Origin of the sequence: Microbacterium sp. T32 (genome assembly GCF_001619615.1) — a bacterium.
Classification (GTDB): Bacteria; Actinomycetota; Actinomycetes; order Actinomycetales; family Microbacteriaceae; genus Microbacterium.
Genome location: NZ_LQQP01000011.1, coordinates 1 through 57,388, shown reverse-complemented (window position 1 = coordinate 57,388; position 57,388 = coordinate 1). Strand labels below are relative to the sequence as shown.

Below are 57,388 nucleotides of genomic sequence, written 5' to 3'. Positions count from 1 at the left end.
CCATATGTAGTATTGAGCTCCCGGCCCGCTCCGAGCGGTCGGACGACGATTTTCCAGGGGAGAGAGAACGAAATGGCGATCACGGTCTACACCAAGCCGTCCTGCGTCCAGTGCAACGCGACGTACCGCGCACTCGACTCGAAGGGCATCGAATACAACGTGCTCGACGTCACCGAGGACCCCGCGGCGCTCGAGCAGGTCAAGTCGCTCGGGTACCTCCAGGCCCCCGTCGTCATCACCGACGAGGACCACTGGTCGGGCTTCCGTCCCGACAAGATCGACGAGCTGGCTTCGCGCCTCGCCTGACCCCCGACGGGCTCAGAGGGTTCTCATGAGCGCTGTCCTGTCGGAGACCGAGGCTCCGCTGCTCGTCTACTTCTCGAGCGTGTCGGGAAACACCGCACGTTTCATCGAGAAGCTCGGCAAGCGGGCCGTCCGCATCCCCCTGCGACCGACCGACCCGCCGCTCCACGTCGACGAACCCTACGTGCTGGTCACCCCCACCTACGGCGGAGGTGTCGGCCACGGCGTCGAGAAGGGCGCCGTCCCCAAGCAAGTCATCCGCTTCCTCAATGAGGAGCGCAACCGACGTCACATCCGCGGGGTCATCTCCGCGGGCAACACCAATTTCGGCGACGCGTTCTGCCTCGCCGGAGACGTCATCAGCCGCAAGTGTTCCGTGCCGCACTTGTATCGCATCGAAGTATTCGGCACACCAGAAGACGTCGAGCGCGTCACCGAAGGATTGGAACAGTGGTGGAAGTAGGGCTGAGCGACGTGGACTTCAAGACCGAGGCGCGTTTCGAGGGGCTGGATTACCACGCCCTGAACGCGATGCTGAACCTGTACGACGCCGACGGCAAGATCCAGTTCGACGCCGACAAGCGGGCCGCGCGGGAGTACTTCCTGCAGCACGTCAACCAGAACACCGTGTTCTTCCACTCCCTCAAGGAGCGTCTCGACTACCTCGTCGAGAAGGAGTACTACGAGCCCAAGGTGCTCGAGAAGTACTCGCTGGAGTTCATCCAGGAGCTCAACGACCGTGCGTACGGCAAGAAGTTCCGCTTCGAGACCTTCCTCGGCGCGTTCAAGTACTACACGAGCTACACGCTGAAGACCTTCGACGGGAAGCGCTACCTCGAGCGCTTCGAGGACCGCGTCGTGATGACCGCCCTCGCGCTCGCCGACGGCGACCAGCGTCTCGCGGTGCAGCTGGTCGACGAGATCATCTCGGGCCGCTTCCAGCCGGCCACCCCGACGTTCCTCAACGCCGGCAAGGCGCAGCGCGGTGAGCTCGTCTCGTGCTTCCTGCTCCGCATCGAAGACAACATGGAGTCGATCGCCCGCGGCATCAACTCGGCGCTGCAGCTGTCCAAGCGCGGCGGCGGCGTCGCCCTGCTGCTGTCGAACATCCGTGAGTCGGGCGCCCCGATCAAGCAGATCGAGAACCAGTCCTCGGGCATCATCCCCGTGATGAAGCTCCTCGAAGACAGCTTCAGCTACGCCAACCAGCTCGGAGCCCGCCAGGGCGCGGGTGCGGTGTACCTCAACGCCCACCACCCCGACATCCTGCGCTTCCTCGACACCAAGCGTGAGAACGCCGACGAGAAGATCCGCATCAAGACGCTGTCGCTGGGTGTCGTCATCCCCGACGTCACGTTCGAGCTCGCCAAGAACGGCGAGGACATGTACCTCTTCTCGCCGTACGACGTCGAGCGCGTCTACGGCAAGCCGTTCGGCGACATCTCGGTCACCGAGAAGTACCGCGAGATGGTCGACGACCCGCGCATCAAGAAGACGAAGATCAACGCGCGCGAGTTCTTCCAGACTCTCGCCGAGATCCAGTTCGAGTCGGGCTACCCGTACATCATGTTCGAGGACACGGTGAACAAGGCCAACCCGATCAAGGGTCGGATCAACATGTCCAACCTGTGCTCGGAGATCCTGCAGGTCAACACGCCCACGACGTACAACGAAGACCTCTCGTACGCCGCCATCGGCAAGGACATCTCCTGCAACCTCGGCTCGATGAACATCGCCCTGGCGATGGACGGCCGCGACCTGGGCCTCACGGTCGAGACCGCGATCCGCGCCCTCACCGCGGTGAGCGACCAGAGCCACATCGCCTCGGTCCGCTCGATCGAGGACGGCAACGACCGTTCGCACGCGATCGGCCTCGGCCAGATGAACCTGCACGGCTACCTCGCTCGTGAGCACGTGCACTACGGCTCCGAAGAGGGCATCGACTTCACGAACATCTACTTCTACACGGTGCTGTTCCACGCGCTGCGGGCGTCCAACCGCCTCTCGATCGAGCGCGGGACGTCGTTCGACGGCTTCGCCGACTCGACGTACGCGTCGGGCGAGTTCTTCGACAAGTACACCGACCAGGTGTGGGAGCCGCAGACCGCCAAGGTGAAGGAGCTGTTCGCCGGCATCCCGATCCCGACCCAGGACGACTGGCGCGAGCTCAAGGCATCCGTCCAGCAGTACGGCATCTACAACCAGAACCTGCAGGCCGTCCCGCCGACCGGCTCGATCTCGTACATCAACAACTCCACGAGCTCGATCCATCCGATCGCGTCGAAGATCGAGATCCGCAAGGAAGGCAAGCTCGGTCGCGTCTACTACCCGGCGCCGTTCATGACGAACGACAACCTGGAGTACTACCAGGATGCCTATGAGATCGGCTACGAGAAGGTCATCGACACGTATGCCGCCGCCACGCAGCACGTGGACCAGGGTCTGTCGCTGACGCTGTTCTTCAAGGACACCGTCACCACCCGCGACATCAACAAGGCCCAGATCTACGCGTGGAAGAAGGGCATCAAGACGATCTACTACATCCGCCTCCGTCAGCTGGCGCTCGAGGGCACCGACATGACCGAGTGCGTCTCGTGCATGCTCTGATCCGCTGATCACGAATACTCATTGAGGACACCATGGCTGAGAAGCTGCAGCTGCTGAACCACGTTCAGGCCATCAACTGGAACCGCATCCAGGACGACAAAGACCTCGAGGTCTGGAACCGTCTCGTCAACAACTTCTGGCTGCCCGAGAAGGTGCCGCTGTCCAACGACATCCAGTCGTGGAACACGCTGACGCCCGAAGAGCAGACGCTGACGATGCGGGTCTTCACCGGCCTGACGCTGCTCGACACGATCCAGGGCACCGTCGGTGCGGTCTCGCTCATCCCCGACGCGATCACCCCGCACGAGGAGGCGGTGTACACCAACATCGCGTTCATGGAGTCGGTGCACGCGAAGAGCTACTCGTCGATCTTCTCGACGCTGTGCTCGACGAAGGAGATCGACGAGGCGTTCCGCTGGTCGACCGAGAACGAGTTCCTTCAGAAGAAGGCGCACATCGTCATGGACTACTACCGTGGCGACGACCCGCTCAAGCGCAAGGTCGCCTCGACCCTGCTGGAGTCGTTCCTGTTCTACTCGGGCTTCTACCTGCCGATGCACTGGTCGAGCCGCGCGAAGCTCACCAACACGGCCGACCTGATCCGCCTCATCATCCGCGACGAGGCCGTGCACGGTTACTACATCGGCTATAAGTTCCAGCGCGGTCTGGAGCAGGTCGACCAGGCCCGCCGCGACGAGATCAAGGACTACACGTTCTCGCTGCTCTACGAGCTGTACGACAACGAGACCCACTACACGCAGAGCCTGTACGACTCGGTGGGCCTCAGCGAGGACGTGAAGAAGTTCCTCCACTACAACGCCAACAAGGCGCTGATGAACCTCGGCTACGAGGCGATGTTCCCGTCGTCGGTGACGAACGTGAACCCGGCGATCCTGTCGGCCCTGTCGCCCAACGCCGACGAGAACCACGACTTCTTCTCGGGGTCGGGTTCGTCGTACGTCATCGGCAAGGCCGAGGCGACCGAGGACGACGACTGGGACTTCTGACCTGGTTTTGACGAAGGGCCCCGCGCGAGCGATCGTGTGGGGCCTGTCGTTGTTGTGCCGCTCACTGTATGTTCATAGGCATGCGGGCCATACGGATGCTAGGGAACCTGGCACGCGAGGAGGCGAGATGCGCCCGTTGCCGGGTGATGATGGTACAACACTGGCCCACAGTCATGGCTTAGATGGCATAGTGATGCTATGCCCAACCATGCGTCTGACCGTGGACTGGACGTCACGCTCGAGAGCGTGAGCGTTGTGATACGTGGGGTCTTCAACCCGGTACTTTTCACTCCCTCTTGGTTTCGGGACGCGGAACTCATCGGAGCTGACGAGTTCGAAGATTCGGAAGTGACGATCATCTCACCCGAAAACACAACGCTGCGCATGGCATGGCTGGACTTCACGGCCTCATCCGACCACATACAGCTTCAGACGGTTGCGTTGGAAGAGGTTCCGCGGCTTCGAGACGCTGCCGTCGGTATGTTGAGGACCCTGGAGGGCTATCCTGCGAACGCGTTGGGTATCAACAGAGACGTGCACACGCGCTGCGATTCGGAGGACGCGCTACACCGCGTCGGGGATGCGATAGCGCCGAAAGATGTATGGACTGACGTCCTCGATTTTCCTGGGCTCCGTTCGGTTCTAATGTGGGGCGCACGAATGGATAGCTGGTCCGGGCAGACAAACGTTCGCGTTGAACCATCAATGCTGGTTAAGCCCGGAATCTACGTCTCAGTAAATGAGCATTTCGACCTCAATTCTTGGGATTCCTTACCTTCGTCTCGCGAGGATGCATACTCGTACGGTCAGGCGGGAACGTCCCCGACCAACGAGAAGCGCCTTGCGGCTATTCAAATCTTGACCGACAGATGGCAAAGCACGGATGACAACTGGCTGGCGATCACAAAGAAGGTCAGTTCTCTAGCGAAAGGGGACCTCGGTTGAGCACACCTGTCATCCCGCAGACCGCCGTGTCCGGTCGGAATGACCCTCCTGAGACGCCAAGCAGTGCAGTGGGTTGGGCGGATGGGACGGTCTCGCCCCGGCCTCGCCGCGAAGCGGCAGTCCAAACTCGCCGCGCGTCTGTCGTCGGGTCTGATCCATCCTTTGACTCGGCAACCGTGCGTTCGGGGGAGGGTTCACTAACGGCGACGACGACCAAGTTCGGGCGTCGCGCAGCACCAAACGAGTTCCGCGTCTCCGGCTTGCTGACGTGGACCGGGAGAGTGGTGGAGGTGGCCGGCGACATGTTCACGGCCGAACTCGTTCCTGACCAGCACACTCCCGGCGGTCCGGTACTCGGGGACTTTTTCAAGTCTGAGGTTGGAGCGGGGACGGACGACATTGGCCTGGGGGATGTCATCTACGTGACAAAGCGCACCGTTCGGCCCGCCAATGGCGGCCTGCCTCATCAGACGAGCGCTGTTCGTCTTCGGCGGCTAGGCAAGTGGTCGCGAGCCGATGTGGCGCGCTTCGACGCAGACGGCGAGAAGATGTTCGTTGAACTCGAAGGGCTGATGGGCTGATCATTGCCGTCTCCAGTCGACATGTCACCGCCGCGGGCTGACGAGATCGAGGTTTCGATATTCGGCCCCGGTCGCGGTGAAGCGATCGTCGTCCACCTCGGCGGCGGCCGGTGGCTCACCGTAGATTCGTGTTACGACGAGCGGGCGGGACTGCACCCGGCACTGGACTACTTGGAGCGACTCGGAGTCGACGTGGCGACGCAGGTGGTGCTCGTGGTAGCCACGCACGCTCACGACGATCACACGGCTGGTGTCGGCGACATCTACGCGGCGGCCAAGGCTGCAAAGTTTGTGACGTCAGCAGCATTCACGAGTTCGGAATTTTTCGCCGCGGTCGCTGCGGACGCGAGTATTGAGGACCAACTTGTCCCGTCTGTGCGCCATGAGTACAAGACGGTCCTCGATGAGGTGATGCGTCGGGGCCGAGCCGGAGCCCCGCACCTACTTCGAGCAAGCGAGCAGAAGGTCCTCCTTGAAGTCGCTGCAACTGGATCGGCCCCTGGTTTCAAGGTGACCGCACTGTCCCCCTCGGACGAAGCACAGAACCGATCCGTGCGGGCAATCGCCGAAGGTTCAGCCCGAGAGGATATGCGGGTGCGACTAGCCGCTCCGGATCCAAACGAGTACACCGTGGCACTCTGGGTAGAGGTGGCTGATGTAGCGCTACTACTTGGTGGCGATCTCCTCAATGGGCCCACGGCGTGCGGCTGGCGCCGAGTACATGAGTCGCACACCCCGGAGCGTCGAGCGCGGCTCATTAAGGTCGCGCATCATGGTTCGCAAAGTTCTCATTGGGGCCCCGTGTGGATGGATTTTCTCGAGCCGGACGTTCTTGCAGTTCTCACCCCTTTCCGTCTCGGCGCCGAGCGCTCCGTGCCCAAGCAACGCGACATTGATCGCATCGTGAAGGCTTCGGGACGGGCTTTCATCACCGCGAGACCACAGAAGCCAACGCCGCCCAAGGACGTCAAGGAGACCCGTGCGCTCCTTCAGACGATAGCGACAAACGTACGGGAACGAGACGGATCCCCGGGACACGTTCAAGCACGAATGTGCCCTGAGGAGACGGTTTGGCGGGTAGGCGCCGCGTCGCCAGCCTACGAACTGAAGTAGACATGGCAGGGGCGGCGCTTGTCTGGGCGATAATCGAGGCTAGCGCCATCGCCGCTGAAAACGGCGCAGCGGCGGAGAGTCAAACGCCTGGGCACTTCGGATGGCCGTGGCGGGCTTTGTCGGTGGGGGCCTCTGTTAGTCGGACCTCAACGGCCATGCCTCGCCCACTGGAACTCAGCCCACCCACTCTCGCCCCTCGAGCCGGTCCAGCAGCAGCTCCACCGCTGACCCCTCCATGCCGCGCACCCAGCGCTGAGTCGACGACGAGCGTGACGACACGGTCCGCCCGCGTTCCCCGCCGGAGAGCCGCACCTCCACCTGCCCAGACGCGACGCTGACCCCACGCAGCACGCCCGCCGCGACCATCGCCGCGAGCGGGTCGTGCAGAGCGCAGCGGCGGTCGGGGAAGACCCGGCCCTCGTAGAAGTCGAGGTAGGCGGGCAGCATCGCGGCCAGCGCCTCGGGGACGGCGCCCGGGATCGCCTCGAGGCGCACGAGGTCGGTGGCATCCAGGGTCTGCGTCATCGTGACGTCGAGGGGAACGAGGGTGGTGTCCCAGTCCTGAGCGAAGACGATCGCGGCCGCCTCGGGGTCGTTGTGGATGTTCGCCTCGGCCCACGCCGTCACGTTGCCGGAGTGGCCGAACGCGCCGCCCATCACGACGAGCCGGTCGAACGCGGCGACGCCGGGCGTCTCGGCGTACGCGGCGAGGTTCGTCAGTGGGCCGAGGGCCAGGACGGTGAGATCCGGATGCCGTGCGGCGAGGTGATCGATGAGCTCGACCGCGGCGCGGGTGTCGGGGGAGCGGTCGCCCGCGGCCCACGCGATCCCGCCGACGCCGTCCTCGCCGTGCACGTGCGGGGCTCCGCCGGCGTAGTCGCGCCCGCGGAAGTCGTGCGCGCCCACGGCGACCGGGATGTCGTGAACCCCGGCGAGATTGAACAGCGAGATGGTGTTGGCGGCCGCGCGGGCGGCATCCGTGTTCCCGGAGACGGTCGTGACGCCCACGATCTCGACCGCGGGCTCGGCCAGCAGATACGCGAGTGCGAGGGCGTCGTCGATGCCGGTGTCGCAATCGACGAGGATCGGGCGGCGGCTCACGCGGACACCCCGTAGGCGTCGAGGGGGTGCAGATCGGGTTGCGACGCATCGTCTGCGACGGCGGCAGCCCCGACAGCGCACGCGCGCGCGAGGGCGACCTCCTCAGCATCGCCGCGCAGCAGACCGACGACCAGCGCCGCGCAGAATGCGTCCCCGGCGCCGACGGTGTTGCGGACGGTCGTGGACACGCCGGGCGCGGACGCGACCAGCTCGCCGTGCCGGTACAGCCGCGCGCCCGCGGCTCCGAGCGTCACGCACAGCAGGGGAGCGTCGTGCACCTCGGGGAGCTGCGCGTACTCCGTCTCGTTGACGATGACCAGATCCGCGCGCTCGAGCACCCCGGCGGGGAGCGGGCGCGCGGGGGCGGCATTGAGGGCGAAGAACCCGGCGGTGTCGGCGGCGGCCGCGATCACGGCATCCGAGACCTCCAACTGCGCGAGTACGGCGGAACCGACCTCGATCCCGAGGGCATCGGCGTCGATCGCGGCGTTCGCGCCGGCGCACACGACGATCGAGTTCTCGCCCGTGGCATCCACGACGATGAGGGCGGTGCCGGTGGCGGCGTCAGCGGTCTGCACGGTCGACGCGTCGACACCGATGGATGCCAGCTGCGCGCGGACACCGCGTCCGTCGAGGTCGTCTCCGACGGCGCCCACCAGGCGCACCGCGGCGCCGAGGCGTGCGGCCGCGACGGCCTGGTTCGCACCCTTGCCGCCGGGTCCGCGCTGCAGCACGCCGCCGGCGACGGTCTCGCCGGGGCCGGGTGCACGCTCGACGCGGGCGGTGAGGTCGACGTTGATCGCGCCGACGACGGTCAGGGCGACGGGGGTGGGGTCCGGCATCCGGGTCTCCTTCGGGTCAGACGGCAGAACGTCGCCGCAGGGCGGCTGACACGATCGCGACGATCGTTCCGACAGCAACGCCGATCACGGTCTCGAGCACGCGATCGCGCAAGAGCGCGTCGGGTGCGGCGGGCGAGGCGAGCGAGATCATCAGCAGCGCGAGCGGGGTGATGAACACCATTGCGATGCCGTAGTTGCGGCCGACGAACAGTTCCGCGCCCACCTGCATCACGACGGCGGCGAGCAGGACCGCCCACGGCGGAAGGTTCAGCGCGAGGAGACCCGCGGCGATCAGGACGCCGACGAGTGTTCCGACGAGGCGCTGGACGCCCCGGATGAGCCGCGCGGTCACGTGCGCGCCGCCGACTGCGGCGACCGCACCGACCATCGCCCAGTACCAGTGCGAGCCGATCAGCAGCACGCCCGCGACGCCCGCGAGGAGCGCGGCGACACCGACCGTGGCGGTCATCTCCCACGCGACGGAGCCGATCGGCGCAGTGTCCCGCGACGGCAGCCGCCATGACCCGCGCCGCACGAGGACGAACACCGTCGTCACGAGGAGGCTCCACAGTACGCTGCTCACACCCACGAGCAGCACGAGGCCGAACGTCGCTGTCGTAGCCGGGAAGCTCGCGCACGCTCCCGCGGCGAACACGGTGAACAGTGCGCCGGGTGGATGCCACTGCGCTCGGTACGCGAACAGCGTCACGGCCGCGGCGAGGAGGGCGACGACGAGGACGCTCGCGAGCGCGGGTGCGGACAGGGCCGACAGCAGCGTTCCGAGCAGCATGGACAGGACCAGGATGCCGCCGGCCGTCGCCTGCATCCGGACGCGCCGGCGCGGCGGGTCGAGGCGTCCGTAGAGCGCCGCGAACGCGCCGAACGAGGCGTAGACGCTGAGGTCGAGGCGGCCGATCAGCAGGAGGACGAGGAGTGGGACGCCGACGCTGAGCGCTGCCCGAGCCGCGACCCGGTGCGCGCCGCCGTGTGGCCCGATGCGGATGACCCCGGTCCACACGCGCCCCCGGGATTCCGCCACCCGACCAGCCTACGTCGCGTGATCCCCCGTCAAGACCCTGGCGGTGGCGCCCCGGAAACGGTGGGGTGGGGGAATGGATGCCGAGCGCCAGAAGCCGCCGATCGACCCCGGTCCCGAGCCCGACACGTCGACCGCGGCCGAGGGGGAGAAGTCGGATCCCACCCTGGACCACGACGACGAGCCGATCGAGTGAGGGCGGCCTGCCTCGACGTCGAGACGTCCGCCGGGTGATCGCGCGGGTGCTTCCGTAGGGTGGAAAGCCCCGGCCCCGAACGAGGAGAGACGTGTTCCGCACGCCCCTGACCCTGTTTCGCACGCTCGCGATCGCCGAAGCGATCTCGTGGACGCTTCTCATCGCGGGGCTCATCCTGCGCGCCACCGCCGACCTACCCATCGCGGTGACGGTCGGGGGTGGCATCCACGGGTTCGTGTTCCTCGCCTATGGCGCGACGGCGGTGCTCGTCGCGCTGAACCAGCGGTGGGGGCTCGGGCCGGCAGCGGTGGCGATCGTCAGCGCTGTGATCCCGTACGCCACCGTCCCGACCGAGATCTGGCTGCAGCGCACCGGGCGACTGCGCGGAGCGTGGCGGCTCGACGCGGGCGACGACCCGCGCGATCAGCGGCCCCTCGACCGGGTGCTGCGGTTCTTCCTGCGGCGGCCGTGGGTGCTCGGCATCCTGATCCTGCTCGCCGTCGCGCTCATCTTCGTCGTGCTGCTGGTGGTCGGCCCGCCGGGCGGCAAGGGCTGAGGGCCATGTCCCACTTGGTGCGGACTGCGGTGGTCGCAGCCGCACCTTTTGGGACATGCACCGCCAGAGGTGGGACGCGGGGCGGGGCGCTGAGGGTCAGCGGCGCGTCGACACCGTGACCGTGAACTTGCGGTCGCGGGCGACCTGACGCGTCGGGCCGACGAGGCGCTCGAGCGCGGGGCGGTACTGCAGCGCGGAGTTCCACACGGTCCACAGCTCGCCGCCGGGCTCCAGCACCCGCCCGGCGTCGGCGAACATCCGCGGGGCGATGCCCTCGGTGATCGCACCGCCGCTGTGGAACGGCGGGTTCAGCGCGATGAGGGTCGCGCTGGCATCCGGACGCGAAGCGAGCAGGTCGTCGCGGACCACCTCGACGCGGTCGCCCACATCGTTGGCCGCGGCGGTCGCGCGGGCCGAGGCCACGGCGGCGGCGGAGCGATCCGTCGCGACGATCCGAACGGATGGATGCCGCAGCGCCCACGCCGCGGCCACGAGTCCGGTGCCGCACGCGAAGTCGATCGCGCCGTCGCTCGGGTCGGGGAGGTGGGCGAGGAGGAGGCGCGTGCCGATGTCGATCGAGGCGCCGGCGAACACGCCGCCGAATGCGCGCACCTCGAGGCCGTCGACGGTGGCGGCCTCGGGCTGCGGGTCGGCGCCGTCGTGCGGGCCGCGGGCGACGAGCACGCGCGACTTCTGCCGCGCGTGCGTCACGTCGACGCGGTCGAAGTGCGCGCGCAGCACGTCGTTCATCGCGAGCGTCATGTGCTTGAGGCGTCCGCCGGCGAAGACGACGACGTCGGGGTGCGCGTGTGCGGCGATGAGTCCGGCGATGTCATCGAGCGCGCGCAGGGCGCGGGGGAGGCGCAGCAGCACGACCCGCGCGTCGCGAAGGAGGTCGGCATCCAGCGGGTGAGACGTGAAGGTGCCGTCGAGTCCGGCGCGAGCGGCGTTGGCCTCGAGCGCGCGCTCGCCCGTCAGCGCGTCCTGATGAACACGGATGCCATGCGCCCCGGCCGCGGCAGCGGCGAGCGTCAGGGCGCCGTACGCGTCATCGACGACGACGAGGCCGCCCTCGGGCACCTCTGCCCGGGCGGCCTCGGATTCGTCGAGGATCAGGCGGTCGGCGGCATCCACCGCGACGAGGTCCGGACCCTCGAGGTCGGGCCAGCGGCGGAGGTCGTCGAACGAGAAGGGCACCGAGTGGGGGATCAGCGGGTGCCGAAGTGGAACGGCAGCGCGAGGGAGGCGGCGACCAGCAGGATGCCGAGGGCGAAGAACAGCGCGGGCGCGGCGAGCGAGAACGACAGGCCGGTGAGCAGCATGCCGCCGACGAACAGGATGAGCGAGACGATGAACATGGGGATCCCTTCGGTCGGTCCAGGTTATCGTGCCGCGTCGGACGCCCGGTCCGCCGTGCCGGTCGTCTCGCGCAGCGCGGCGTGCGTCCAGAGCGTGCTGCCGGCCACCGCGGCGGGCATCACGGCGACCGCCCCGAGCGGAACGAGGAAGCACAGCTGCGTCGCGACGCCGAAGCCCAGCGCCCGCGCGCGGTTCTCGCGCAGCACGGCGCGACGGGCGCGGCGGTCGAGTCCGCGGGCCGAGAGGGCGCGCGAGGTCAGTTCGTCGGCGAGGAGCCAGCCGGTGAGCAGCAGACCGACGAGGAAGCCGAGCACGCCGCCGACGAAGGGGATGAGACCGAGCAGCCACGCGGCGAGCGCGGCGAACGCCCCGCGGACGATGAGGCGCACGGCGTCGCCTGCGGCGCGCCAGAAGCCATCGTCGGCATCCGGGATCCGTCCCGTGGCGGTGAGCTCGGTGGCGCGCCAGATCCGGTCGTAGAACGGCTCGCCGACGGCGAGGGTCACCGCGGTGAAGGACACGATCGCGAGGAACGCGGCCGCGCCGAACGACGCGACGACGATCGCGGTGCGCAGGACGGTGGCCCACATCGGGTCCCACGTGTTCGCGAAGGGGGTCCAGTCGTCCACGACCTCGCCGAGGAGGATGCCCCAGCCGACGAGCGCCGCGCCGAAGACGAGGGCAACGAGGAACCCGGGGATGAGGCCGAGCGCCATCGCCCCGGGGGAGCGGCGCCACTGGCCGAGGCCGCGGAGCAGCATCCGGGCACCCTCGAGGAACTCGCGCATCCGGGCATTCTCGCAGAGGTGCCGTCGAACGTCGGAGGCCCCTGCCAGGATGTGCGCATGCGCATCCGCACGACGTCGACGCAGCGCACCTACCGATATGTGCGCCTGACGATCCTCGCCGCGACGCTGCTCCTCGCCGTCGCGGTGACGGTGGAGGAGATCGTCGGGGGATCGCTGCCATCGCTGAGCGCGGCGTACTACACGCCGGCGGGGCCGATGTTCGTCGCGGGCCTCTTCGTCGTCGCGGCGGCCTTCGTCGCGCTCTCGGGCCACAGTGTCGAGCAGGGGCTGCTCGATGTCGCCGCGGTCCTGGCGCTCGTGATCGCGGTCGTGCCGACGACGGTGGAGGCCGACGTGTGCGGTGAGGCCGTGCGGTGCGTCCCGCCCGCAGTGCTCCCCGCCGTGTTCAACAACGGCGTGAGCGTGGCATCCGTGGTCCTGGTCGGGGTGGCCGCGGGGGTGGTGCTGTCGATCGTGCAGGGGACGATGTCGCGCGGGGTCGCGGTGACCGCGGCGGCGGTGGTCGTCGTGGTCGTGGGGCTCGGGGCGTGGGCGCTCGCCGCTCGGGACGCGTTCCTCCTCTTCGCGCACAACGTCGCGGCCGTGGGCTTCTTCCTTCTCATCGGCGCGGTGGCGGCGATCGCCGCGTGGCGACCCCAGCGGGCGCCGGAGCGGTTCCGCCCCGCGTACGCGGCGGTGGCGGTCGGCATCCTGATCGCGCTCGTCGGACTCGCGGCCACGCTCGTGCTGGCCGTCGGGGGAGTGGATGTCACGCGCCCGGTGCCGTGGGTGTTCGTCGGCGAGGCCGCGGCGCTCGTGCTGTTCGCGGTGTTCTGGCTGCTGCAGACCGTGGAGCTGTGGAATGAGCCGGATCCGCGCCTTCTGGCCTGAGACCGTTCGCCGGGAATATCCTCGGAGCCCTCCCGTTGAACTTGATACGCAGCCACTCAAGTAAGAAACTTGAGTCGACTCCACTCACGTATCACAGGAGACGGAATTGCCTGAAGATGTCACCCCCGGCGCCGGGGACAACGGCGCCCAGTCGTTCGACGAGTTCCTCGCGCGCTACCTCGCCGGTGAGCGGGCGCGCGCCGAGCGTTCGATCGACCTCAGCCGGTTCCTGAGCGCCCGCACCCAGGAGGCTCTGCAGGAGGCCGGCCGCTATGCGCTCGGCCGCGGCCAGCGCGAACTCGACGCGCTGCACGTCCTGCACGTGCTCGTCGGACAGGCGCCCGCGCGCGACGCCGTCGCGCGTCTCGGCGCCGACCCCGCCGCGATCGCCCGCGCCGCCGAGAGCCGTCTGCCGGCCGCCGGTCCCGCCGCGGACGTCGACGGTGCCGTCGTGGCGGGATCGGTCCAGCGCGCGCTGTTCCACGCGTTCCAGGTCGCCCGCGCCGCCGGGTCGACCTACGTCGACCCCGACCACCTCTTCTTCGCGCTCGTCCTCGCGCAGGACGCCCCCGCCGGGCAGATCCTCGCGCAGGCCGGTGTCACCGCCGAGGCCCTGACGCAGGGCGTGCGCGAGACCGTCGTCGGCGGCGAGCAGGCCACGGCGCCCGAGGAGACGGCATCCACGACCCCGAATCTCGACCGGTTCGGCACCGACCTCACGGCGCTCGCCGCGTCGGGTCGCCTCGACCCGGTGATCGGGCGCGCCGACGAGATCGAGCAGACCATCGAGATCCTCAGCCGCCGCACGAAGAACAACCCCGTGCTGATCGGTGAGGCCGGCGTCGGCAAGACCGCCGTCGTCGAGGGACTCGCCCGCGCGATCGTCGAGGGCGCCGTGCCCGAGCAGCTGCGCGACACCCGCGTCGTCTCGATCGACCTGGCGGCGATGCTCGCCGGTGCCCGCTACCGCGGCGACTTCGAGGAGCGTCTGACCCAGACGATGGACGAGATCGCGGCTCAGTCCGGCAAGCTCGTCGTCTTCATCGACGAGGTGCACACGATCGTGGGCGCCGGCGCCGGTGGCGAAGGGGCGATGGATGCCGGGAACATCCTCAAGCCGCGGCTGGCCCGGGGCGAGCTGCACCTCATCGGTGCCACCACGCTGAAGGAGTACCGCACGATCGAGAAGGACCCCGCCCTCGAGCGGCGTCTGCAGCCCGTGCGGGTCGGCGAGCCGTCGCTCACCGACGCCGTCGAGATCCTGCGGGGCCTGCGTTCGGCGTACGAGGCACACCACGCCGTGACCTACACCGACGACGCGCTGCGCGCCGCGGTGGAGCTGAGCGACCGGTACCTCCCCGACCGCGTGCTGCCCGACAAGGCGATCGACCTCATCGACCAGGCGGGCGCGCGTCTGCGCCTGCGCCTCGGCGTCGCGGTCGACACGACGGCCCTCGTCGAGCGGCTGGCCGTCCTGGAGGCCGACAAGAACGCCGCCGTCTCGGCCGAGCACTACGAGGAGGCCTCGCGCATCCGCGACGAGATCACCGCGGTGCAGGAGCGTCTGGCGACGGCGACGTCCGCGCCGCGTCCCGACGCGGTGGTCGACGAGCCCGAGATCGCCGCGGTGATCAGCCGGTCCACCGGCATCCCGGTGTCGCGTCTGACCGCCACCGAGCGCGGCCGCCTGTCGCACCTGGAGGACGACCTGCACGGCCGGGTCATCGGACAGGATGCCGCGGTCACCGCGGTCGCCAAGGCCGTGCGTCGCAACCGCACCGGGCTCGGCGACGAGCGTCGGCCCGTCGGATCGTTCCTGTTCCTCGGCCCCACGGGCGTCGGCAAGACCGAGCTGGCGAAGGCCCTGGCCGGGTCTCTGTTCGACGACGACTCCGCCGTGATCCGCTTCGACATGAGCGAGTTCGGCGAACGGCACACCGTGTCGCGGCTCATCGGTGCCCCTCCGGGATACGTCGGTTACGACGAGGCCGGACAGCTGACCGAGCGGGTGCGCCGGAACCCCTACTCCGTCGTGCTGTTCGACGAGATCGAGAAGGCTCACCCCGACGTGTTCACGCTGCTGCTGCAGGTGCTCGACGACGGGCGCCTGACCGACGGCCAGGGGCGCACGGTCGACTTCCGCAACACCGTCATCGTGATGACCTCGAACCTGGGCAGCGAGTACCTGGCATCCCGTTCGGGAGCCATCGGGTTCACCACGACCGGACGCGACTTCGCCGACGACGACCTGCGCGACCGCGTCATGGGCAAGCTCCGCGAGGCGATGCGGCCCGAGTTCCTCAACCGCATCGACGACATCGTGATGTTCCGCAAGCTCGAGAAGGAGCAGCTTCGCGACATCGTCCGGCTGCTGCTGGAGCGCACGTCGAAGCGCCTCGCGTCGCGCGAGGTGTCGCTCGAGGTGACGGATGCCGCCGTCGACCGCCTCGCCGAGGTCGGGTACGAGCCCGAGTACGGGGCGCGGCCGCTGCGCCGGGTCATCCAGCGCGAGATCGACGACCGCATCGCCGACCTGTTCGTCGCGGGCGACCTCGTCGACGGGGGAGCGGTGACCGTGGATGCCACGGACGCCGGCTTCATCGTGCGGGCCGCCGTCGAGGCGCTCGCCGCGTAAGTCACGGTGTCAGGCCCCCGGGACCTTCGGGTTCCGGGGGCCTTTCGTCTGCGTTCGCGGTGCACAACTCCTGCGGGCCGGTCGTTCTGTCGCCGTTCCGACTGGCCCCGCGCCGGTGTGCAGGAGTTATGCCGGATGCCGAGTCTCCACGCCGACAATGTCGGTGGGGCAGGGCAGAGTAGAGGGCATGAGTCGTATCGGCACGATCTTCAGCCCGTACCCCCATCCCCCCGAAGAGCTCCGCGAGGCGGCGCGCGTCGCCGAGGGCGAGGGCGTCCCCGAGCTGTGGCTGTGGGAGGACTGCTTCCGCTCGTCCGCCTGGGCCGCGGCGACCGCGGCGCTCGCCGCAACCGACCACCTGCGCGTGGGCGTCGGCATCGCGCCGTTCCCCCTCCGCAATGTCGCGGCGTCGGCGATGGAGGTCGCGACCATCGAGCGCATGTTCCCCGAGCGCCTCCTCCCCGGCTTCGGGCACGGCGTGCAGGACTGGATGCGGCAGATCGGCGCCAAGGCCGCCTCGCCGCTCACGCTCATGCAGGAGCAGCTGCCCGCGCTGCGCAGCCTTCTCGCCGGCGACACGGTGACGACCGAGGGGCGCTACGTGAAGCTGCGCGACGTGTCGCTGGACTGGCCACCCGTCGTCGCGCCGCGGGTGTACGCCGCCGCGGAGGGGCCGAAGACGCTGCACCTCGCCGGTGCGGTCGCCGACGGCGTGATCCTCGACAGCCGCCACACCGTGGAAGAAGTCGCCGAGGCCGTGCGCACGGTCCACGCGGGGTGGGCGGAGGCGGGCCGCGAGGGCCGCCCCGATGTCGTGGCGTACGTCCTGACGGCGTTCGGGCCCGGAGCGTCCGACCGCGTGGGCGCGGTGCTGAAGGACCGACCGGATGCCGCCGACCGGGCGCTCGCGGGATCCGTCGGCGACGTCGCCGAGGGCGTCGCGCGGTTCCAGGCCGCGGGCGTCGACGACGTCGTGCTGCTGCCCACCGACGACGTCGATCTGCACGTGTTCTTCTCGGCCGTCGGCCAGGTCGCCGCCGAGATCCCGGCCGCCGGGGGAGTCTCGTGAGCCGGGGCGTCGTCTCGATCGGCTTCGCCGGCACGCTCGGCCCCGACGCGATCGCCGAGATCGCCCCGTCCGTCGAGGCGGCCGGGTTCCACACGCTGTGGATCAACGACACCCCCGACGGTGACGCGCTCGCGGCGCTCGCCGCGGCCGCTCGAGTCACTCGGACGCTCCACCTCGCGACGGGCGTCGTGCCCGTGGATCGGCGGCCCGCCGCGCAGATCGCCGCCGAGGTGGCATCCCTCGCTCTTCCGCTCGATCGCCTGACGCTGGGTATCGGCTCGGGCATCGCGAAGGAGGGGGCGCTCGCCCGCGTGGGCGACGCCATCGACGTCCTGCACGCTGCGGGGGTCCCGCGCGTGCTCGTCGGCGCGCTCGGGCCGCGGATGCGGCGGCTCGCCGTCGAGCGCGCCGAGGGCGTTCTGCTGAACTGGGTGCCGCCGACCGAGGCGGCCGAGCAGGCCGCGGCCCTGCGCGAACTCGCGCCCGACACCCATGTCGCCGTCTACGTGCGCACCGCGATCGTCGATGCCGCGCGCGCGAGGCTCGACGCCGAGACCGCGCGGTACGCCTCGTTCCCGAACTACGCCGCGAACTTCGCCCGGATGGGGGTGGATGCCGCCGACACGACGATCCGCGATGTCACCGATCTCGGCCCCGCGCTCGAGGCGTACACCGTCGGGGTGGACGAAGTGGTACTGCGCGCGATCGTCCCGGAGGACACCGTCGCGGAGTACGTCGAGTTCGTGCGGCGCACCGGTCCGACGCCGCTCTGACGCAGCCCCGGGGGCGTCACCGGATGGCAGACTGACCGGATGCCACGACGTCGAGGTGCCCCGGTCCGTTCCGCCGCGCGCGGCGCGCTGGCCCTGCTGCTGGTCGCCGCGGGGATCAGCCACGTCACGTGGGGTCGCCGCGGGTACCGCATCGTCGTCCCGGACTGGGCGACGAAGATGCTGCACACGGACAAGGACGCCATCGTCGTGGCATCCGGGGCCGCTGAGGTGCTCCTCGGGGCCGGACTCGTCGCGCTGCCGCGCGAGCGACGTCGTATCGGGGCCGCCGTCGCGGCGTTCTTCGTCGCCGTGTTCCCCGGCAACGTTCACCAGTGGCGCACCGGTCGCTCCGCGCCGGGGCTGAGCACCGATCGCGCGCGCTTCGTGCGGCTGTTCCTGCAGGCACCGCTCGTGGCCTGGGCGTGGTGGTCGACGCGGGAGTGACCGGGACACGGTGCGCTCCACTGCGGGGTGGGGCGACGTGCGTGGCCCCGGGGCGGTGGAGATGGCCCCGGGGCCACGAAGCCACCCCGTCCTCGCGGCCCCGCCCTCCCCGGCCCGCCGACGCGGCGCTACGCGGCGTCGCCGAGTTCCAGGATGCCGCGGTCGAACGCGGCGCGAGCCAGGACCTTGTAGCCGTGATCGGCGAAGAACACCGTCAGGCGGTCGGCCTCGACGGCCATCACCCTTCCGGTTCCCCACTCGTGGTGGTCGACGATCGAGTCGACGCGGAGGTCGTCGGGCTCGGCGTCCACGGCGGCGAGGGAAGTGGCATCCGCACCATCACAGCGATCGCAGGTGCCGCAGTGCTCGCTCGCCTCGACGCCGAAGTACTCGAGGAGCGCGCGCCGTCGGCAGTGGACGGTCTCGGCATAGCCGCGCATGATCTCGATGCGGGACGCGCGCACGCGCTCCTCGGCGTCGTCGCGTTCGCGCACCGCGGCGACCGCATCGCCCGCGGAGACCTTCGCCGCGGCGGAGATCCCCTCGGGGCCGGCCACGGCCAGTCCGCACGCCACGAGCTGCGTCAGCACTCGCCCGATCGCGCGGGTCGAGCGCCCGCTCCCCTCGGCGAGGTCCTTCGCGCGGACCGGGACGTTCCGGTGCACGAGTGCGTCCCACACGCCCGAGATGTCGGCGCGTCGGCTGTGCCCGCCGGCGAAGAACGACCGCAACGAGAAGTCCTCGGCGCGGTAGTGCAGCACGGCGCGCGCGGGCTGTCCGTCGCGCGCGGCCCGGCCGATCTCCTGGGCGTACGCGTCGAGCGACTCGGTCACGTCGGCGTGGATGACCCACCGCACGTCCGACTTGTCGACGCCCATCCCGAACGCCGACGTGGCCACGACGACGTCGAGCTCGCCGGCGCTCCAAGCCGCGTGCACCTCGTCGCGCCGCTTCTGCGCCATCCCGCCGTGGTACGGCGCGGCCCGGCGCCCGTGCTCGGTGAGCTCCGCGGCATACGCCTCGGTCGCCTTGCGCGTCGCCACGTACAGGAGTGTCGGGCCGTCGGCATCCCTCACGTCCTCCACGACGGCGCGGCGCTTGTCGGCGTCGTGCTCGTGGCGGCGGACCGACATGTGGATCTCGGGGCGATCCATGCCGCGCACCTCGAGGTGAGGATCGCGCATCCCGAGGCTCGCGACGATGTCATCCCGGACGGGACCGGATGCCGTGGCCGTCAAGGCCAGCACGGGAGGACGCCCCAGCGCGTCGACGGCGTCGCCGATCCGCGCGTACTCGGGTCGGAAGTCGAAGCCCCACGCGGACACGCAGTGCGCCTCGTCCACGACGACGAGCCGGACGTCGGCCGTCTTCAGACGCTCGAACACCTCCGGATTCGCGAGCTGCTCCGGGGCGAGGAAGGCGTACACCGGTTCGCCGCTCTCGATCGCGGCCCAGGCCGCGGTGCGCGCCCTCGCTCCCGTGCGCGAGTTCAGCGCGACGGCGGCGGGCGCGTCGGGGGCGGCGTCGATCGAGGCGATCTGGTCGCGCTGGAGGGCCAGCAGCGGCGAGATGACGACGGTCACCCCGCCCAGTTCGCATCCCGCGATCTGGTACACCGCCGACTTGCCCGCGCCGGTCGGGAACACGACGAGCGTGTCGCGTCCGCCGACCACGGCGTCGATCGCCTCGGCCTGCCCCGGCAGCAACGCGTCCCATCCGAAGGCCTCGCGGGCAGTGCGGGCGGACTGTTCGGCGGTGGCGGGAGCGTTCATGGGACCTCGTTCCTGGGGGAGGAGTCCAGCACACGCCACCGACCGCCGAGGTCGTCAGGGGTTGCGGAGCGGGGCGCCGTGTGATCAGCGCCGGCACGTCACGTTCGGCGGGTTGGTCGCCGCCCTGCGGTCGCGATAAAGGCGATTCGCGGCAGGAAACGGGCTGCCGCGGCGTTTCTCTGTGGGGATCGCGTTTCTCGGGATGGCATCCGTAACCTCCGCGCGCAAGCCGACCGGCGATGTCGGAGGGGGATGCCAGGATGCCTCCATGCTCCTCGGTGAACTGCAGGTCGCGCTGGCGACGGCGGCGGCCACGCGCTCGCGGCTCGCGAAGGTCGACGCGCTCGCCGACGTGCTGGGCCGACTCGCCCCGCAAGAGGTCGTGCCGGCCGTGGGTCTGCTCACCGCCGCGCCGCGTCAGGGGCGTCTCGGGATCGGGTGGCGCACCCTCGCCGCCCGCGGCGGGGTGCACGCGGAGTCCGCGTCGCTGACCGTCGCCGACGTCGATGCGGCGTTCTCGCGCCTCGTCGAGATCTCCGGCAGCGGGTCGGCCGCGGCGCGGATCGCGGTGCTCGACGACCTCGCGGCCCGCGCCACCGCCGACGAGTGGGACCTCCTCGTCCGCGTCATGACGGGCGAGCTGCGGACGGGCGCGCTGGAGGGCGTGCTTCTGGATGCCATCGCCCGAGCTTCCGATCGCGACGGGACGCTCGTCCGCCGTGCCGCCATGCTCTCCGGCGACCTCGGCGAGACCGCGGCGGTGGCGCTGGGCGGAACGGCGGAGGAAGTGGCATCCATCGGTCTCGTCGTCGGGCGCGGCGTGCAACCGATGCTGGCCTCGACCGCCGCGTCGGTGGCGGAGGCGCTCGGCGTCGCGGGGCTCGCGTCGGTGGAGTACAAGCTCGACGGGGCACGCGTCCAGGTGCACCGTCACGGTGACGAGGTGCGGGTGTTCACGCGCACGCTCGCCGACGTGACGCATCGAGTGCCCGAGATCGTGGAGGTCGCGCGGGCGCTGCCGGTGGCGGACGTGATCCTCGACGGCGAGACGCTGTCGCTCGACGACGACGGGGCGCCGCGGCCATTCCAGGACACGATGGCGCGTTTCGGCGCGGAGACGGCGCGCGAGATCGCGCTGCGGCCGTGGTTCTTCGACCTCCTCCATGTCGACGGGAGGGATCTCCTCGACGAGCCGCTCGCGGTGCGCCGGGCGGAGCTCGAGCGGATCGCGCCCGAGTTCCGGATCCCGTCGATCGTGACCGACGACCCGGTGGCGGCGGAGGAGTTCGCGCGAGATGCCCTGCGAGCCGGACATGAGGGCGTCATGGTGAAGGGCGTGGATGCCGCCTATACCGCGGGGCGACGCGGCAAGAGCTGGCTGAAGGTCAAGCCCGTCCACACCTTCGACCTCGTCGTGCTCGGAGTGGAGCGCGGGTCGGGTCGTCGCTCGGGGTGGCTGTCGAACCTGCACCTCGGCGCGCACGACCCCGAGGGCGCCTTCGGTGAGCCCGGCGGTTTCGTCATGGTCGGGAAGACGTTCAAGGGCCTCACCGACGAACTGCTGCGGTGGCAGACGGCGCACTTCGCCGAGCGGGAGATCGGCAGTGTTCCCGGTGGCATCCGGGTCGTGCCCGACACCGTCGTCGAGATCGCGATCGACGGGGTCCAGCGCTCGACCCGGTATCCCGGTGGCCTGGCGCTGCGCTTCGCACGGGTGAAGGGGTATCGGCCGGACAAACCCGTCGCCGAGGCCGACACGATCGACACGCTCCGCGCGATGCTGCCCGGTGCGGGGACGGTTCCCGCGCAGGCGGGTGCCGCGTCGGACGAGCAGGGCGCTGAGCCCGAGGAAGGATGATCCGATGAGCCGCGTGCCCTGGCTGGACGGAGAACTCGAATACCGGAGCTTCGGGACCCCGGGCGCCCCGCGCGCGGTCGTGGTGCTGCGGACGGGCGACGTCTCGACCATCGATCCGGATACCCGCGTGACCTCCGGCTTCGACGTGCGGATCGTCGCGGTGGGCCTGGATGCCCCGGAGCTGGAGGATCCGCCGGCGTTCGGTGGCCAGACGCCCGCGGGTCTGACGCTCGACGCTCTGCGCGGGCTCCTCGAACGCGAGGTTCCCGGAACGTCGGTGGGTCTCGTGGGGGAGCGGTCGGCGGGGCCGATCGCGATCCACCTGGCTGCCGTCATGGGGTCCATGGTCGACCGGCTTGCGATCGTGGGGGTGGAGAGTCCGTCCGATCCGCTCAGCCGCGACCTGCACACCCCGCTCCTCGACGACGTCGTCGCCGACACCCTCATCGTGGTCGGCGGCGACGGACCGGCCGGCGTGCACGACGGCGAGTGGTATGCCCGTCGCATCCGCGAGGCGCGGCTCGAGGTCATCGACGGCGACGACCTCGACACCATCAACGGACACGTGACGCTGTCGGCGGTGTGGGGCAGCGTCCTCGCGCACGTGGCACCGGGCGCCGAGCGGCGCTGACCCGTTACGCCGAGTGCCGAGCGGCGCTGAACCGTTACGCCGAGCGCCGGGTGGGGCTTACGCCGCGCGCGACACCGGCCGCACCTGCACGATGTTCGAGTCCTCGTCGACCTCGACGTGGTCGGTCTGCGCCTTCAGGAAGTCCGAGAAGCTGCGGAACCCGAGCGCCTTCTCGCTGAACGACGGGTCGAGCCGCTTCATGAGGTCCTTCACGGCGGAGGCGTGCAGCCACTCGCCGTCCGCGCGCTCGCCCTCGAGCTGCATCGCGCGTTCGAGAAGGTTGACCGCGGGATCCTGCGAGCGCTTGCGAGCACGGGGGCGGGTGGGCGCGGCATCCTTCTTCGTGTCGGCGAGCTTCGGGATGCCGGGCAGCGCGTCATAGTTGTCGAAGCGGTCGCACGCGGACGCCAGCGACTTCGCCGTCGACCCCGCGACGCCGATGCCGACGACGTAGCGTCCGAGGCGCTTGCACCGCTGCGCGAGCGGGACGTAGTCGCTGTCACCCGCGACGATGACGACGTGGGAGAGGTCGGGAAGGCGGAACATGTCCTCCACGGCATCCACGGCGAGGCGGATGTCCGCGCCGTTCTTCGCATATGCCGCGGCGGGAAACAACTGCACCAGGTCGACGGCGCGCGCGACGAGCTGCGAGCGGTATTCGGCGTTGACCGGGGCAGACCAGTCCGCATAGGCGCGGGTGAGGACGAGGGTTCCGAACGATGCCGCGTAGTCGATGATCGCGCCGACGTCGATCGTGGCCTTCGTCAAGCGCTCCGCGATCTCGGGGTCGATCGGGTTCTCGGCGATCTTCTGCCGGTCGCGCGAGTACGAGTTCCGACCGTGGACGCGGTCGTACCAGGACATCACGATGTTGTCGAAGTCGAGGTAGACGGCGACGCGGGCGTTCTGAGGATCCGGCATGCTCCCAGTCTCTCCCGCGGGGCGGGGCGGCGGGTAGCCCGCTCAGCGACCGCCGGGGTAGACCACACCGATCTGTCGGCGGACCTCGTCGAGCACGCCCATGATCGCGACCGTGTCGTCGATCGACAACACGTCGCTCGAGGTCGCGCCCGCGGCGACGAGGCGCTCGGCGGCCAACGCCTGGAACTGCATTCCGCGCCCGTCGACGGACCCGTCGAACTCCTCGACGACCGTGCCGTCGGGGCCGACGACCCGGAACGTCGTCGGGGTGTACCAGACACGGTCGATCTCGATCCGCGCCTCGGTCCCGACGATCTGCGCGACGTTCATGCCGGCGCCGCGCGACGAGGACACGGTGGTCGACAGGCCTCCACCGGGGTGGACGAACACCGTCGCGACCTCGGCGTCACTGCCGGCATCCGAGAGCCGGGCGGAGGCCGTGATGCTCTCGGGCAGACCGAGGACGTCGACGGCGAAGGACACCGGGTAGATGCCGAGGTCGAGCAGTGCCCCTCCGCCGAGCTCGAGGGCGTTGAGGCGGTGCTGCGGGTCGGTGGAGATCTTCTGGGTGTGGTCCGCGGAAACGACGCGGACCTCGCCGAGGGTGCCGGCGGCGAGGATCTCGCGGATCCGCACCATGTGGGGCAGGTACCGCGTCCACATCGCCTCCATGGCGAGGAGCCCCTTCTCGGCCGCGCGGTCGCGGATGGCCGCGGCCTCTTCGGCGTTGAGCGTGAAGGGCTTCTCGACGAGCACGTGCTTGCCGTGGTCGAGGGCGAGCAGCGCGTTGTCGACGTGGGCCGGGTGCGGCGTGGCGATGTACACGATGTCGACGTCCGGATCGGCGACGAGGTCCTCGTAGGAACCGTGCGCGTGCGGGATGCCGTACTGATCGGCGAACGCTCGCGCGCTCTCGATCGAGCGCGAGCCGACGGCGGCGACGTCGAGGCCCGCGGTGCGGAGGTCGGAGGTGAAGGCGTGCGCGATGCCGCCCGTGGCGAGGATGCCCCAGTGCAGTCCGGTCATGGCTCCACCGTATCGGTGGGTGCGCTCCCGCGGTCGCCGGCGGACGCCGAGCGCAGGACGGACGCCTCGCGCCGGGCGGACGCCGAGCGCAGCACGAACGCCGCCCGCGTAGGCTCGGGTCATGACGCCCGTCGAGCGCTTCCGCGAGCTGTTGGCCATCCCGACCGTGTCGCACGCCGACTCCGCGGACACGGATTTCGCGCGGTTCGAGGAGTTCCGCGCGGCGCTCGAGCGGCTCTACCCGCTGGTGCACGCCCACCTCGAGCGCGAGATCGTCGCGGGCCACGCGCTGCTGTACCGGTGGCGCGGGGAGTCGCCGACCGAGCCGTTGTTGCTCCTGGCGCACCAGGACGTCGTCGACACCGCCGGCCAGCCCTGGACGCGCGACCCGTTCGCGGCCGCGGTCGAGGGGGAGGGGACGGATGCCACGATCTACGCCCGCGGCGCGATCGACGACAAGGGCGCACTCGTGGCGATCCTCGAAGCGGTCGAGGAAGCACTGGCGGAGGGCGTCGTCCCACGCACCGACGTGTGGCTCGCGTTCGGCCACGACGAGGAGACGCTCGGCGAAGGCGCTCAGGCGATGGCCGCGCTGCTCGCGGAGCGCGGCGTCCGACCGGCGCTCGTCCTCGATGAGGGCGGTGCGGTCGTGGAGGGAGCGCTGCCCGGCGTCACCGCACCGACGGCGATGATCGGCGTGGCCGAGCGCGGCAGCGCGACGTTCGACCTGATCGCACGCGAGGCGGGCGGGCACGCCTCGACGCCACCGTCGTTCCCCGCCACCGCGCGCCTCGCTCGCGCGATCGGCCGGGTGCAGCGGCATCCGTTCCCCCGACGGCTCGTGCCCCCGGTGCGCGCCATGCTCGCAACCGCGGCCGCGCACGCACCCGAGCCCCTGCGGACCGTGTTCCGCCGCGCGGCGCTGACGGGCCCGCTCCTCACGGCGGCTTTCGCGTTCCTCGGGCCCGAGACCAACGCGCTCGTACGCACGACCGCCGTCGTCACGCGCCTCGAGGGTTCCGCCGGCGACAACGTCCTGGCGACGGCGGCGCGCGCGACGGTCAACGTCCGGCTGCTGACGGGCGAGACGATCTCGGATGCCGCCATCCACCTACGCCGCGCGATCGCCGACCCGCTCATCGACATCGAGCTGCGCCACGGCGGCGATCCGTCCCCGGTGTCGCCGTGGCAGGGCGCCGCATGGCGGCGTCTCGCCGCGGCGGTGGGGGAGACGCTCGGGGACGACGTTGTCCCGCTGCCGTACCTGCAGCTCGGGGCGAGCGACAGCCGCTTCTACACCGGCCTCACCGAGCACGTCTACCGGTTCGCGCCGTTCCACCTGACGCGGGCCGAGCGCGACGCGCTGCACGCCCCCGACGAGCGGATCCGCGTCGAGGTGTGGCTGCGCGGCATCCGCTTCTACCGCGCCCTGCTGGCATCCTGAGCCGGCCCGAACCGGCGAGTGGGCGCGCGTCGGCTATCCTCGTGTGACCGGTCACGACGCGATCGGCGACGCAAAGAAGCGAGATCGATGAGCGAGACCGACATCCCGGATGCCGCGGCCAAGGCGCCGAGTATCCGCGACGTGGCACGTCTGGCGGGGGTCTCGTACCAGACCGTCTCGCGCGTGATCAACAACAGCCCGCAGCTGCGCCCCGAAACGGCGGCACGCGTGCGCGAGGCCATCGCGGAGCTGAAGTTCGTGCCGAACCAGGCGGCCCGGGCTCTGGCGACGAGTCGCACGCGATTGATCGGCGTGCTGGGGCCGCGGACGACCACCCACGGCGTGTCGTCGATGGTGCAGGCGGCGGAATCCGCCGCGCGCCGGGCCGGCTACCGCCTGACGTTCACCAATCTCGGCACGAGTGCCCCCGACGACGTCCGCGCGTCGATCGACCACCTTGTCGCGCAGTCCATCGAGGGGCTCATCGCGGTCGCCCCGCAGACGCGGGTCGTCCCCATCCTCGACGAGATGAAGCTGCCGGTTCCGGTGCGCATCGTGTCCTCCACGGGACCCGCCACCCCGACCGCGACGTTCAACGATCAGGTCGCCGGCGCTCGCGCGGCGGTGCGCCACCTGGTCGACCTCGGGCACTCCCGCATCCTGCACATCGCCGGCCCGCGCGACTGGCTCGAGGCCGACCACCGGATGCGGGGATACCTCGCCGAGATGGACGCCCAGGACCTGTCGCCGCGCCCGCCGATCCTGGGGGACTGGTCGGCGCAGTTCGGTTTCGAGGCAGGGTTGGAGCTCCTCCGGACGGAGGATGCCACGGCCGTCTTCGCGGGCAACGATCACATGGCTCTGGGCTTCATGCATGCCGTCCGGGTGATCGGACGATCCGTCCCGGAGGACATCTCGGTGGTCGGTTTCGACGACGTTCCGGAGGCCGCGCATCTGTGGCCGCCGCTCACGACGGTGCGACAGGACTTCGCCGGAATCGGCCAGCGCGCGATGTGGGATCTTCTCACCGACCTGGGCGTTTCTCACGAGGGTCAGTCGATGCCGGAACCCGATCATCTGCGCCTCATCGTCCGCTCGTCGACGGCTCCGCCGAACCGCTGAGACGTCACGGTTTGGCAACGGCTGTTCGTCGAACGCACGGGGACTTGACATGGACAGCGATGCGCGGGGTAGCATCGCACACACAATGTGAACGGTCACATCACCGCCACACCACGCCGACGGGACTCGCTGCGGAGCGACTCCGTCGAGACGAAGACGTTTCGAACGATGCGCTACACCCGCTTCGCCGATCGGCCTCGTTTCGCCCCGCCGGCCGCGTGAACGGCGTGCCGTCCGCGCTGCAGCGGTCGGCTCCGCGGGGGAGAGGCCGTGACATCCAACCCAACGAAGGGAACCAGAGTGAAGAAGCACAGCATGCTCAAGGCGATCGCGGGAGCGGGCGTCCTGGCGCTCGGCATCGGCCTCGCGGGCTGCGCGGGCGACCGTACCGGCAGCGGCGGCGGCGACGCGCAGGAGGCCGGCGGCACCATCGGTGTCGCGATGCCCACGCAGCAGTCGGAGCGGTGGATCGCCGACGGCAACAACGTCAAGAAGCAGCTCGAGGACCTCGGCTACCAGGTCGACCTGCAGTACGCCAACGACGACATCCCCACCCAGGTCTCGCAGATCGAGAACATGATCTCCTCGGGCGCGAAGGCCCTGATCATCGCCTCGATCGACGGCACCACCCTCACCGACGTGCTGCAGCAGGCCGCCGACGCGAAGATCCCGGTCATCGCGTACGACCGCCTCATCAACGGCACGAAGAACGTCGACTACTACACGACGTTCGACAACTACAAGGTCGGCGTGCAGCAGGCCACGTCGCTGCTCACGGGCCTCGGCGTCCTCGACGCTTCTGGCAAGGACACCGGCGCCGCCGGCCCCTTCAACATCGAGCTGTTCGCCGGTAGCCCCGACGACAACAACGCCACCTTCTTCTGGAAGGGCGCGATGGACACGCTCAAGCCCTACATGGACAAGGGCACGCTCGTCGTCCCCTCGGGCCAGACCGAGTTCGGTCAGGCGGCGATCCTCCGCTGGCTGCCCGAGACCGCCCAGAAGCGCATGGAGAACATCCTCACGGTCATCGGGGGCACCAAGCTCCAGGGTGTGCTCTCGCCCTACGACGGTCTCTCGATCGGCATCATCTCGGCCCTGACCTCCGGCGGCTACGCGGCCAACGCGCTGCCGGTCATCACGGGTCAGGACGCCGAGGTCGGCTCGATCAAGTCGATCATCGCGGGTGAGCAGTACTCGACGATCTTCAAGGACACGCGCGAGCTCGCCAAGCAGGCCGTGACCATGGTCGACGACATCCGCAAGGGCACCGAGCCCCAGGTCAACGACACCGAGACCTACGACAACGGCGAGAAGGTCGTTCCCTCGTACCTGCTCGAGTCGACGATCGTCACGAAGGACAACTACGAGAAGGTTCTCGTCGACAGCGGCTACTACACCGCCGACGACCTGAAGTGATCTCCGCGGGAGGGCTCCGGCCCTCCCGCACCGCCTCCGCCGCGACCGATTCCCCGGGCGCGGCGGAGGCCCCTGTTCCCTCACCCCCACCCGGCGCAGAGCCGGTCCTGCAAGGAGGACCTCGTGAGCACCATCCTCGAGATGCGCTCGATCACCAAGGAGTTCCCCGGCGTCATCGCCCTGGCGGACGTGTCACTCACCGTCGAACGCGGTACCGTGCACGCCATCTGCGGCGAGAACGGCGCAGGGAAGTCCACTCTCATGAAGGTGCTCAGCGGCGTCTATCCCGCGGGCGACTACCGCGGTGAGATCGTCTTCGACGGCAAGACCGTCGAGTTCAAGGACATCCGCGACAGCGAAGCGGCCGGCATCGTCATCATCCACCAGGAGCTGGCTCTCAGCCCCTACCTCTCCATCGCGGAGAACATCTTCCTCGGCAACGAGATCACCCACCGCGGCCTCATCGACTGGGATGCCACCAACCGCGAGGCATCCAAGCTCCTGGCCCGCGTGGGTCTGGGCGACAGCCCCGACGTGCCCGTCAACGAGATCGGCGTCGGCAAGCAGCAGCTGGTCGAGATCGCCAAGGCGCTGTCGAAGGACGTCAAGCTCCTCATCCTCGACGAGCCGACCGCCGCGCTGAACGACGACGACTCCGAGCACCTGCTCGACCTGATCCGCCACCTCAAGGGGCAGGGGATCACGTCGATCATCATCAGCCACAAGCTCAACGAGATCCGCGCGATCGCCGACGAGGTCACGATCATCCGCGACGGTCGCACGATCGAGACGCTGGACGTCGCCACCGGCGGCACGAGCGAGGACCGCATCATCCGCGGGATGGTCGGCCGCGAGCTCGAGAACCGCTACCCCGACCGAGACGTCGAGATCGGCGACGAGGTCCTGCGCATCGAGGACTGGACCGTCCACCACCCGACGGATGCCAGCCGCGTCGTCATCCACGAGGCGAACCTGAACGTGCGCGCCGGCGAGGTCGTCGGCATCGCGGGGCTCATGGGCGCCGGCCGCACCGAGCTCGCGATGAGCGTGTTCGGGAAGAGCTTCGGCTCGCGCATCTCGGGCAACGTCTACGTCCGCGGCCAGAAGGCGGACACGTCCACGGTTCCCGCGGCGATCCGCAGCGGCCTGGCGTACGTCACGGAAGACCGCAAGGGTGCCGGCCTCAACCTGATCGACACGATCAAGCGCAACATCTCGCTCGCCGGGATGCGCAAGCTGACCAAGCGCGGCTGGGTCGACGGCGACGAGGAGTACCTCGTGGCCAACCGGTACCGCAAGTCGATGAACATCAAGGCGCCCACGGTGGACGTCGTGGTCGGGAAGCTCTCCGGCGGCAACCAGCAGAAGGTCGTCCTGTCGCAGTGGCTGTACTCCGACCCGGAGGTGCTGATCCTCGACGAGCCGACCCGCGGCATCGACGTGGGCGCGAAGTACGAGATCTACACGATCATCAATTCCCTCGCGGCGCAGGGGAAGGGGGTGCTCGTGATCTCGTCGGAGCTTCCCGAGCTCCTCGGCATCTGCGACCGCATCTACACCCTCAGCGAAGGCCACATCACCGGCCAGCTGCCCATCGAAGAAGCCACACCCGAGGCCCTCATGGTGCTCATGACGAAGGAGAAGGAAGCCGACCATGTCAGCGCTTAACACCACGACCCAGACGGGGCCGGCGACGCCGAAGGGCCCCGTGGGCGGTGCCGCCGGGGGAACCGGCAACATCGTGCAGTTCTTCACCTCGCGTCTGCGCGAGATCGGCATCTTCATCGCGCTGATCGTGATCGTGCTGCTGTTCCAGGCGCTCACCGGCGGGCGTCTGCTCACCGCGGGCAACGTGTCGAACATCATCGTCCAGAACAGCTACATCCTGATCCTCGCGATCGGCATGGTGATGATCATCATCGCCGGGCACATCGACCTGTCCGTCGGCTCGGTCGCCGCCTTCGTCGGTGCCGTCTCGGGCGTGCTCATCGTGCAGTGGGGCCTGCCCTGGTGGCTCGGCATCCTGCTCTCCCTCGTGCTCGGCGCGGTGGTCGGCATGTGGCAGGGCTTCTGGGTCGCGTACATCGGGATCCCCGCGTTCATCGTGACGCTGGCCGGCATGCTGCTGTTCCGCGGTCTCACGCAGATGACGCTCGGCAACACGCAGATCACCCCGTTCCCGACCGAGTACCGTCAGCTCGGCGGCGGCTACCTGTTCCCGGAGCTGTTCCCCGCGGCCACCTCGCCCGCGGAGTGGATCACGGTCGCCCTCGGCGCCCTGACCCTCGTGCTGTTCGTCTTCTCGCAGGTGCGTCAGCGCGCGAAGCGTGCGGCGCTCGAGCTGCAGAACGAGCCGATGGCGGCGTTCCTCGTCAAGGTCATCGGTGGCGGCGCGCTCATCGCGTACCTCACCTACCTGCTGGGTGTCGCGCCCGGTTCGCGCGGTACGCCGATCGTGCTCGTCGTCCTGGCGCTCCTCATCATCGGCTACTCGACGGTCATGAGCCGCAGCGTCTTCGGTCGCCACATCTACGCGATCGGTGGCAACCGCACCGCCGCGAAGCTGTCGGGCATCAACACCCGTCGCGTCGACTTCCTGCTCTTCGTGAACATGGGCGTGCTCGCGGCTCTCGCCGGCATCGTGTTCACGGGTCGCCTGAACTCGGCCGGTCCCGGCGCCGGAAACCTCTTCGAACTGGATGCCATCGCCGCCTCGTTCATCGGTGGCGCCGCCGTGCAGGGTGGTGTGGGCCGCGTGGTCGGTGCCATCGCCGGTGGTCTGGTCATGGGTGTGCTGAACAACGGCATGTCGCTCATGGGCATCTCGACCGACGTCCAGCAGTTCATCAAGGGTCTGGTGCTGCTGCTCGCCGTCGCCTTCGACGTGTGGAACAAGAACCGCACCCGCGGTTGATCCTCACGCTCTTCGGACGCCCCGTCGCCTCGCGCGGCGGGGCGTCCGTCGTGCCGGGGGCAGGGCGGGCCGCATGACGCTCGCTGGACGCTAGCCGATCGCGGCGCCGTCGAAGCGGGTGCGATCGATCGGCGTCCCGTAGACGTCCTCGAAGGCGCGCTGGAGTGACGAGCGCGAACCGAACCCGCTGGCTGCTGCCACCAGATCGAGAGCAAGGTCGGGACCGCTCGCGAAGAGCGCCATCGCGTGCCGCGCGCGGTGGCGGCGGATCTCCTGCGCCACTCGGAGGTCGCGCGCACGGTAGGCCCGTTCGAGGGTGCTTCGAGAGACGTCCAGATCCCGGGCGAGTCGACTCGGCGAGAACTGCGGATTCCGGTACTCGTGGCTGATGCGCGCCTGCGCGCGCGTGAACAGATCTGCGCCGGGCAGAGAACTCGTCGAGGCCAGGACGAGCGCCCGCGCGACGTCCCGGGTCAGCGAGCGGAGCACGCCGAGGTCCTCCTCCTCCCCGGTGGGCGACTGGAACGCCGCCGCCTGCAGGTAGGCGTATGCGGCTCGGAAGACCGTGTCCGTCGGCGCGATGTCACCCACGCCGTCCGGCACGAGCCGAACGGGTTCGATCTCCGTCATGTCGAACGAGAAGAAGATGAGTTCCACGTCTGAGACGGCGCGGACGCTGACCGGGTCGGTGGTGGGGAAGATGAGGTGCAGGCCTCCGCCGTCGGCACTCCAATACGATCCTGGCCCGGTGATCTCGATTGCGCCGCGGTTGACGAAGAGGAAGACGCAGCGGTTGCGCGCGTTGACCCGCTGGCGCGACCACTCGACGACGAACGGCCCGGATACCACGTGGGCCGTGAGGCACCAGTTGAAGCGGACCGCCTGAATGCGCAGGCGCGTGATGTCACCCTCCGCGACCCGCAGTCCCATCCCTTCGACGAAGGTCTGAAGGCGCAGACGGTCGGAGGGAGCATCGCTCCGCTGGGCGAAACGATGCTGTCCCTGCAGATCCGTCCACCCGAGGGTGAGGTCGTGCGGTAACAGATCGGAGTGGTCGTTCGTCATCGTGTGGTCGCTTCTTGACACCGAGAGGGGAGGCTCGGGTGGCGAAGGGTCGCCGGACCTGCCCATCGCACGATGGTAGACCGCCCGCGGGAGCGGGGCATCGGAGGCTGCCCTCGCCGGGGAGCGGTGCTAACCGTGCGGGGTGTCGCGTCCGAGCGCGCGAACGCGCTCGGGTGGTACGGCGTCCATCTCGCGGAGGGCCCGGCTCATCGCCGATCGCGATCCGAAGCCGCTCACTCGTGCGATCATCTCGGTGCTCAGCGCCGGATCGCCGGCGATCAAGGACAGCGCGTGGTGAGCTCGATGGCGCCGGATCTCCTGTGCGACGAGGAGCGAGCGATGGCGGAAAGCGCGTTCGAGGGTGCTGCGTGAGACGCGCAGTTCTGCGGCCAGGCGCGTGGGTGAGAACTGAGTATCCCGGTACTCCTGCGCGATGATCCTCCGCGCCTCGGAGAGCAGTCGATCCCGATGCCGTGTGCGGGCGGAAGCGAGGACGAGCGAGCGGGCCACGTCACGAGTCAGTGCGCGCAGGATGCCCATTTCCTGGGCGTCGTCGGGGGTCGGCATCGGATCCAGGGATGCCGCCTGAAGGTACGCGTACGCCGAGCGGAACACGGGAGAGGTCGCCGAGAGCGGGCCGATGGTGTGGGGATCGAGAGAGAGCGGTTCGATCTCGGCACTGTCGAAGGAGAAGAAGATCATCTCGCTGTCCTCACGACCCCGGATGCGAACGGGGTACGGACCGGGGAAGATGACGCACAGACCGCCGCCGTCGGTCGTCCATTCCACCCCCGTGCCGCTCACCTCGAGAACGCCGCACTGGACGAAGACGAAGACGCAGCGACTGCTCGCGTCCGCGTCCTCGCGTGACCACTCGATGGTGAATGGCGCCGAACGGATGTGTGCGATCGTGTACGCCGGCAAGGCCACCGAGTGGATCGCCAGTCGGACCGGATCGCCCTCCAGGACCCGGAAGTCGGCCTCGCCCGCGAACTCCTTCATCCGCTGGAGGTCGAGGACGGCGCCCGGGATGTGCGCGAAGCGGCGCTGGCCGCCGAGGCCACGGGCGTACGAACGGGGCAGGACGGTCCGCGTGCGGATCTCGACCCCTCGTGCCGACCCCTGCGTCGCGCTGGGGTGGTGAGACGCCCGCCCGGCATGCAGGTCTTGCATGGATTCTCCTCGTTCGATCACGGTGCCCCGTGCGCAATGATGACCAGCGCTCCGTGCCGTGAAGGCGGCGCGGGTGGGTTTTGCCTCAGCTCGAACGCGGAGATGACGCTAATCGCACCGCCCGTGGGTGTTCCTTTCGCGCGAAGAGGGGTCGTTAGGGATAACCCGAACGAGGAGGCGGGCTGGCCCGGCTGACCCGGATACGGGCGGCGTCCTACCGTGGGACACATGACCACGGCATCCGTCCTTCCTCCTTCCCCGCCGCCGCTGCCCGCGCTCCGGAGCGCGGCGCCGCGGACGTCGGTGCGCATCTCCTCGCCCGGGCACGTCGCCGGGGCCATCGCCCAGCTCGCCGCGCTCGGCGCGATCGGTCCGGCCGTGTTCGGTGGGCTGTTCAGCCTGCTCGGTGCGGGCGTCGGGCTCCTCTTCGCCGTTCTGATCGGCGTCGTCGTGCTCGCCGGTCTCGTGTACGCGCTCTACGCGGTCGCGTGGTTCGAGCAGGCGCGTCTCGAGGGGCTCTACGGTTTCGAGCTGCCCGCCCTGCGCGTGCGGCGCAGCCCCAAGCCGGGCTTCGTCGGCGTGCTCCACACCATCTGGCTGCAGGCGATCGACCCGCGGCAGTGGCGCGCGATCGCGTCTTTCACGGTTTCGACCGTTCTCGGTGTGGTCGCCCTTCTGCTCGTCGGAGCTGTCGCGTGGGGGCTCGCCCTCGCCGTCAGCCCCATCTTCGGGTGGACCCCCGTCTCCTTCTTCGGCCTGCTGCGACTCAACGGCGTCGCGGGCCCGCTCGTGGGAGCGCTGCTCGCCCTCGTCGCCGTCGGCGCCCTCGTCGGGCTCGGGCTGCTGCACGGGGTCCTGGCCCGCGCGATCCTCGTGCCGTCCCGCGAAGCGCTGCTCGAGGAGCAGGCCCGCACGTCCGACACGCGGCGCGCCGGTGCCGTCCGCGCCGCCGAGGTGGAGCGCACACGCATCGAACGCGATCTGCACGACGGGGTCCAGCCCCGGCTCGTCTCCATCGGCATGACCCTGGGGCTCGCGCAGACGAAGATCGACGACGACCCCGAGGCGGCGAAGGCCCTCGTCGCCGAAGCACACGCCTCGACGAAATCGGCCATCACGGAACTCCGGCAGCTGGCACGTGGCATCCACGCGTCCGTCCTGGAAGATCGGGGACTGGATGCCGCCCTCTCGGCGCTCGCATCGCGGTCGCACATCCCCGTGACCCTCGACGTGCGCCTGCCGCGCCGATGCAGCCGGGCGGCCGAGGCGGCGGTGTACTTCTCCATCGCGGAGGCGCTCACCAACGCCGCGAAGCACTCGCGGGCCGGGAACTGCCGCGTCGACGTGCGGGTGCGCGACGACGGGTCGCTGTGGGCCCGGGTCGAGGACGACGGACTCGGCGGGGCGCGCATCGTCCCGGGCGGGGGCCTCGACGGCATCGTCAACCGCGTCACGGCAGCCGGCGGAACCGCGCGCATCGACAGCCCGCAGGGCGGCCCGACGACGGTGGAGGTGACGGTCCCGTGCGCATCCTGATCTGCGAGGACTCCGTCCTCCTGCGGGAGGGCCTCGTCCGCCTGCTCGCCGACGACGGCCACGAGGTCGTCGCCGCTCTCCCCGACGCGTCCGGCCTCGACGCCGCCGTCGCCGAGACGGACCCCGACCTCTGCATCCTCGACGTGCGGCTCCCGCCGACCTGGACCGACGAGGGCATCCGCGCGGCGATCGCGTTGCGGTCGCGGCATCCGGGGCTCGCCGTCCTCGTGCTGTCGCAGTACGTCGAGGAGGAGTACGCGAGCGACCTCATCGCCGACGGACAGGGGTCGCTCGGCTACCTGCTCAAGGACCGCGTCGCCGACGTCCGCGACTTCCACGACGCCGTCGCTCGCATCGCGGGCGGGGCCACCGTCCTCGACCCCGAGGTCGTCGGGCAGCTGCTCGCGCGGCGGCGGCGCGACGACCGGTTGCAAGCGCTCACCGAGCGCGAGCGCGCGGTGCTCGCGCTGATCGCGGAGGGGCGGTCGAACCAGGCCATCGCGCAGGCCCTGTTCGTCTCGCCCGCGAGCGTCGAGAAGTACATCACCGCGATCTTCACCAAGCTCGGACTCGAGCAGGACGAGACGGGGAACCGCCGCGTCATCGCCGCACTGGTCCACCTGGGCCACGACACCACCGGAGCATCCTCATGACCGTTCAGACCCCCCTCGAGCCGACGCCGGTGCCGCCGACCGCGCCGGCCGCGCCTCCGCGGTCGAAGGCCGCTCTCACCGTCGCGATCGGGACGATCATCGTGGGCGGCTGCATCATCCTCGGGACGCTCGTGAGCACCGGATTCACCGCGGTGCGGGACCTGCGCGGTAGCGAGGCGGGCGCCCCGGTGCAGCAGAGCGCCGTCGACGGCGTGCGCGACCTCGACATCCAGGTAACCGGCGGGGCGCTCACGGTCGCGTTCGCCGATGTCGCGGAAGCACAGCTCGACGGGAGCGGCATCGGCGGGTGGACGCTCGAGCAGCGCGGCGAGACCCTGAAGGTCGCGACACCGCGTCGGTCGTTCGCCGACTGGGGCAACGGGGCGGAGGCGACCCTGACGCTCCCGAAGAAGCTCGAGCGCTCGAACCTCGACCTCCGGGTCGAGGTCGCCGGGGGCAGCCTCGATCTCGGCGGGGACTACGGCGATGTCGAGGTGCAGGTCACGGGCGGCGGCGCGACGGTGACCGGGAGCGCGAGCGCGCTGACCGTTTCGGTCTCGGGCGGTTCGGCAACCGCCGACGTCGAGGGCGTGGATGCCGCGAGATTCGAGGTCACCGGCGGCACCCTGACGGCGGACCTCACCGGCTCGGCGCCGGCGCGCACGAGCGTCGAGGTGACGGCGGGCTCCGCCGACATCGGGCTGCCCGACGACACGTACCGGTTCACGAGCGAGGGGCCGGGGTCGATCGACAACGGCCTGCGTACCTCGCCCGCGGCGACGCCGCGCGTCGATGTTCAGGCGACGATCGGTTCGGTGACGCTGCGCACGTCCTGAGCCGCATCTCTCCCGCGTGAGGGGTCAATTTCTGTTGTCTGGAGTGATCTGTGGCGACAGAAATTGACCCCTCACGCGCGTGTGCGTGTGCGTGCGCGTGTGCGTGGGCGTGGGCATGGGCGGGCGCGAAACCGCGATCGCGGCGAGGACCGCGAGGATGCCGAGGAGCTGGCCCGCGCCGAGGGACTCGCCGCCGACGGCGATGCCGAGGAGCACGCCGGTCACCGGGTTGAGCAGGCCGATCAGGCCGACGGTCCCGGCCGGCAGGAGACGGAGCCCCGTGAACCAGCACACGAACGCCAGGGCCGTCGCCACGACCGCGATCCCGGTATAGGCGGCGACCCCGGTGGCATCCACTCGCGGCGGCGGTCCCTCCACGACGGCCGCGACGGCGATCAGGGCGATCCCGCCCGCGGTGAGCTGCCACGACGTCGTGGCGAGGAGCGGCGTGTCGTCGCGCCACCGCGTCGTGAGGATCGCGCCGAGCGACGACGACAGGAGGGCGACCGCGGATGCCACGACCCCGGCGGGGGAGACCCCGTCGGCGCCGAGGCCCACGATGAGGATCACACCGGCGATGCCGAGAACGGAGCCGATCGCCCAGCGGCCTGTCGGGCGCTGCCGCAGCAGGGGCCACGCGAGACCGGCCAGCGCCAACGGCGCGAGCGCCATGATCGACGCCGCGACGGACGAGGGCAGGAGCTGCGCGGCGACGTACACCAGGACGAAGAAGCCGCCGAAGTTCAGCGCTCCGAGCGCCGGCGCCTTCCACCACCACGCTCCCCGTGGCATCCGGCGGGCGAGGAGCCAGAGCAGGATGCCGGCCGGGAGGGCGCGCAGCGCCGCACCCCACAGCGGTGCGTCCGCGGGGAGGAGATGCCGGGTGACGACGTACGTTGCGCCCCAGGCGATCGGGGCGACGGCGGTGAGGGCGACCGCGCGCCAGGTAGTTTCCATGGAAGACATAGTAGCTTCCGGGGAAGATAAAGTGGGTCGTATGAACGACTTCGACCGCGTCGACCGGATCGTGGGGGAGTGGCGCGAGGAGCGGCCCGACCTCGACGTCTCGCCCCTCCACGTCATCGGACGGTTGCATCGCGTCGCCGATCGTCTGCGCGAGGAGCTGCTGCGCGTGTACCGCGAGCACGGGCTCGGCGAGGGCGAGTTCGACATCCTCGCCGCCCTCCGTCGTCGGGGCGAGCCGTATGCGTGTGCGGCGGGCGAGCTCGCGCGCACCACGATGGTGACAACGGGCGCCGTGACCAAGCGCGTCGATCGGCTCGCGGCATCCGGTCTGGTCGTCCGTCGGGGGAGCGACGACGACGGACGCGGGCGCATCGTCGCGCTGACTCCCGCCGGGGTGCGCGTCATCGACGAGGCGTTCGCCGCCCACGTGCGCAACGAGGAGCGCCTGCTCGGCGCCCTGACCCCCGCGCAGCGCGCCACCCTGGAGGCGCTGTTGCGGACGTGGGGTGGCTTCTTGGGGGTGTGATCCGCGCGTGAGGGGTCAATTTCTGTCGCCTGGAGCGCTCCGAGGCGACAGAAATTGACCCCTCACGCGCCCTTCAGCGCCTTCGCCAGACGCTGCGGAGACACCGGCTCGGCCGTGCCGAGACGCTGGGCGAAGAGGCTCACGCGGAACTCCTCCAGCAGCCAGCGCGTCTGCACGAGGTGCGCCGCGGCGTCGGCGGGGAGCGGCGTCACGCCCCCGGCCTCCACGAACCCGGCGGCCCCGCGCTCGTACTCGGTCATGCGCTGGCGGTCGCGGCCGGGGTTGTCGGGCAGGGTCTTCACGCGTTCGAGGGCGCCCGCGAGGTACCGCGGCAGGTGCGCGAGGCGGGCGAGGCCCGTGCGCGAGATGAAGCCGGGGAAGATCAGGCCCTGCAGCTGCCCGCGCACGTCGTTGAGGGCTCCGAGGAGCGTGATGGACGAGGCATCCTTCATCGCCCTCTCCACCTCGCGCTGCGCGAGCAGGATCTTCGCGACGAGCGACACCGCCTGGAACGTCTGCTCGACCGACGCGGCCGAGAACGCGTCGCGCACGCGCTCGAACTCGGCCCGCGTGCGCACGACACCGCTCGGCGCGTGGCGGAAGAGCACGTCGTCGGCGACGGCGACGCGCGCGTCCTCGATGAGGGCCTTCGCGTTCTGATACGGGGAGGCCGCGAGCGCGAGCTTCTCGTTCGCGGTGAGGTGGTCGAGCACGTACGACGCGGGGGAGGGCACGGCGAGCAGCAGCAGTCGACGGATGCCGGCACGGGTGTGCCGCGCGGCATCCTCGGGCGTCGCCTCGACGCGCAGTGCCACGCTGTCGCCCTCGTCGACCAGCGCGGGGTATCCGCGGACGACGCCCCCGGCGACCGGGGTGTCGACGACCTCGGCGAGCTCGTCGAAATCCCAGGTCGTGAGCTTCGCCCGCGAGGCGAAGGCGGGGGATGCCTCGGCGACCCGCGCCGCGGCCGTCCGCACCGGAGGGCGCGCGATCGTCGACTCCACGCTCGAGCGCGCGCGGTCGGCGAGGCGCCGCTGCAGGGCCCCGAGGTCACGGTCCGAGCCGACGGCCCGCCCGCGCGGATCCACGGCGCGGAACGACATCATGAGGTGCCCCGGCACGCGGTCGAGTTCGAAGTCCGCGGCGCTCACGCGCTGGTTCGCGACGCGCTGCACCTGCGCCGCGAGCGCGTCGACGAGCGTGGTTCTGGGCAGGCCGTTCGCGTGCTCGGGGCCCTTCTCGGCGAGCTCGGCACTGAACTTCTCCGCCCAGTCCGCGGCGGGCACGACGTTGCGACGGATCGTCTTGGGAAGCGCGCGCAGCAGGGCCGTGACCAGCTCGTCGCGCATCCCCGGCACCTGCCAGTCGAAGCCGTCGGGCCGCAGCTGCGCGAGGAGCGGCAGCGGGACGACCACCGTCACGCCGTCGTCGGGGGCGCCCGGCTCGAAGCGGTAGGCGAGGTTCAGCGTCTGGTCGCCCTGGCGCCAGCGCGCGGGGAACGCCCGGTCGTCGCCCTGCGCGCGGTCGCCGGTGAGGTCGGACTCGCGCAGGTCGAGGAGGTGCGGCGTGCGGTTCGAGGCATCCTTCCACCAGGTCTCGAACGAGCGGACGTCGGTGACGTCCGCGGGGATGCGCGCGTTGTAGAACGCGAACACCGCCTCGTCGCCGACGAGGATGTCGCGGCGGCGTTCGCGCTCCTCGATCTTCTCGAGCAGGCGGCGCTGCTCCTGATTGCGGCGGAGGAACGCGGTGAGACGCTTGTCGAGCACCGACGGGTCCCACTCGCCCTCGACGAGTGCGTGCCGCACGAACATCTCGCGCGCGAGCGGGCGGTCGAAGCGCGAGAGCTGCACGCGGCGTCGGCCGACCAGCTCGACCCCGAACAGCGTGACCTTCTCGTACGCGGCGGCGGAGCCGGCATCCTTCGACCAATGCGGCTCGCTCAGCGACCGCTTCACCAGGTCGGGGGCCAGGTCTTCCGCCCACGCCGGGTCGACCGCCGCGACGGTCCGGGCGAACAGGCGCGAGGTCTCGACGAGCTCGGCCGCCATGACAGCGGACGGCCGCTTCTTCTTCAGCCCCGAGCCCGGGAAGATCGCGAACCGCGCGCCGCGCGCCCCGATGTACTCGCCCTTCGTGGGGCGGGTGTCGCCGGGCGTCTTGCGGTCCTTCGGCGCTGCGATCGTCCGCGGATCCAGGATGCCGATGTGCGACAGGAGGCCGGACAGGATCGCGCGGTGGATGGCATCCCCCTGCGCGTGGCCCTCGGGGGCGTCCCCGCGTCCCCCTTCTGACGCGGTATGTCCCGAATGGTGCGGTCTCGAGCGGCCCGAGGCAGCCCTTTGTGGGACATGGTTCTTCGCCCCGCGCTGCTCGCCGCGTCCCGCGCCGAGCAGCGACGTCAGCTGCCGGTGGACGTCGACCCACTCGCGCACGCGGACGTAGTTGAGGTGCTCGTTGCGGCAGAGGCGCCGGAACGCGCTCGACCCGAGCTCGGCCTGCTTCTCGTGCAGGTACTCCCAGAGGTTCAGCAGCGACAGGAAATCGCTGGTCGGATCGGTGAAGCGCGCGTGGAAGCGGTCGGCTTCCTCGCGGCGGTCCTCGGGACGTTCGCGGACGTCCTGGATCGACATCCCGGCGACGATCGCCATGACCTCGGGCAGCACGTCGGCACCGCGCGCCTCGAGCAGCATGCGGGCGAAGCGCGGGTCGATCGGCAGCCGCGCGATCTCGCGACCGATGGCGGTCAGTCGCGGGCCGGTGTCGTCCCGGCGGTCGCGGCGCTGTCGCGACGGGTCGCCGTCCTCGCGGACGTCGCGGGTGGCGTCGGCGCGGGACCCGGGCGCCGGGAGCTTCACGGCCCCGAGTTCGACGAGGAGGTCGAACGCGGCCTTCACACCTCGAGAATCGGGCGGGGTCAGGAACGGGAACGCCTGGATGTCGCCGAACCCGAGCGACAACATCTGCAGGATGACGGATGCCAGCGACGTCCGCAGGATCTCGGGCTCGGTGTACTCCGGGCGGCGGAGGAAATCCTCCTCGGAGTACAGCCGGATCGCGACGCCCGGGGACGTGCGACCGGCGCGGCCCGACCGCTGCTGCGCCGACGCCTGCGACACGGCCTCGATCGGCAGCCGCTGGATCTTCGAGCGGTTGCTGTACCGGGAGATGCGGGCGGTGCCGGTGTCGACCACGTACCGGATGCCGGGGACGGTGAGGCTCGTCTCGGCGACGTTGGTGGCGAGGATGACGCGGCGGCGGACTCCCGCGACCGTGGAGCGCTCGAACACCCGGTGCTGCTCGGCAGCGGACAGGCGGCCGTACAGGGGGAGGACTTCGGTCGGGGCGGCATCCTTCTGATACGCCCCGCGGATGGCATCCGCCGCGTCCCGGATCTCGGCTTCGCCGGGGAAGAAGACGAGCACGTCGCCCGCGGGCTCGCGATCGAGCTCGCGGAGGGCCGCGACGACGGCGCCGACCTCGTCGGGGTCGTCGGTGTCGCGGCCAGCGCGCGCCGAACTCCTGACTTTCTGCGGCGCTCGGGCAGCCGGGCCGCGGGAAGTCGGGGCAGCGGAGTCGGCGGCATCCGGAATCTCAGGAGTTTCGCCCGCATCGTCCGCCCCGTCGAGGGGCCGATACCGGATTTCAACCGGATACGTCCGCCCCGACACCTCGATGACCGGCGCGGGCACGGGCTCCCCGCCGGGTGTGGCGGGCGGCGCGGCGAAGTGCCGCGCGAAGCTCTCGGGGTCGATCGTCGCCGACGTGACGATCACCTTGAGGTCGGGTCGCTGCGGCAGGATCCGCCGCAGGTATCCCAGCAGGAAGTCGATGTTGAGGGACCGCTCGTGCGCCTCGTCGACGATGATCGTGTCGTAGCGGCGCAGCAGCCGGTCGCGGTGGATCTCGTTGAGCAGGATGCCATCGGTCACCAACGCGACCCGGGTGTCGGCCGACACCTTGTCGGTGAACCGCACCTTGTAGCCGACGGTCGTGCCGAGGGGGACCTGCAGCTCTTCGGCGATGCGCTCGGCGATCGTCCGCGCGGCGATACGGCGCGGTTGTGTGTGGGCGATCGACGTGCGGCCGAGCTCGAGACAGATCTTCGGCAGCTGCGTCGTCTTGCCCGACCCGGTCGCGCCGGCGACGATCACGACCTGGTGGTCGCGGATGGCGCGCGCGATCTCGTCCCGCGCGGCGCTGACGGGCAGCTCGGGCGGGTAGACGATGACGGGTTCGGGGGAGGACACAGCCTTTCAGCCTATCGCGGCGTGAGGTCGGCCGCGCCGCACTGACGCCCCGCGCCCCTTGCGCCTCCGCCCGCACCCGCGTGAGGGGTCAATATTTGTCGCTTCGGGAGCCCGGAAGCGACAAATATTGACCCCTCACGCGTCCGGGGACGGCATCGCTGCCTTCGCGGCAAGCACGCGGCGGGCGGCGGCATCCACGTTCGCGGCGAACGCGGGGTCGGCCTGCGCGCGCGCCAGCACGGCCTGCCGCATCTCGGGGTACACCGACGGGTCGGCGGAGACCAGCAGCAGGTCCACGCCGGCGGCGACCGCCAGCGTCGCGCGGTCGGCGGGCGACCAGGGCTGCACCTGCTGCGCGGCGGAGAGGTCGTCGGTCGTGATCACGCCGTCGAAGCCCACCCGGCCGCGGAGCACCCCGACCACCGTCGGCGAGAACGCCGCGGGCGCGTTGGGGTCGATCTTGGCGTAGATCGCGGTGGACAGCATCGCGACCGCCGGGCCCTTCTTCAGCACCGTGGAGTACACCCCGACGTCGGGGCCGTCGGCGGTGACGAAGTCGTCGGTCACCCCGGAGGACGTGTCGGTGTTCTCACCCACGTGCCCGAGTCCGGGGAAGTGCTTGAACGTCGGGAGCACGCCGCCGTCGCGCATCCCCTGCGCGAACGCGCCGGCCTTGGCGGCGACCGTCGCGGCGTCGTAGCCGTACTCGCGGTTCAGTTGCCCGATCGGCGGGTTGCTCCCGGCGGTCTCAGGGCTCGTGACGACGTCGGCGACGGGCGCGAGGTTCATGTTCACCCCCGCCTCAGCGAGTTGGCGACCCCACGTCGCGGCATTCGCGCGGAGCGTGGCGGCATCCTGCTGCCCCTGGTCGAGAGCGGACGGGATGCCATCGAACCCGGGCCCGGAGAGCACTTGGACGTCGCCGCCCTCCTGGTCCGTCGACACCCACAGCGCAGGACGCCCGGCGGGGACGAGAGAGGTGAAGCCGCGGACGAGGTCGGCGGTGGCCGCGATGCCCGCATCCGAACGTCCCTGGAGGAAGATGCCGCCGATGTGGTCGTCGCGCACCGCGGCGACCGTCGTCGCGTCGGCGCCGTTCACCGACGTCCCGACCATGAACATCTGCCCCACCTTGTCCTCGAGGCTGAGTCCGGCGAGCGGATCCGGGGTCGGGGTCGGGCTGGGCGTGGGAGTGGGTGTCTGCGTCGCCGGGTTCACGGACGGCGTCGGAGCCGGTTCTGGAACGCAGCCCGTCAGCACCACGGCGGAGAGCAGGAGCAGGATCGTCGACCGCGCGATGTTCCTCACCCCTCGATCGTGGCGTATCGCGCGCGCGGTCGGGAGGATCCCTTCCGGGCTTGACTCTTCCGTTACGTCAACCGACACAGTGGATGCCATGAACGAATGGCCCATCGCCGAGGTCGCCCGCGCAGCCGGGGTGACCAGCCGCACGCTCCGTCACTACGAGAGCGTCGGGCTGCTCCGCCCGTCCCGCGTCGCCGCGAACGGCTATCGCTTCTACGGCGAGACGGAGATCGCGCGCCTGTACCGGATTCGCGCCCTGCGCGCCCTCGGCCTGCCGGTGCCCGACATCGCCCGGGCGCTCGCCGACGAGCAGTCGCTCGGCGAGACCATGCGCGCGCACGTCGCCGCGCTCGAGGAGGCGCGTTCCGGGATGGAGCGCCGCATCACGGCGGTGAGGAACGCCCTCGCCGCGCTGGAAGAAGGGAAGGACATGGACATCGACGATGTCCTCGCGGGGGTCGACGACTCGCGCTGGGAGAGCGAGGTGCGGGAACGCTGGGGAGACGACGCGTGGGAGCGCAGTGCCGCTCGCCGCGCCGCGATGAGCCCCGCCGAACGCCGGGCCGACGACGCGCACGGCCACGACGTGATCGCGGCCGTGAGACGAGCCGCGGAGCGCGGCCTGGCTCCGGATGCCACGGAGTTCCAGGACCTCATCCGCACCCACTACGCCTGGATCGCCGAGCAGTGGGGGCGTGTGCCGGGGGCCGAGGCCTACCGCGGTCTCGGCGACCTGTACGTGGACGATCCCCGCTTCGCCGCGAACTTCGGCGGCGCGGAGCAGGCCCGGGTCGTGCGGGACGCGATGGCGGCCTACGTCGCCGCGCACCTCGACTGACCCCGGTCAGCCGTTCCCGGCGGAGCACGTGGCCTGGTCGGCCTTGGATCCGCTGATGTTGCTTGGGAGGTCGACCGTGCCCGGGCCGGCGCTCGCGCTCGCCGAGGGATCCGGCGTCCCGGCATCCGGGGCGGTCTCCGTCGGGGAGGGGGTGGGCACCGACGGATCGGCGATCACGCCGCCGTTCGCCCCCGCCTCGCCCGTGAGCGTGAGCGCGGCGTTACGGTCGAGCGCGTCCCACAGGATCGCGGCGGAGGCCTCGTCGGGGATCACGCGGTTCGGGTCGGCGGGGTCGTCGACGACGGGGTACTGCACGAACGTGATGTCGTCGAACGGCACGTCCTTGAGCGTGTAGGCGAGCTGCGCGATGCGGATCGGGTCGGCGAGGCTCTGGCTCGGCGTGATGTTGTTGACCGCGGTGTTGGCGAGCGTGATGAGCGTCGCGGGGTTGGAGAGCACCTCGTCGCTGCGGAGCTTGTTCACTAGCCGCGAGAGGTACTGCTGCTGGTTGCCGATGCGGGCGAGGTCGCTTCCGTCGCCGATGCCCTTGCGGGTGCGCAGGAACGCCAGAGCGTCGTACCCCGTGACGACCCGCGGTCCGGGCGGCCAGTCGATACCGGCATCCGGATCGTCGATCCCCTCGCCACCGATGCAGACCTCGACGCCGCCGATCGCGTCCGTGATGTTGACGACGTTGCCGAAGCTGACCTTGGCGGCGAAGGGGATGCTCTGGCCGCTCAGTTGCGAGACGGTGTCGGCGACGCACGAGAGACCGCCGTCCTCGTACGCGCTGTTGATCGGGGCCTTGGACGCGCCCCCGAACTCCGACCCGTCGGTGCCGGTGCAGGCGGGGATCGGGATCTGCAGGTCGCGCGGGAACGACACGACGGTCACCCGGCGCGGGTTGGTGGAGACGTGCAGCAGCATGTTGACGTCGTTGCGCGAGCCCTCGTTCCCCGGGTCGCTGCACCGGGCGCCGAAGGCCTGTTTCACCTCGTCGTCGCACTCGTCGGTGCCGACGACGAGGAGCGAGAACGGCTGGTCGTACGTGCTCAGGGCCGGTGGCTGCTCGGGGGCGTCCTTGAGTGGGACCGCGGCCTCCTGCAGGCGCTCGGTCAACGACCAGGCGTAGAAGCCGCCGACGGCGACGGCGGCGACGACAGCGACGGTCAACGCGATCGCCAGGGTCTTCGCTCCACGGCGCCACCCGGACTCGGGCTTACGGCGCGCGTGCTGCGCGGGGGGCTGCGTCATCCGGGTAGTCAACCACGCCGTTCCGGGAAAGAGGGGGAACGCGGGGCGGCCGGAATCCCGGCCGCCCCGCGGACGGTTACTGGCCGCCCTCGGTGAGGGTGACGTCGATCGGCGTGTAGTCGCCGTCCACGGTGACGCCCTCGTCCTTCAGCGCGCTCAGCGCCTTCTGGATGTAGTCGTTCGAGTACGCCGACGCCGGGGGCTCGGTGGTGATGAGGTTGAGACCGTCCTGGTTCTTCGCGGCGAGCGCGCCCTTGACGGTCTTGTCCCACGCGGCGGAGTCGACGACGCCGAAGTCGCCGCCGGTCCAGATGAGCTTGTTGACTTCGTTCATCTGCCACAGCTGGTGGGTCGGTCCGACGGGGAAGGCGCTCACGCCGGGGGCGGTCGCGGCCTTGTACGTGATGTCCGCGGCCTCCGTGGGGTTGTCGCGCGCGAAGACCCAGCCCTTGATGACGGCCTTGAGGAAGCGCGTGGCGGCGTCCGCGTAGGCGGGGTCGTCGGCGAGGCGCTTCGTGTCGGCCCAGATGGCGTCCTGGAGCATGGCGCCGGCGGTGTCCTCGTACGAGATGACGTTGATGTCGTCCATCGTGTACAGCTTCCCGGTGGCGGGGTCGACCGTCTCGAGCAGCTGCGCGAGCTCGTTGTAGGTCATCGCCTGGGCGGCATCCACGTCCTTGTCCAGGAGCGCGTTCATCGAGAAGTCCTGGGTCGTGATCTTGACCGTCGTGGCATCCAGGCCCTTGTCGGCCATCGCGGCGAAGATCTCCCACTCGTTGCCGAAGCCCCACGAGCCGATGCGCTTGCCCTCGAAGTCGTCGACCTTGGTGATGCCCGAGTCCTTCCACGACACCTGGGTCGTGCCGGACTTCTGGAACACCTGGGCGATGTCGGTGAGCTCGACGCCCTGGTTCTCCATGGTGCCGAGGACCTTCGGCACCCACGCGACGGCGAAGTCGACGTCACCGGCGACGAGCGCGTCCTGCGGGACGATGTCGCCGCCGGAGGGGACGACGTCGACCTTGTCGAAGCCCTCCTCCTGGAAGTACCCCTTGTCGAGGGCGACGTAGTAGCCGGCGAACTGCGCCTGCGGCAGCCACTGCAGCTGCAGCTTGACCGAGGTCAGCGGCGTGAAGTCGGCGCTCGATTCGGCGGGCGCGCTGGAACCGCCGGCGCAGGCGGAGAGGGCGAGGGATGCCACGGCGATCCCCGCGGCCGCGCTGAGGGCGCGGCGTGTGCTGTATGTCATGGGAGTCCTTTCGGGTGCGGGTGGTGCAGGTGTGGAGCGGTGGAACCTGTTCTGTCGAGGGCGGACGGGAAGGATGCCGGTCAGGCCGGCGGACGCCCCGCACCGAGGCGCCGTGCGACGACGCGTTCGAGCAGCGAGGTGACGAGGAAGAAGACGAGACCGATCACGATGCCGCCGCCCACGAACGCCCAGGCGAGGGCGGCGCGCCCCGACTTCGCGTACGTGGCGATGGCGGTGCCGATGCCGTCGGAGGGGCCGCCGAAGTACTCGGCGACGAGGGCGGAGATCACCGCGAGGGACGCGGCGACGCGGATGCCGGTGAGCAGGTACGGCAGTGCGGTGGGGAGGGTGAGGAAGCGGAACGTCTGCGCGCCCGACGCCGCGGTCGCGCGGAACAGGTCGCGCTGCACCGGACGCGTCTGCCGCAGCCCTCGGAGCGTGTTGACGAACACCGGGACGAAGGCCGCGATGGCGGCGACCGCCTCGCGCCCGAACTGGCTGGAGGCGCCGAACATCGTGTTGAGGATCGGGGTGATCGCCACGATCGGCACGACGGCGAGCGCGGCGACCAGGGGAGCGGTCATGCCGTCCACGGGGCGCCAGGTCGCGGCCAGGGCGGCCAGCGCGACGGCGAGGACGGTGCCGGCGACGAGGCCCACCAGCGCGTTGGTGCCGGTGATCGCGGCGGCATCCACGATGAGCGGGAATCTGCCGACGAACTCGCCGAGGATCGCACCGGGATCGGGAAGCATCCGCGGGGCGCTGCCCGAGGCGACGTACGCGAACCACACGCCGAGCCCGAGGAGCCCGACGGCGACGGGCGCCGCGAACCGCAGCCAGGCCGGGAGTCGGGTGGCGGTCATCGTTCGTTCGCCCGTTGCAGGGGAGCACCGTGGAGCGCTTCGCGCACGGTGGTGACGCGGGTGAAGTACTCGGGCGATTCGCGGAGGGCTTCGTCGCGGGGGCGCCCGGGGCGGGTATCGATCACGTCGGTGATGCGCCCGGGGCGCGGGCTCATCACGACCACGCGGTCGGAGAGGAACACCGCCTCGGGAATCGAGTGGGTGACGAACACGACCGCGGCGCCGGTCTCGGCGGCGATGCGCGCGAGCTCGGTCTGCAGGCGCTCACGGGTCATCTCGTCGAGCGCACCGAAGGGCTCGTCCATGAGGAGCAGCTGCGGGGAGGCCGCGAGCGAGCGGGCGATCGCGACGCGCTGCTGCATGCCGCCGGACAGCTGGTCGGGGTAGCGGCCGACGAACTCCGAGAGCCCGACGAGCTCGGTGAGTTCGGCGACCCTCGCGTCGCGGCGGGCGCGGCTCCAGCGGTGCAGCTCGAGCGGCAGCGCGATGTTCGCGGCGACCGTGCGCCACGGCAGGAGCCCCGCCTGCTGGAACGCGATGCCGTAGTCCTGGTCGATGCGCGCCTGGCGGGCGGGCTTGCCGAAGATGGCGAGGTCGCCCGCGCTGGGCGTGTCGAGGTCGGCGATGAGACGCAGCAGCGTCGACTTGCCGCAGCCCGAGGGGCCGATGAGCGAGACGAACTCGCCGGCGGCGACGTCGAGGTCGACCCCGGTGAGGGCGGTCACCTCGCCACCGGTCGAGGGGAACACCTTCCCTACGCCGGCGGCGTGGACGGCGGGTGCGGTCATCGGATCTCCTCTCCGCGACGGAAACGGTGCAGAGTCGCACCGATGAGCGCGACGCCCGCGGCGGCGACGAGCCCGATGGCGACGGTGCCGAACGTCGGCGCCCAGGGGGCCGCGGGGTCGGATGAGGCTTGTCCTGCGAGCTGGATGAGCATGCGGCCGATGCCGCCGCGCAGCCCGATCGACACCTCGGCGACCACGGCACCGACGACGGCGGACGCGGCCGCGAGCCGCAGGGCGGGCAGCAGGTGCGGCACGGCGGCGGGGAGCCGAAGGTGGATCAGTGTCGCCCACCAGCCGGCTGCTCCCGCGTGGAACAGGTCGAGGTGCAGCGCGTCGGGGGCTTCGAGGCCGCGCAGCATGCCGATGGCGACCGGGAAGAACGCCAGGTACGAGGCGATCAGCGCGACCGAGAACCACTGCGGCCACGGGAAGACCCCGGCGCGGTCGATCTGGTTGCCGAGCGCGTTGACGACGGGGGCGAAGGCGATGAGCGGGACGATCTGGCTCACCACGATCCACGGCAGCAGGCCCCACTCCACGAGCCGCCAGCGCTGCATGACGATGCCCAGGATGCCACCGACCACGACGCCGATGAGCCACCCCAGGGCAGCGAGGCCCAGGGTCGTCCCGGCGGCTTCGAGCACCGAGACGATCAGGGGCGGGGTGTCACCGCCGCTGGTCGGCGCGAACATCCGCGCGATCATGTCCCACACGTGCGGCATGGCCCGGTCGTGCGTGCGGGGGAGCAGGATGACGCCGGATCCCGCGGAGCCGTCGCCGCCGACGGTGACGCCTTCGGCGGGCCCGAGCAGCTTGTACAGCTCCCACAGCGCCACGACCGCGGCGACCCCGGCGACGCCCCAGCCCACGCGAGCGAGGCCGACACCGCGACGGCGGCGGGCGCGTGGCATCCCACCGCCGTCGTCGGGGACGATCGAGGTCACCGACCCCGGGGCGATCGCCTGATCGGTCACCACTTCGCCGTCACCGGGGGAGTGAGCGCGGGGATGACGGTCTCGCCGTAGACCCGCATCGTCTCCTCCTTGTTGTCGTGCTGGAGGTAGCCGGCGAACTGCGTGACGCCCAGCGCCCGCAGCTTCTCGAGCTTGGCGATGTGCTCCTCCGCGGTGCCGAGCACGCAGAACCGCTCCACGATCTCGTCGGGGACGAAGTCGACGTGGTCGTTGCTGCTCTTGCCGTGCGAGTTGTAGTCGTAGCCCGTGCGTCCCGCGATGTAGTCGGTGAGCGCCGCGGGGACGTCCGAGCCCTCCCCGTACTTCGCGACGATGTCGGCCACATGGTTGCCGACCATGCCGCCGAACCAGCGGCACTGCTCGATCATGTGCGCGCGGCTCTCCGGTGTGTCCTCGCCGATGTACATGGGGGCGGCGACGCAGAACGCGATCTCGTCGGGGTCGCGGCCGACGTTCTCCGCGGCCCGGCGGACCGTCGTGATCATCCACTCCGCGATGTCGAGGTCGGCGAGCTGCAGGATGAAGCCGTCGCCGACCTCTCCGGTGAGCTTGAGCGCGAGCGGACCGTAGGCGGCGACCCACACGTCGAGCTTCGATCCGCGGCTCCACGGGAACTGCAGCGTCGCCCCGTTGTACTCGACGGCGCGGGAGTTGCCGAGCTCGCGGATGACGTGGATCGACTCCCGCAGCGCCTTCAGCGTCGTCGGGCGACCGTTGGTGACGCGCACCGCGGAGTCACCGCGGCCGATACCGCAGATCGTGCGGTTGCCGTACATCTCGTTGAGGGTCGCGAACGTGGATGCCGTGACGGTCCAGTCGCGGGTCGCGGGGTTCGTGACGAACGGGCCCACCGTGACCCGACGCGTGGCCGCGAGGATCGCCGAGTGCACGACGTACGGCTCCTGCCACAGCAGGTGCGAGTCGAACGTCCACACGTGGCTGAAGCCGTGCGCCTCGGCGAGCTGCGCGAGCTGCACCGTGCGGGCCGCGGGCGGGTTGGTCTGCAGGACGACGCCGAAATCCATGGGAGCCCCTCTCAGACCAGGTACTGGCTCAGGCCGCGCTTGACGAAACGCCCGTCGCCCTTGGTGCCGAGGTACGCGCCGTCGTCGACGACGACCTTGCCGCGGGAGATGACGGTGTCGACGTGCCCGTCGATCTCGAAGCCCTCCCACGCGGAGTGGTCCATGTTCATGTGGTGGGTCTTGCCCACCCCGATGGACGTGTGCCCGGCCGGGTCGTACACGACGATGTCGGCGTCGGCGCCGGGGGCGATGACGCCCTTCTGGCCGTACATGCCGAACATGCGCGCGGGGGTCGTGCTGGTGAGCTCCACCCACCGTTCGAGCGTGATCTGGCCGGTGACGACGCCCTGGTACATGAGGTCCAAGCGGTGTTCGACCGAGCCGATGCCGTTGGGGATCGCGCGGAAGTCGCCCTGACCGAGCGTCTTCTGGTCCTTCATGCAGAACGGGCAGTGGTCGGTGGAGACCATCTGGATGTCGTTGGTACGCAACGCCTGCCACATGTGGTGCTGGTGGCCCTCGTGCTTCGACCGCAACGGCGTCGAACACACCCACTTCGCGCCCTCGAAGTCGCCCCACTCCTCGCTCGACGCCCCCAGCTGGTCCTCGAGCGAGAGGTAGAGGTACTGCGGGCAGGTCTCGCCGAACACGTTGTGGCCGTTGTCGCGTGCCCACGCGAGCTGCTCGACCGCCTGCTTCGCGCTCACGTGCACGACGTACAGCGGCGCGCCGGTGAGGTTCGACAGCATAATGGCGCGGTGCGTGGCCTCCTCCTCCATCTGCCAGGCGCGCGCGACGCCGTGGAAGTAGGGGGAGGTCTTGCCCTTCTCGACCAGTTGCTCGGCGAGCACGTCGATCACCGGGCCGTTCTCGGCGTGCATCATCGTCAGGAGGCCGGTGTCCGCGGCCACCTGCATCGCGCGGAGGATCTGCGCGTCGTCGGCGTAGAAGACGCCCGGATACGCCATGAACATCTTGAAGCTCGAGATGCCCTCGTCGACGAGCCCGGGCAGAGCCGCGAGGGAGTCGGCATCCACCCCTCCGACGATCTGGTGGAAGCCGTAGTCGATCGCGCAGTTGCCCGCCGCGAGTTCGTGCCAGTGCGCGAGGCCGTCCTGTACGCGCTCGCCGGCGCGCTGCACCGCGAAGTCGACGATCGTCGTCGTGCCGCCCCAGGCGGCGGCGCGGGTGCCGGTCTCGAACGTGTCCGACGCGCTCGTGCCGCCGAACGGCAGCTGCATGTGGGTGTGGGCGTCGATGCCGCCGGGGATCACGTACTTCCCCGTGGCGTCGATCACCCGATCGACGGATGCCGCGAGGTCATGACCGAGCAGCGTCGAGCCGGGCGCGAGGACGGCGGCGATCGTCTCGCCGTCGAGGAGGACGTCGGCGGCGGAGCGTCCGGTCGCCGAGACGACCGTGCCGCCGGTGAGGAGGGTCGTGGTCATCTCACGCCTCCACGATCTCGCCGTAGGTGTCGGGACGGCGGTCGCGGTAGAACTGCCAGTCGTCGCGCATCTGCTGCACGAGGTCGAGATCGAGGTCGCGGATGAGGATCTCCTCGTGCTCCGACGAACCGGCGGCGCCGACCAGGTTGCCGCGCGGGTCGATGACCTGGCTCGTGCCGTAGAACGTCACGGCATCGTCGCCGTACTCGTTGTCCTCGCGGCCGACGCGGTTGGGCTGCAGAACGAAGTACCCGTTGGCGACGGCGGCGCAGGGGCCCTCGACCTCCCACAGTCGGTTCGAGAGCCCGGGCTTGGTGGCGTTGGGGTTGAACACCATGTGCGCGCCGTTGAGGCCCAGTTCGCGCCAGCCCTCGGGGAAGTGGCGGTCGTAGCAGATGTACATGCCGACCTTGCCGACGGCCGTGTCGAACACGGGGTACCCGAGGTTGCCCGGTCGGAAGTAGAACTTCTCCCAGAACTTGTCGAGGTGCGGGATGTGGTTCTTGCGGTACTTGCCGAGGACCGTGCCGTCGGCGTCGACGAGCACGGACGTGTTGTAGTACACCCCGGTCTGCGCCTCCTCGTAGATGGGGAGGACGCTCACGATGCCGAGCTCCTTCGCGAGCGCGGCGAACCGCTGCACGATGGGCCCGTCCGCGGGTTCGGCGAAGCGGTAGTACTTCTGATCCTGCGTGATACCGAAATAGGGGCCGTAGAACAGCTCCTGGAAGCACACCACCTCGGCGCCCTGCGCCGCGGCATCCCGCGCAAACTGCTCGTGCTTGTCGAGCATCGACGCCTTGTCGCCGGTCCAGGTGGTCTGCGTGATCGCGGCGCGTACCGTCGTCATGGTCCCCTCGTTCCCCCGGGGCGTCGCGACTCGCCTCCGTCGCTGCCGACGGGCGAAGGCCCCAGTTCTGTTACTGTCGCGCCTGAACATTTCTCGACGATTTCCACGAGTGACACCGCCGTAAATTGGGGAAGCGATGATTCCGGCCGACTCCTTCGTCGAGCGCACGTCGGCGGGATTGGCGGCGGAGATCGCCCGTCTCGTCAGCGACGGGACGCTCGCGCCCGGGGAGCGGCTGCCCACCGTGCGCGACGTCGCCGCGGCCCTCGGCGTCTCGACCGGAACCGTCGCGTCGGCCTGGCGCGCGCTCGCCGACGCGGGCGTCGTGTTCTCGCGCGGCCGGGCGGGCACCTTCGTCCGCGCCGAACGCCGCGAGTGGCTGAGTCCCCGGGTGCAGGGCATGGCGGCCGAGCGCGTGCCCGGCGCACCCCGCGGCCTCGGGGCCGGGCGGGACGTCGCGGCGCTCCGGCTCGACCTGTCTCTCGGCACCCCCGACCCCGCGATGCTGCCCTCGATCGAGCGGGCGCTGGCCCTCGCCCGTCCGCGCGCCGACACCGGCCGCTATCACGACCTGCCGGTGCTGCCCGATCTGTACGACGTGCTCCGCGACCAGTGGCCCGTGCGCGGCGTCGAGGCGCTGACCGTCGTGGACGGCGCGCTCGACGGCATCTCCCGCACCCTCGATCAGGTGGTGCGGTTCGGCGACCGCGTCGCGGTGGAGTCGCCCGGGTTCCCGTACTTCTTCGACCTGATCGAGGCCGCCGGCGCCGTCCCGGTGACGCTCGAGACCGACGCCGACGGCGTGCTCCCGGCCTCGCTCGCCCGCGCGCTCGCCCTCGGACCGTCCGCGGTGCTGCTGCAGCCGCGCGCGCAGAACCCGACGGGGGTGTCGATGTCGCTCGAGCGTGCGCGACGGCTCGCGAACGTGCTGCTGAGCGTCCCCGGCGGCACGCGGGTGACCGTGATCGAGGACGACCACTCCGCCCTCATCGCGAGCGCCCCGCCCGTGACGCTCGCGCTGTGGCTTCCGGCCCAGGTCGTGCACGTGCGCGGCTTCTCGAAATCGCACGGCCCCGATCTGCGCATCGCCGCCCTCGGCGGGCCGTCCGCGATCGTCGACCGCATCGTGCGCCGCCGCATGCTCGGCCCCGGCTGGACCTCGCGCCTGCTGCAGTCCGTGCTGTACGAACTGCTCACCGATCCGCGCTCGACCGCCCCGGTGGCCACCGCGCGGTTGATCTACCGCGACCGCCTCGACCGGCTCGCCGCCGCTCTCCGCCGCCTCGGCATCGACGTCGGCGACCCCGACGGCATCAATCTCTGGATGCCGGTGCGCGACGAACGCGCGGCGCTCGTGCACGCGGCGGCGGAGGGCATCGGCATCGCCGCGGGGGCGCCGTTCGTGATCGATTCCGCGGCGGACGCGCCTCCCTGCGGACGCGTGCGTGTCACGGCGGGCTCGGTCGTGGAGAACGTCCGGCTCGTCGCCGAGGCGCTCGCGCGTGCCGCGTCGGCGGCACCGCTCGCATGAGCGCGTCAACCCCGGATCCGGTGTCGGCGGGGGCTTCTAGGGTGGATGCCATGACTGTTCCCTCTGTCCAGCTCAATGACGGAAACTCCATCCCCCAGCTCGGCTACGGCGTGTTCCTCGTGCCCGCCGACGACGCCGAGCGCGCCGTGTCCGAGGCCCTTGAGGTCGGCTACCGCCACATCGACACCGCCGCGATCTACCGCAACGAAGAGGGTGTCGGCCGCGCCATCGCCTCCAGCGGCATCCCGCGCGACGAGCTCTTCATCACGACGAAGCTCTGGAACGACCGGCACGACGGCGAAGAGCCGCACGCCGCGATCGACGAGAGCCTGCAGAAGCTCGGCCTCGACAGCGTCGACCTGTACCTCATCCACTGGCCGACGCCGAAGAACGACAACTACGTGCACGCGTGGCAGAAGATGATCGAGATCCGCGAGGCGGGCAAGACCCGCTCGATCGGCGTCTCGAACTTCCTCGTGCCGCACCTCGACCGCATCGTCGCCGAGACCGGCGTGACCCCGGTCGTCGACCAGATCGAGCTGCACCCGGCGCTCAGCCAGCGCGAGATCCGCGCGTGGGGCGCCGAGCACGACATGCACATCGAGTCGTGGGGCCCGCTCGGCCAGGGCAAGTACGACCTGTTCGAGATCCCCGCGGTGAAGGACGCCGCGGAGGCGCACGGTAAGTCGCCCGCCCAGGCGGTGCTGCGCTGGCACATCCAGCACGGCCTCATCGTGTTCCCGAAGTCGGTGCGCCGCGAGCGCCTGGAAGAGAACTTCGACCTGTTCGACTTCGAGCTCACCGCCGACGAGATGGCCGCGATCGACCAGATCGACCCGGGCGACGACTCCGGCCGCGTCGGCACCCACCCCGACGACCTCAACTGAGGACGGACGAGACACTGAACCGCCTCGCGAACGCCTCGAGCCCCTACCTGCGCCTCCACGCCGACAATCCCGTCGCGTGGTTCCCGTGGGGGCCCGAGGCGTTCGCGCTCGCGGCCGAGAGAGACGTCCCCGTGATGGTCTCGATCGGCTACAGCACCTGCCACTGGTGCCACGTCATGGCGCGGGAGTCGTTCCAGGATGCCGAGACCGCGGCGCTCGTGAACGACGGGTTCGTGGCGATCAAGGTCGACCGCGAGGAGCATCCCGACGTCGATGCGGCGTACCTCGACGCCGCCTCCGCGTTCACGCCCCACCTCGGCTGGCCGCTGACCGCGTTCGCCACGCCCGAGGGCCGCATCTTCTACGCGGGCACCTACTTCCCGCCGCAGCCGCGCGGGCAGCTCCCGTCGTTCCGGCAGGTGCTCGCCGCCGTGCGCGAGGCGTGGACCGAGCGGCGGGGAGAAGTGGATGCCACCGGTGCCTCTCTTCGCGAAGCCCTCGCGTCCGCGGCTCCCGCCGCCGCCGACGCGATCCCCGACGCCGAGGCGCTGGTCGCCGCCGTCACCGACATCGTGTCCCGGGAGGATCGCGAGTTCGGCGGGTTCGCCGCCGGCGCCTCCCTCGACTCCCCGAAGTTCCCCAACACCCCTGTGCTGCGGCTGCTCCAGCACCCCGCGCTGACGTCCCTCGTCCCCGACGCCGGCGCCGTGGCATCCCGCGCTCTGTCCGCCATGACGGCGTCGGAGCTGCGCGACCCCGTGGAGGGCGGATTCTTCCGCTACGCCACGCGCCGCGACTGGACCGTCCCGCACTACGAGCGCATGCTCACCGACAATGCCGGGCTCATCGAGGTCGCCCTCGCCGCGGGCGACGACGCGACCGCCGCCGAGACCGCGGGGTTCCTCGTCGACGTGCTGCAGCTGCCCTCCGGCGGGATCGCCGCCGCTCAGGACTCCGAGTCGATCATCGACGGCCAGCGCTCCGAGGGCGGGTACTACCGCACCGCCGATCGCACCGACCTCGCGCCGCCCGCCCTGGATGCCAAGGTCGTCACCGGCTGGAACGGGCACGCGATCGCGGCGCTCGCCGCCGCCGGTGCCCGCACCGATCCGCGGTTCGTCGAGGCCGCGCGCTGGGCGGCCGACACCGTGCTCGAGAACAACGTCGCCGACGACGGCACGCTCCGCCGCGCCTCGCTCGACGAGATCCGCTCGTCCGCCCCGGCGACGCTGGAGGATTACGGCGGTCTTGCCCGCGGCCTCCTTGCCCTCGGCCGCGTGACCGGGGAGGTCGCGTACGCCGAGCGCGCGCGGGCCCTGGTCGACGTGTGCCTTGAGGGCGATGGCATCCGTCCGCCCGGCGGCGGCGACCCCGTGCTGGCGGTGCAGGGGATGCAGCCGCAGGGCGTCCCGAGCGACGGCGCGGCTCCCTCGGGACCGTCGGCGTTCGCCGCCGCGGCCCTCGACCTCTGGCGCCTCGGCGCGGGGGAGCGCTACCGCGCGGCAGCCGAGACCCTGGTCCGCGTCGCCGCACCCGCCGCCCTCGCGGCGCCGCTCGCGTACGGCGCGATCCTCGAGGTCGCCCTCGGCCTCGCGACACCGCCGCGTCAGGTGGTCGTGGTGGGCGAGACGGACGCCGCCCTCGCCGACGCCGCGCGCCGGGTCGCCGCCGACGTGGTCGCGGTGGTCACGCCCGCGCAGGCGCAGGATTTCGCCCGCGCCGGATTCGAGCTCTTCGAGGGCAAGGTCTCGCGCGACGGCGCCGCCACGGCATACGACTGCCGCGCTTTCACGTGCGCGCTGCCCACGACGGATCCGGCCGCGCTGGTGCCACCCGCCGGGTGACGAAGCCGGCGCTCGGCGCGGGACGTGCGGCGCCCCCGGTACGCTGGGCAGGGGCGTTGATCGGACGTCGGTCATGCCGTCGAGAAGAGGGATCACAGATGGCTGCAAGCAAGAGGGCACTGGTCACGGGCATCACGGGCCAAGACGGAGGGCACCTTGCCGAGCTTCTGCACG

50 protein-coding genes are annotated in these 57,388 nt (G+C 70.5%); 28 read left to right on the top strand and 22 right to left on the bottom strand.

Going from position 1 to position 57,388, the window contains the following annotated elements; all coding sequences use genetic code 11:
- Positions 1-72: 72 nt before the first annotated feature.
- The 7 genes from nrdH to AVW09_RS18430 all read left to right on the top strand — a co-directional run bounded on the left by nrdH (position 73) and on the right by AVW09_RS18430 (position 6,556).
- On the top strand, positions 73-306 hold the full coding sequence (gene nrdH / locus AVW09_RS05755) for a glutaredoxin-like protein NrdH (protein ID WP_022878810.1): 234 nt from the start codon (positions 73-75) through the stop codon (positions 304-306).
- A 25-nt stretch (positions 307-331) separates the two neighbouring features.
- A complete protein-coding gene (nrdI, locus tag AVW09_RS05750) occupies positions 332-766 on the top strand; it encodes a class Ib ribonucleoside-diphosphate reductase assembly flavoprotein NrdI (RefSeq protein ID WP_022878811.1) in 435 nt (144 codons plus the stop codon).
- An 11-nt stretch (positions 767-777) separates the two neighbouring features.
- Positions 778-2,910, top strand: a complete 2,133-nt coding sequence (nrdE, locus tag AVW09_RS05745) for a class 1b ribonucleoside-diphosphate reductase subunit alpha (RefSeq protein ID WP_197462574.1) — start codon at positions 778-780, stop codon at positions 2,908-2,910.
- 32 nt (positions 2,911-2,942) lie between these two features.
- Positions 2,943-3,917 (top strand): class 1b ribonucleoside-diphosphate reductase subunit beta, encoded by a 975-nt coding sequence (nrdF, locus tag AVW09_RS05740; protein WP_022878813.1) that lies wholly within the window; start codon positions 2,943-2,945, stop codon positions 3,915-3,917.
- 198 nt (positions 3,918-4,115) lie between these two features.
- Positions 4,116-4,862 carry a hypothetical protein gene (locus AVW09_RS17600; protein WP_156495979.1) on the top strand — a complete coding sequence of 249 codons (747 nt, stop codon included), beginning with the start codon at positions 4,116-4,118 and terminating at the stop codon, positions 4,860-4,862.
- A 290-nt stretch (positions 4,863-5,152) separates the two neighbouring features.
- A complete protein-coding gene (locus AVW09_RS05735; RefSeq protein WP_156495978.1) occupies positions 5,153-5,443 on the top strand; it encodes a hypothetical protein in 291 nt (96 codons plus the stop codon).
- A gap of 21 nt (positions 5,444-5,464) precedes the next feature.
- On the top strand, positions 5,465-6,556 hold the full coding sequence (locus AVW09_RS18430; RefSeq protein WP_442922735.1) for an MBL fold metallo-hydrolase: 1,092 nt from the start codon (positions 5,465-5,467) through the stop codon (positions 6,554-6,556).
- 174 nt (positions 6,557-6,730) lie between these two features.
- Here the strand turns inward: AVW09_RS18430 and AVW09_RS05725 are convergent, their stop codons facing one another.
- From AVW09_RS05725 to AVW09_RS05715, 3 genes are read right to left on the bottom strand one after another with little or no spacing between them, the layout of a single operon-like run.
- A complete protein-coding gene (locus AVW09_RS05725; protein WP_063257105.1) occupies positions 6,731-7,657 on the bottom strand; it encodes a nucleoside hydrolase in 927 nt (308 codons plus the stop codon).
- Complete coding sequence (locus AVW09_RS05720; RefSeq protein WP_063257104.1) at positions 7,654-8,499, bottom strand: PfkB family carbohydrate kinase; 846 nt, start codon at positions 8,497-8,499, stop codon at positions 7,654-7,656. The genes AVW09_RS05725 and AVW09_RS05720 overlap by 4 nt, the downstream gene beginning before the upstream one ends.
- A 16-nt stretch (positions 8,500-8,515) precedes the next feature.
- Positions 8,516-9,538, bottom strand: coding sequence for an FUSC family protein (locus AVW09_RS05715; protein WP_063257103.1), 1,023 nt, complete (start codon positions 9,536-9,538; stop codon positions 8,516-8,518).
- Positions 9,539-9,822: 284 nt separating this feature from the next.
- Between AVW09_RS05715 and AVW09_RS05710 the strand changes: the two genes are divergently transcribed.
- Complete coding sequence (locus tag AVW09_RS05710; protein WP_063257102.1) at positions 9,823-10,287, top strand: DUF3817 domain-containing protein; 465 nt, start codon at positions 9,823-9,825, stop codon at positions 10,285-10,287.
- Between the two features lie 96 nt (positions 10,288-10,383).
- Here the strand turns inward: AVW09_RS05710 and AVW09_RS05705 are convergent, their stop codons facing one another.
- Genes AVW09_RS05705 through AVW09_RS05700 form a run of 3 tightly spaced genes read right to left on the bottom strand, consistent with a single transcriptional unit; the run spans position 10,384 to position 12,434 of the window.
- The gene (locus AVW09_RS05705) at positions 10,384-11,484 is read right to left on the bottom strand and encodes a class I SAM-dependent methyltransferase (RefSeq protein ID WP_197462573.1); all 1,101 of its coding nucleotides are present in this window, start codon (positions 11,482-11,484) and stop codon (positions 10,384-10,386) included.
- 11 nt (positions 11,485-11,495) lie between these two features.
- Positions 11,496-11,645, bottom strand: coding sequence for a hypothetical protein (locus tag AVW09_RS17895; protein WP_166671746.1), 150 nt, complete (start codon positions 11,643-11,645; stop codon positions 11,496-11,498).
- A gap of 24 nt (positions 11,646-11,669) precedes the next feature.
- On the bottom strand, positions 11,670-12,434 hold the full coding sequence (locus AVW09_RS05700; protein WP_063257101.1) for an EI24 domain-containing protein: 765 nt from the start codon (positions 12,432-12,434) through the stop codon (positions 11,670-11,672).
- Between the two features lie 57 nt (positions 12,435-12,491).
- Here AVW09_RS05700 and AVW09_RS05695 point away from each other — a divergent pair, with 57 nt between their 5' ends.
- The 5 genes from AVW09_RS05695 to AVW09_RS05675 all read left to right on the top strand — a co-directional run bounded on the left by AVW09_RS05695 (position 12,492) and on the right by AVW09_RS05675 (position 18,246).
- On the top strand, positions 12,492-13,325 hold the full coding sequence (locus tag AVW09_RS05695) for a hypothetical protein (RefSeq protein ID WP_063257100.1): 834 nt from the start codon (positions 12,492-12,494) through the stop codon (positions 13,323-13,325).
- 106 nt (positions 13,326-13,431) lie between these two features.
- A complete protein-coding gene (locus AVW09_RS05690) occupies positions 13,432-15,960 on the top strand; it encodes an ATP-dependent Clp protease ATP-binding subunit (RefSeq protein WP_063257099.1) in 2,529 nt (842 codons plus the stop codon).
- Positions 15,961-16,147: 187 nt separating this feature from the next.
- Positions 16,148-17,029 carry an LLM class flavin-dependent oxidoreductase gene (locus tag AVW09_RS05685; RefSeq protein WP_063257098.1) on the top strand — a complete coding sequence of 294 codons (882 nt, stop codon included), beginning with the start codon at positions 16,148-16,150 and terminating at the stop codon, positions 17,027-17,029.
- Positions 17,026-17,802: an LLM class flavin-dependent oxidoreductase gene (locus AVW09_RS05680; protein ID WP_063257097.1), complete on the top strand. Its 777-nt coding sequence runs from the start codon at positions 17,026-17,028 to the stop codon at positions 17,800-17,802. The genes AVW09_RS05685 and AVW09_RS05680 overlap by 4 nt, the downstream gene beginning before the upstream one ends.
- A 39-nt stretch (positions 17,803-17,841) precedes the next feature.
- Positions 17,842-18,246, top strand: a complete 405-nt coding sequence (locus AVW09_RS05675; RefSeq protein WP_063257096.1) for a DoxX family protein — start codon at positions 17,842-17,844, stop codon at positions 18,244-18,246.
- Positions 18,247-18,374: 128 nt separating this feature from the next.
- Here the strand turns inward: AVW09_RS05675 and AVW09_RS05670 are convergent, their stop codons facing one another.
- A complete protein-coding gene (locus AVW09_RS05670; RefSeq protein ID WP_063257095.1) occupies positions 18,375-20,018 on the bottom strand; it encodes a RecQ family ATP-dependent DNA helicase in 1,644 nt (547 codons plus the stop codon).
- 268 nt (positions 20,019-20,286) lie between these two features.
- Between AVW09_RS05670 and AVW09_RS05665 the strand changes: the two genes are divergently transcribed.
- Positions 20,287-21,876, top strand: coding sequence for an ATP-dependent DNA ligase (locus tag AVW09_RS05665; protein WP_082822844.1), 1,590 nt, complete (start codon positions 20,287-20,289; stop codon positions 21,874-21,876).
- Between the two features lie 4 nt (positions 21,877-21,880).
- A complete protein-coding gene (locus AVW09_RS05660; RefSeq protein ID WP_063257094.1) occupies positions 21,881-22,507 on the top strand; it encodes a hypothetical protein in 627 nt (208 codons plus the stop codon).
- 57 nt (positions 22,508-22,564) lie between these two features.
- Here the strand turns inward: AVW09_RS05660 and AVW09_RS05655 are convergent, their stop codons facing one another.
- Positions 22,565-23,428: an NYN domain-containing protein gene (locus AVW09_RS05655; protein WP_063257093.1), complete on the bottom strand. Its 864-nt coding sequence runs from the start codon at positions 23,426-23,428 to the stop codon at positions 22,565-22,567.
- Between the two features lie 42 nt (positions 23,429-23,470).
- On the bottom strand, positions 23,471-24,454 hold the full coding sequence (locus AVW09_RS05650) for a Gfo/Idh/MocA family protein (protein WP_063257092.1): 984 nt from the start codon (positions 24,452-24,454) through the stop codon (positions 23,471-23,473).
- A 121-nt stretch (positions 24,455-24,575) separates the two neighbouring features.
- Between AVW09_RS05650 and AVW09_RS05645 the strand changes: the two genes are divergently transcribed.
- The 5 genes from AVW09_RS05645 to mmsB all read left to right on the top strand — a co-directional run bounded on the left by AVW09_RS05645 (position 24,576) and on the right by mmsB (position 31,353).
- Positions 24,576-25,898 carry a M20/M25/M40 family metallo-hydrolase gene (locus AVW09_RS05645; protein ID WP_063257091.1) on the top strand — a complete coding sequence of 441 codons (1,323 nt, stop codon included), beginning with the start codon at positions 24,576-24,578 and terminating at the stop codon, positions 25,896-25,898.
- Positions 25,899-25,985: 87 nt separating this feature from the next.
- Positions 25,986-27,020 carry a LacI family DNA-binding transcriptional regulator gene (locus tag AVW09_RS05640; RefSeq protein ID WP_063257090.1) on the top strand — a complete coding sequence of 345 codons (1,035 nt, stop codon included), beginning with the start codon at positions 25,986-25,988 and terminating at the stop codon, positions 27,018-27,020.
- Between the two features lie 315 nt (positions 27,021-27,335).
- Complete coding sequence (gene chvE / locus AVW09_RS05635) at positions 27,336-28,439, top strand: multiple monosaccharide ABC transporter substrate-binding protein (protein ID WP_051038748.1); 1,104 nt, start codon at positions 27,336-27,338, stop codon at positions 28,437-28,439.
- A gap of 141 nt (positions 28,440-28,580) precedes the next feature.
- Positions 28,581-30,107, top strand: coding sequence for a multiple monosaccharide ABC transporter ATP-binding protein (mmsA, locus tag AVW09_RS05630; protein WP_063257156.1), 1,527 nt, complete (start codon positions 28,581-28,583; stop codon positions 30,105-30,107).
- The gene (mmsB, locus tag AVW09_RS05625; RefSeq protein ID WP_022878996.1) at positions 30,094-31,353 is read left to right on the top strand and encodes a multiple monosaccharide ABC transporter permease; all 1,260 of its coding nucleotides are present in this window, start codon (positions 30,094-30,096) and stop codon (positions 31,351-31,353) included. The genes mmsA and mmsB overlap by 14 nt, the downstream gene beginning before the upstream one ends.
- A 90-nt stretch (positions 31,354-31,443) precedes the next feature.
- Here the strand turns inward: mmsB and AVW09_RS05620 are convergent, their stop codons facing one another.
- Positions 31,444-32,418, bottom strand: a complete 975-nt coding sequence (locus tag AVW09_RS05620; RefSeq protein WP_063257089.1) for an AraC family transcriptional regulator — start codon at positions 32,416-32,418, stop codon at positions 31,444-31,446.
- Between the two features lie 129 nt (positions 32,419-32,547).
- Positions 32,548-33,591 carry an AraC family transcriptional regulator gene (locus AVW09_RS05615; RefSeq protein ID WP_063257088.1) on the bottom strand — a complete coding sequence of 348 codons (1,044 nt, stop codon included), beginning with the start codon at positions 33,589-33,591 and terminating at the stop codon, positions 32,548-32,550.
- A gap of 228 nt (positions 33,592-33,819) precedes the next feature.
- Between AVW09_RS05615 and AVW09_RS05610 the strand changes: the two genes are divergently transcribed.
- The 3 genes from AVW09_RS05610 to AVW09_RS05600 are packed head-to-tail and all read left to right on the top strand — an operon-like array spanning position 33,820 to position 36,616.
- Positions 33,820-35,127: a sensor histidine kinase gene (locus tag AVW09_RS05610; protein ID WP_063257087.1), complete on the top strand. Its 1,308-nt coding sequence runs from the start codon at positions 33,820-33,822 to the stop codon at positions 35,125-35,127.
- Positions 35,115-35,780 (top strand): response regulator transcription factor, encoded by a 666-nt coding sequence (locus AVW09_RS05605; protein ID WP_063257086.1) that lies wholly within the window; start codon positions 35,115-35,117, stop codon positions 35,778-35,780. The genes AVW09_RS05610 and AVW09_RS05605 overlap by 13 nt, the downstream gene beginning before the upstream one ends.
- Positions 35,777-36,616 carry a hypothetical protein gene (locus tag AVW09_RS05600; RefSeq protein ID WP_063257085.1) on the top strand — a complete coding sequence of 280 codons (840 nt, stop codon included), beginning with the start codon at positions 35,777-35,779 and terminating at the stop codon, positions 36,614-36,616. Before AVW09_RS05605 ends, AVW09_RS05600 begins: the two co-directional genes overlap by 4 nt.
- A 24-nt stretch (positions 36,617-36,640) precedes the next feature.
- Here the strand turns inward: AVW09_RS05600 and AVW09_RS05595 are convergent, their stop codons facing one another.
- Positions 36,641-37,573, bottom strand: a complete 933-nt coding sequence (locus AVW09_RS05595; protein ID WP_082822842.1) for a DMT family transporter — start codon at positions 37,571-37,573, stop codon at positions 36,641-36,643.
- A 40-nt stretch (positions 37,574-37,613) separates the two neighbouring features.
- Between AVW09_RS05595 and AVW09_RS05590 the strand changes: the two genes are divergently transcribed.
- Positions 37,614-38,108 carry a MarR family winged helix-turn-helix transcriptional regulator gene (locus AVW09_RS05590; RefSeq protein ID WP_063257084.1) on the top strand — a complete coding sequence of 165 codons (495 nt, stop codon included), beginning with the start codon at positions 37,614-37,616 and terminating at the stop codon, positions 38,106-38,108.
- Positions 38,109-38,170: 62 nt separating this feature from the next.
- Here AVW09_RS05590 and AVW09_RS05585 read toward each other — a convergent pair whose 3' ends face one another.
- Positions 38,171-42,358: a DUF3418 domain-containing protein gene (locus tag AVW09_RS05585; protein WP_063257083.1), complete on the bottom strand. Its 4,188-nt coding sequence runs from the start codon at positions 42,356-42,358 to the stop codon at positions 38,171-38,173.
- A 135-nt stretch (positions 42,359-42,493) separates the two neighbouring features.
- On the bottom strand, positions 42,494-43,666 hold the full coding sequence (locus AVW09_RS05580) for a glycoside hydrolase family 3 N-terminal domain-containing protein (protein WP_063257082.1): 1,173 nt from the start codon (positions 43,664-43,666) through the stop codon (positions 42,494-42,496).
- Positions 43,667-43,754: 88 nt separating this feature from the next.
- Between AVW09_RS05580 and AVW09_RS17595 the strand changes: the two genes are divergently transcribed.
- The gene (locus AVW09_RS17595) at positions 43,755-44,501 is read left to right on the top strand and encodes a MerR family transcriptional regulator (protein WP_063257081.1); all 747 of its coding nucleotides are present in this window, start codon (positions 43,755-43,757) and stop codon (positions 44,499-44,501) included.
- A gap of 6 nt (positions 44,502-44,507) precedes the next feature.
- Here AVW09_RS17595 and AVW09_RS05570 read toward each other — a convergent pair whose 3' ends face one another.
- From AVW09_RS05570 to AVW09_RS05535, 8 genes are all read right to left on the bottom strand, one after another.
- The gene (locus AVW09_RS05570) at positions 44,508-45,755 is read right to left on the bottom strand and encodes an LCP family protein (protein ID WP_063257080.1); all 1,248 of its coding nucleotides are present in this window, start codon (positions 45,753-45,755) and stop codon (positions 44,508-44,510) included.
- Between the two features lie 76 nt (positions 45,756-45,831).
- Positions 45,832-47,004: an ABC transporter substrate-binding protein gene (locus tag AVW09_RS05565; protein WP_063257079.1), complete on the bottom strand. Its 1,173-nt coding sequence runs from the start codon at positions 47,002-47,004 to the stop codon at positions 45,832-45,834.
- An 80-nt stretch (positions 47,005-47,084) separates the two neighbouring features.
- Positions 47,085-47,867, bottom strand: a complete 783-nt coding sequence (locus tag AVW09_RS05560) for an ABC transporter permease (RefSeq protein ID WP_063257078.1) — start codon at positions 47,865-47,867, stop codon at positions 47,085-47,087.
- Entirely contained in the window at positions 47,864-48,655 is a 792-nt protein-coding gene (locus AVW09_RS05555; protein ID WP_063257077.1) for an ABC transporter ATP-binding protein, read from the bottom strand. The genes AVW09_RS05560 and AVW09_RS05555 overlap by 4 nt, the downstream gene beginning before the upstream one ends.
- Positions 48,652-49,629 (bottom strand): ABC transporter permease, encoded by a 978-nt coding sequence (locus AVW09_RS05550; RefSeq protein ID WP_082822840.1) that lies wholly within the window; start codon positions 49,627-49,629, stop codon positions 48,652-48,654. The genes AVW09_RS05555 and AVW09_RS05550 overlap by 4 nt, the downstream gene beginning before the upstream one ends.
- On the bottom strand, positions 49,626-50,654 hold the full coding sequence (locus AVW09_RS05545; protein ID WP_063257076.1) for a TIGR03842 family LLM class F420-dependent oxidoreductase: 1,029 nt from the start codon (positions 50,652-50,654) through the stop codon (positions 49,626-49,628). The genes AVW09_RS05550 and AVW09_RS05545 overlap by 4 nt, the downstream gene beginning before the upstream one ends.
- A gap of 11 nt (positions 50,655-50,665) precedes the next feature.
- Complete coding sequence (gene hydA / locus AVW09_RS05540) at positions 50,666-52,102, bottom strand: dihydropyrimidinase (RefSeq protein WP_063257075.1); 1,437 nt, start codon at positions 52,100-52,102, stop codon at positions 50,666-50,668.
- A gap of 1 nt (position 52,103) precedes the next feature.
- The gene (locus tag AVW09_RS05535) at positions 52,104-52,952 is read right to left on the bottom strand and encodes a nitrilase-related carbon-nitrogen hydrolase (protein ID WP_063257074.1); all 849 of its coding nucleotides are present in this window, start codon (positions 52,950-52,952) and stop codon (positions 52,104-52,106) included.
- A 136-nt stretch (positions 52,953-53,088) separates the two neighbouring features.
- Here AVW09_RS05535 and AVW09_RS05530 point away from each other — a divergent pair, with 136 nt between their 5' ends.
- From AVW09_RS05530 to AVW09_RS05520, 3 genes are read left to right on the top strand one after another with little or no spacing between them, the layout of a single operon-like run.
- A complete protein-coding gene (locus AVW09_RS05530; RefSeq protein ID WP_063257073.1) occupies positions 53,089-54,483 on the top strand; it encodes an aminotransferase class I/II-fold pyridoxal phosphate-dependent enzyme in 1,395 nt (464 codons plus the stop codon).
- Positions 54,484-54,533: 50 nt separating this feature from the next.
- A complete protein-coding gene (locus tag AVW09_RS05525; RefSeq protein ID WP_063257072.1) occupies positions 54,534-55,370 on the top strand; it encodes an aldo/keto reductase in 837 nt (278 codons plus the stop codon).
- Positions 55,367-57,214: a thioredoxin domain-containing protein gene (locus AVW09_RS05520; protein ID WP_331709252.1), complete on the top strand. Its 1,848-nt coding sequence runs from the start codon at positions 55,367-55,369 to the stop codon at positions 57,212-57,214. The genes AVW09_RS05525 and AVW09_RS05520 overlap by 4 nt, the downstream gene beginning before the upstream one ends.
- Positions 57,215-57,388: the final 174 nt, after the last annotated feature.

Bases quoted from the DNA above. Each gene is read 5' to 3' on its own strand.
- AVW09_RS05685 (WP_063257098.1), top strand. From the start codon at position 16,148: ATGAGTCGTATCGGCACGATCTTCAGCCCGTACCCCCATCCCCCCGAA.
- AVW09_RS05660 (WP_063257094.1), top strand. From the start codon at position 21,881: ATGAGCCGCGTGCCCTGGCTGGACGGAGAACTCGAATACCGGAGCTTC.
- AVW09_RS05535 (WP_063257074.1), bottom strand. From the start codon at position 52,952: ATGACGACGGTACGCGCCGCGATCACGCAGACCACCTGGACCGGCGAC.
- AVW09_RS05525 (WP_063257072.1), top strand. From the start codon at position 54,534: ATGACTGTTCCCTCTGTCCAGCTCAATGACGGAAACTCCATCCCCCAG.
- AVW09_RS18430 (WP_442922735.1), top strand. From the start codon at position 5,465: ATGTCACCGCCGCGGGCTGACGAGATCGAGGTTTCGATATTCGGCCCC.
- AVW09_RS05615 (WP_063257088.1), bottom strand. From the start codon at position 33,591: ATGCAAGACCTGCATGCCGGGCGGGCGTCTCACCACCCCAGCGCGACG.
- AVW09_RS05645 (WP_063257091.1), top strand. From the start codon at position 24,576: ATGACGCCCGTCGAGCGCTTCCGCGAGCTGTTGGCCATCCCGACCGTG.
- hydA (WP_063257075.1), bottom strand. From the start codon at position 52,102: ATGACCACGACCCTCCTCACCGGCGGCACGGTCGTCTCGGCGACCGGA.
- AVW09_RS05565 (WP_063257079.1), bottom strand. From the start codon at position 47,004: ATGACATACAGCACACGCCGCGCCCTCAGCGCGGCCGCGGGGATCGCC.
- nrdI (WP_022878811.1), top strand. From the start codon at position 332: ATGAGCGCTGTCCTGTCGGAGACCGAGGCTCCGCTGCTCGTCTACTTC.
- AVW09_RS05590 (WP_063257084.1), top strand. From the start codon at position 37,614: ATGAACGACTTCGACCGCGTCGACCGGATCGTGGGGGAGTGGCGCGAG.
- AVW09_RS05720 (WP_063257104.1), bottom strand. From the start codon at position 8,499: ATGCCGGACCCCACCCCCGTCGCCCTGACCGTCGTCGGCGCGATCAAC.
- AVW09_RS05560 (WP_063257078.1), bottom strand. From the start codon at position 47,867: ATGACCGCCACCCGACTCCCGGCCTGGCTGCGGTTCGCGGCGCCCGTC.
- mmsB (WP_022878996.1), top strand. From the start codon at position 30,094: ATGTCAGCGCTTAACACCACGACCCAGACGGGGCCGGCGACGCCGAAG.
- AVW09_RS05650 (WP_063257092.1), bottom strand. From the start codon at position 24,454: ATGACCGGACTGCACTGGGGCATCCTCGCCACGGGCGGCATCGCGCAC.
- nrdH (WP_022878810.1), top strand. From the start codon at position 73: ATGGCGATCACGGTCTACACCAAGCCGTCCTGCGTCCAGTGCAACGCG.
- AVW09_RS05620 (WP_063257089.1), bottom strand. From the start codon at position 32,418: ATGACGAACGACCACTCCGATCTGTTACCGCACGACCTCACCCTCGGG.
- AVW09_RS17595 (WP_063257081.1), top strand. From the start codon at position 43,755: ATGAACGAATGGCCCATCGCCGAGGTCGCCCGCGCAGCCGGGGTGACC.
- AVW09_RS05670 (WP_063257095.1), bottom strand. From the start codon at position 20,018: ATGAACGCTCCCGCCACCGCCGAACAGTCCGCCCGCACTGCCCGCGAG.
- AVW09_RS17600 (WP_156495979.1), top strand. From the start codon at position 4,116: ATGCCCAACCATGCGTCTGACCGTGGACTGGACGTCACGCTCGAGAGC.
- chvE (WP_051038748.1), top strand. From the start codon at position 27,336: ATGCTCAAGGCGATCGCGGGAGCGGGCGTCCTGGCGCTCGGCATCGGC.
- AVW09_RS05640 (WP_063257090.1), top strand. From the start codon at position 25,986: ATGAGCGAGACCGACATCCCGGATGCCGCGGCCAAGGCGCCGAGTATC.
- AVW09_RS05610 (WP_063257087.1), top strand. From the start codon at position 33,820: ATGACCACGGCATCCGTCCTTCCTCCTTCCCCGCCGCCGCTGCCCGCG.
- AVW09_RS05545 (WP_063257076.1), bottom strand. From the start codon at position 50,654: ATGGATTTCGGCGTCGTCCTGCAGACCAACCCGCCCGCGGCCCGCACG.
- nrdF (WP_022878813.1), top strand. From the start codon at position 2,943: ATGGCTGAGAAGCTGCAGCTGCTGAACCACGTTCAGGCCATCAACTGG.
- AVW09_RS05600 (WP_063257085.1), top strand. From the start codon at position 35,777: ATGACCGTTCAGACCCCCCTCGAGCCGACGCCGGTGCCGCCGACCGCG.
- AVW09_RS17895 (WP_166671746.1), bottom strand. From the start codon at position 11,645: ATGTTCATCGTCTCGCTCATCCTGTTCGTCGGCGGCATGCTGCTCACC.
- AVW09_RS05595 (WP_082822842.1), bottom strand. From the start codon at position 37,573: ATGGAAACTACCTGGCGCGCGGTCGCCCTCACCGCCGTCGCCCCGATC.
- AVW09_RS05555 (WP_063257077.1), bottom strand. From the start codon at position 48,655: ATGACCGCACCCGCCGTCCACGCCGCCGGCGTAGGGAAGGTGTTCCCC.
- mmsA (WP_063257156.1), top strand. From the start codon at position 28,581: ATGCGCTCGATCACCAAGGAGTTCCCCGGCGTCATCGCCCTGGCGGAC.
- AVW09_RS05675 (WP_063257096.1), top strand. From the start codon at position 17,842: ATGCCACGACGTCGAGGTGCCCCGGTCCGTTCCGCCGCGCGCGGCGCG.
- AVW09_RS05530 (WP_063257073.1), top strand. From the start codon at position 53,089: ATGATTCCGGCCGACTCCTTCGTCGAGCGCACGTCGGCGGGATTGGCG.
- AVW09_RS05655 (WP_063257093.1), bottom strand. From the start codon at position 23,428: ATGCCGGATCCTCAGAACGCCCGCGTCGCCGTCTACCTCGACTTCGAC.
- AVW09_RS05695 (WP_063257100.1), top strand. From the start codon at position 12,492: ATGCGCATCCGCACGACGTCGACGCAGCGCACCTACCGATATGTGCGC.
- AVW09_RS05700 (WP_063257101.1), bottom strand. From the start codon at position 12,434: ATGCGCGAGTTCCTCGAGGGTGCCCGGATGCTGCTCCGCGGCCTCGGC.
- AVW09_RS05665 (WP_082822844.1), top strand. From the start codon at position 20,287: ATGCTCCTCGGTGAACTGCAGGTCGCGCTGGCGACGGCGGCGGCCACG.
- AVW09_RS05570 (WP_063257080.1), bottom strand. From the start codon at position 45,755: ATGACGCAGCCCCCCGCGCAGCACGCGCGCCGTAAGCCCGAGTCCGGG.